This window comes from Staphylococcus sp. HMSC14C01, from assembly GCF_001808085.1.
Taxonomy (GTDB): domain Bacteria; phylum Bacillota; class Bacilli; order Staphylococcales; family Staphylococcaceae; genus Staphylococcus; species Staphylococcus hominis.
The window spans coordinates 1-57,671 of record NZ_KV792029.1 but is presented as its reverse complement, the minus strand read 5'-3'; the positions used below and the strand labels follow the sequence as shown (position 1 = coordinate 57,671).

Genomic DNA, 57,671 nt, shown 5'->3' with positions numbered 1-57,671 from the left:
TTCAAAATATTGAACGATTGAACAATGGTTATTGGAAAGTGACTGTCAAAGATTTGAACTCTAATACAATTCATACGTTTGAATCTGAGTTTGTGTTCATCGGTGCTGGAGGAGCAAGTCTTCCACTTCTACAAAAAACTGGAATTAAGCAGTCTAAACATGTAGGTGGTTTCCCAGTAAGTGGTCTTTTCTTACGTTGTAAAAACGAAGACGTTATTGAACGTCACTATGCAAAAGTATATGGTAAAGCAGATGTTGGAGCACCGCCGATGTCTGTACCACATTTAGATACACGATTTGTAAATGGAGAACGCTCTCTATTATTTGGACCGTTTGCAGGTTTCTCACCTAAATTTTTGAAAACAGGATCAAATTTAGATTTAATTCGCTCTGTTAAACCGAATAATATTGTGACGATGTTAACAGCAGGAGTTAAAGAGTTCAATTTAACTAAATACTTAGTTTCTCAATTAATGCTTAGTCATAAAGATCGAATGAATGATTTAAGAATCTTTTTACCGAATGCTAGAGACGAAGATTGGGAAGTTGTTATTGCTGGACAACGTGTTCAAGTGATTAAAGATACAGAAGATAGTAAAGGGAACTTACAATTTGGTACAGAGGTCATTACTTCTGATGATGGATCACTTGCAGCATTATTAGGTGCTTCTCCAGGAGCTTCAACAGCTGTCGACATCATGTTAGATGTATTAAAACGCTGTTACAAAAATGAATTTGATGCTTGGATTCCAAAAATTAAAGAGATGATTCCATCGTATGGACTTAAACTTAATGAGCATGAAGAAGTTTATAACGCAGTAAATAAAGAAGTAAGAAAATATTTAAATGTGAAATAATCAAAAAAACAGGTAGTGTCCTTTTTAACACTGCCTGTTTTTGTCTAATAAGTTAAAATAGGGTATGTGGAAATAGAATTTTAAATGTCGTGCCACTTTCAGAATTACTAGATACACATATTTTACCGTGATGTAAATCAATGATGGACTTAGTAATTGCTAGTCCTAAACCATTACTATTATCACTAGCATTGAGTTTATAAAAACGATCAAATAGATGTGGTATCGCTTGTTTAGAAATAGTTTGTCCTTCATTTGTTACCGCAAAAATAATATGATTATTTTCTTGATTCAAAGTAATATCGATAATGCCATTTATATCTGAATATTTAATAGCATTTTGAATTAGATTCGAAAATGCTTGATGTAAAAGGCGACGATTTCCCTGGAAATATATGTTATGCATATCAGATAATAACATCAATGATTTATCATCAATCGTGTATTGTTCATGTCGAATGATATCAGTAATAAGTGAAGATAATTCTAATTTATCGTCAACAGATAAGTGATTCGCATTATCTAATTCAGATAGTAATAGTAGTTCTTTTATTAAGTTACTAAGACGTGTAATTTCTAAATGAATATCATTGATTAAACTATGACGTTCATCTTCTGAATGCGCAGATTGTAATTCAGTTAATAGTCTTTCAATATGTGTAAGAGGTGTTTTAATTTCATGTGAAACATTTTGAACAAAATGCTGACGCATGTCATCTAATTGTTTTAATGACTGACGCATGGTATCAAAGCGAAACTGTAAAGTTCCAATTTCATCATGACGTGTACGAGAAATGGGTGTTTCAAAATTCCCATTCATTAATTGTTCTGTCGCCATTTTTAACTTTTTAATAGGTTTAATGATCGAGTATGTTGAAGCAATAACAAGCGAAATAGATATCAGCAATAAGAAAATAAGTAATACAAATAAAAATATTCTAAACTCGCCGAATGTTTTACCTATATCTGGCCGCATAAATACTGCTATAGGTTCATGGTCTTCATAAAATCTTATGCCCACCGTGTTATCTGTTTCGTTATCAAAGAAACCTGTCACAAATAATTCAAAAGGTTTGTTTTTTATACCGTGATAATCATGACCACGCATAACTTGGTTAATAGATGATGAGGACAGTGTATCTTTTCTAAAAGGTTCACCATAAAATGTTTTTTGTCCTTGTTTATCGACGGTAACGATTTGATAATTCATTTGTCCTAAATGTTGAAAATAAGACTTTACGTATTTTGAAGGAAGTTGATGTTCGTATGTACGAGCTTCTTTTAACGTACGCATAATTTTAGTGTCATTATTTTCTTTGAGATTGAAATGATAATATATATTTGCAATGAAAAAACTAACTAATGCACTAAAAATAATCACAGTAATAGTATAAATCGCAATGCGACTATATAATGTTTTAAACATCTTTATTCACCTTGTATCCCTGGCCCCTTACTGTTTGAATTTCAATAGTTGCTTCTAATTTTTTTAAGCGTGCTCTTAAACGCTTAATATGAACATCTACTGTTCTTTCATCGCCTGCATAATCGAAACCCCAAATTTTTTCAATAATAGACTCTCTTGTGAAAATTTGTCTTGGATGAGTACACAATAAAAATAGAAGTTGGAATTCTTTAGTAGGAAGATTCATTTTTTTAGATTCTACACTTACCTCCATAAATTCATCATTTAAACTAACATTTCCTATTTCAATCTTATTTTGTATATTAATTTGATAACGACGCAAAACGGCACGAATTCTAAATAATAATTCTTTAATTTCAAATGGTTTAGTTACATAGTCATCTGTGCCACTGACAAATGCGCGTTCTTTATCACTTAATGCATCTCGTGCTGTAAGCATAATAACTGGTAATTGATAGCGATCTTTTAATAATTGACATAATTCAAATCCATCCATACCTGTCATCATAATATCTACAACTGCGATATCCACAAGATGATGATTAAGATATTTTAAAGCTTGTTCTCCACTCGAATGTGTCACTGTTTTTATATGATCCGCTTCTAAATGTTTAGAAACATAATGCAAGAGTTTTGGATCATCATCTACAATTAAACATTTTATCATTTACTTTTCGCTCCTTTTCTTGTTATTATACGAATCTTTAAAATCTAAGACAATTTTCTTTGTTGTTCATATTCAGTTCATATTTACTCTCTATACTGTTTAATAAAGATAAATAGGGAGGAAAAAAGAAATGAATTTAGCTTGGAAAGAAATAAAATTTTATAAATTTCGATATATATTAATTATGCTAATCATCTTTTTACTAGGGAGTATGGTATTGTTTATTAATGGTTTAGCTCAAGGTTTAGCGAGAGAAAATGTGTCATTTTTAAACAATCAAAATGCACAAACATATATTATTGAAAAAATGAAAGAACCTAAAATTGAAAAATCACAACTTGATTCAAATCAACAAAATAAGATAGAAGATATTATAAATCAACAAGCAACACATCTTGGACCTCAAACATTAAAATTAAAACAACAAGATCAAGATATTCTTACTTTCTCTACCTCTAAAGAAGGTCGTCCCTCTTTAAAAGAAGGTCGATATCCTAATCACTCACATGAAGTTGCAATAAATGATAAATTAACAGGACAAGATGTAAAAAAAGGGGATACGATTAAGTTTAAAGGTCATAAAGAAGATTATAAAGTAAGTGGTATTATTGAAGATACAATGTATTCTCATAGCTCAATGGTTATGATGAATCATTCAGATTTTAAAGCACTTAATAAAAATTATTCTACATTCTATCCAGTTAAAGAATTAAGTAAAAAAGATAAAAATAGAATAAATGATATTTCTAATGTAACAACTGTTAATGAAAAAACATTGACTGATAACATTGCAAGTTACCAAGCAGAACAAATGCCATTGAATTTAATGATAATTAGTTTGTTCGTGATTACAGCAATTGTATTAAGTGCATTCTTTTATGTTATGACCATCCAAAAAATCTCACAAATAGGTATATTAAAAGCAGTAGGAATTAAAACGAGACATTTATTAAGCTCATTAATTATAGAGATTATTTTAACTACTATGGTGGGTGTTATTTTAGCCACAATACTTATTTTAATATTAAGTTTAATTATGCCAGTGACTATGCCATTTTATTTAGGTTACGGTACAATTTTATTAATGATTGTTATTTTTCTTATTGTAGGATGTATCGGTGCCTTACTATCATTTATCAAAGTATTAAAAGTGGATCCAATTGATGCTATTGGAGGTATGGAATAATGACATTAAAACTCGAACATATTAGTAAAACATTTGGAGAAGGTTTAGCGAAGACAAACGTATTAAAGGATATTAATTTAGAAGTTCAACCAGGAGAGTTTATTATTTTAAATGGTGCATCAGGTTCAGGTAAATCGACACTATTAAATATATTAGGTGGGTTGTTGACACCTACTGATGGTAAGATATTATATGAAGGTCATGATTTGTATTCAAATTATAAAAATAGTACAGAATTAAGACTTAATGATATTGGTTTTATTTTTCAAGCATCACACCTTGTTCCTTATCTAACTGTTGAAGAGCAACTCACTGTTATTGCTAAGGAAGCGGGAGTAAATAAAAAAGAAGCTGCTTCAAATGCTAAATATTTATTAACAGAAATTGGTCTCAAAGATCGTTTGAATGCATTTCCACATATGTTATCAGGAGGAGAAAAGCAGCGTGTAGCAATTATGCGTGCCTTTACAAATAATCCTAAAATCATTCTTGCTGATGAACCAACAGCAAGCTTAGATGCAAGTCGTGCTACGAAAGTAGTAGAGATGATTAGGGAACGTATAAAATCTGAACAGATGGTAGGTATTATGATTACACATGACGAGCGATTATTTGACTATGCTGATCGCGTCGTAAAATTAGAAGACGGCAAAATACTTAATTAAAAAGTGAGTAGTATGAATATGATGGAAAAGTCTGGGTCATATAAGAAAATGATCCAGACTTTTTGTATATTAAAGTAATATCCAAATTGATACTATAAATAGTCCAACTAAATACAAAGTCAAAAGTAATTTATATTGATACATAAGTGCAAGGAAATCGCGTAAAAGCGCTTTATCTAGAAAATGATAAGGCGTTGAACTTCCTAATCCTATTATGTTTATATTTAACTTTTGTGCAAGACGTAAGGCTCTTAAAATATGAAACTGACTCGTCACACATAAAATATTAGGGACATTTTCAAACGATGTATTAATGAAAGATTTAGAATATAAAAAGTTCTCATATGTACTGCTTGATTGTGATTCCATCAATATTGAAGAAGATGACACGCCACATTTCATGAGATAATTCTTCATTGCTAAAGCCTCTGAAATTGGTTCGTCAGGACCTTGACCACCACTTACCAATATGTTGCAATTATGCGACTGTACTTTATAGATTTTTAAAGCTCTATCCAGTCTAGAGGCTAGCATAGGAGTGACTGTTTCAGTGAATATACCTGCGCCAAGTATAAGAATCACATCATATTGTTTATGGGTTTTAGCACGTCCAAATGCAGAAGAAAAAATTAAATATATAATGAAAGTGTAACAAGCACTAAATAAAATTAAAGCAATCCATAAAAACATGCCATTTAAAATAGATAATGGTATTGTACTAAGATATATAAATATACCAATAAATAAGACACCATTTATTAATCTACGAAACATTTTGTTTAAGAAACGGGTTCCTTTTTTTATTTTAAATAGATGAGAATGTTTGACAAGCAAACCGATGGTAGAAATGATAATTAATATAAACAATCCAGTTGGTAGAGTCATGGTCATGATATTAATGAGATTAATGGTGAAACATAATATCACGCTTGTAATAAAAAAAGAAAGAGAGATAAAATGTCTTATATTAAACAAAACACTTAGGATAATAATTAAAACAATAAATAATAAAATGATTGCTAGCATATTTAATAACCTCATATCTATTTATATATTTAAATGTAATGAAAGGGTCACAATTTAGCAACTATTATATTTTTCTATTTGTTTTCAACGTGGAAAATTATTGATATTATTTAACAGAGTATAAAAATTAACTACATAATATATGAAATTATTTAAGTAAGGAGATTTGTAATGAATAGAATCTCAAAAAATCATATTGAATTTATGAAACATTTCATAGACGATACAAATACATTAACGTCTAAACTTTTAAAAGATCAACAAGTAAAATATGGTGTTTCTACTGAGCAATCGAATGTACTACGATTACTTAGTCATCATCAAGCTTTATCTATAACAGAAATTACTGAAAAACAAGGGGTTAATAAAGCGGCAGTAAGTCGTCGTATAAAAAAATTAATAGAAAGTGACTTTGTTGCATTACAGAAGCCTAACGATAAAATAGATCAACGTTTAAAGTATATTGTCTTAACAGAGAAAGGGCGCCAATATACGGAAGAAAATAACGAAATTATAAGTCAAATTGTGAATGATATGGTTAAAGACTTATCTAGTAGTGATATAGAAAAAGCTCTGAGTGTGCTTTATATTATAGATGAACGTGTGAAGCAGTTTAATGCTAAGGTAAAATAAACGTTAATCGGAAGTTATCTCCACAAGAAAAAAGGGTTATAATATTTGTGTGAAAAATATAAATGACATTGCATCTTATGAGAGGAAGTTGATGAGAAAATGAAACAATGTCCTTATTGTGGACAAGAATTAAATAAAAGTGATAAGCAATGTTCTAATTGTGGAAATATGATACCAAAAGAAAAAAATAAAGCAACATCGTCCTCTCAATCAGAACAATCTAATTTAAAATTTAAAAAGTTTATTCCGTGGGTCATTATAGCTTTCATTGTTGTTTTAATTGTTATTGTTTTCATACTATTAAGAAATTTCAATTCCCCCGAAGCTCAAACTAAAATTCTTGTAAACGCGATTGATAACAATGACGCTCAAAAAGTAGCGACATTAATTAGTACTAAAGATGTTCCTGTAGATGATGAAGAAGCAAGTGTTTATATTCAATATATTAAAGATGAAGTTGGAATGATGAAATTTATTCACGATGTCAAACACACAACAGATAAATTAAATAAAAGTAATCATGATTCTGCCTATATACAAACAAAAACAGATAAAAATGTATTAAAAATTAGTAAAAATGGAACGCGTTTTTTAATCTTTAATAACATGAGTTATAGACCACCTACAAAAACGGTTATTGTTAAGCCGAAAATAGATACAAAATATAAATTTAAAGCTGGTGGAAAACGTAGAGTCATTCATGCAAAGGCGAATCAAGCAACTTCTATTGGCAAATACATTCCAGGTGTTTATGCTATCGATGCTGAAAAAGACACGGAATATGGTCATTTTACAGGTCAAATGAAATTTGATTTTAGATATGCTAAAGGAAATACTGTGGATGTTAATGAGAACTTTAACGAAGCTGCACTTAAAGTTAAATTAAAGGGTAAAAGTGACTTAGATAAAAACACATTAAAAGTAACTATTAATGATAAAGAAATGAAATATGATGCATCAAAAATATATGGTCCATATCCTCAAAATAAAGACATTAGTGTTTCAGCTACAGGTATGGTTAAAGACAAAACATTTACGTCTACAAGTAAAACAATAAAAGCAAAAGATTTAGGAAACATTAATAGTGCCATACTGGACTTTGATGAAGATAAAATTTCTGATTATGTTTCAAAGAAAACTGAAGAAGAAAGTATACTTAGAGTTACGTTAGAACCATTTTTTAATCAATATGCTTATGCTCTAAATAATGCTATTAATCAACAAAATTTTGATATAATAAGTCCATTTCTAAAAAATAAGTCTGATGCATATATAGATATAAAAAATCATTTAAGTGATTCAAAGCATTTTGAGTTCTCACAGTTGTTAAGTGCAACTCAAAGTGGAGATATTATTAAAGCTAAAGTACAACAAATTAATCAACGCGGAGAAATAGAATATGTCACTTATGAAATAGAAGAAAATAAAGATAATGGAATATTACAAATTATAAACATTAAATAGATACTAAGGAGAATATTTAAATGGAACAAAGACATAACCAAGATAAGCATTCCTTGTTATTTATTATTATTCTAGGTATGTTGACTGCTATAGGACCTTTAGCGATTGATATGTTCTTACCCGGTTTACCTGAATTGAAAAATGATTTCAACACTACGACAGCTCATGCTCAATTAACACTATCGTTTTTTATGATTGGTCTTGGAATTGGTAATTTATTTGTAGGACCGATTTCCGATAGTTTGGGGCGTAAAAAACCTTTAATTATCGTTATGACCATTTTTACTCTTGCAAGTCTCGGAATCATATTTGTTCATAACATATGGCTTATGATTATCTTAAGACTTTTACAAGGTATTACTGGGGGAGGCGCGGCAGTTATTTCAAGAGCCATTGCAAGTGATTTATATAAAGGTAATGAATTAACTAAATTCCTATCTTTATTAATGCTAGTTAATGGTGTTGCTCCGGTTATTGCGCCTGCGCTTGGAGGTATCATTTTAAGTGTAGCAGTTTGGAGAGTCATATTTGTTATATTAACTATCTTCGGTATATTAATGGTAATGGGGAGTCTAACAAAAATACCAGAATCGTTAAGTTTAGAGTATAGAGATAGCAGTGGTATCAAAGTGATATTTCAGAATTTTAAAAGCTTATTAGGTACACCACGATTTGTGCTACCCATGCTCATACAAGGTGTTTCATTTATTTTATTATTTAGTTATATTTCTGCTTCACCGTTTTTAGTTCAAAAAATTTATGGTGTCTCTCCACTGCATTTTAGTTGGATGTTTGCTGGAATAGGAATAACATTAATCGTCTCTAGTCAATTAACAGGAAAATTAGTAGATTATATTCATACGCAAACACTTTTAAGGTTATTGACATGTATCCAAATTATTGGTGTATGTATTGTTTCGTTAACGCTCATCCAACATGGATCATTCATTTTTTTAGTGATTGGTTTTATAACATTAGTAGCTCCAGTTACAGGTGTAGCTACTTTAGGGTTTTCTATTGCGATGGAGGAAAGTACCACTGGTAATGGTAGTGCTTCAAGTTTATTAGGACTTGTGCAATTTTTATTTGGAGGTATTGTTACACCTTTGGTAAATGTAAAAGGAGAATATAACAGTATGCCTTATCTAACAATCATTATTAGTGCAATTGTAATCCTTGTTATTTTACACCTTATTAATTTTAAAGTGTTTAAAACAAAAAGATAAATAAAAAGGAGCAAAACAGAGTTTAATTTGATTCTGTCTTGCTCCCTTCTTTATTATCTCTGTAACTTAATTGTATTGGATAATAAAGAATTTGCTACTTCTTTAGGACTTTCTTGGCAACCGCTTCTTAGCCAATAAAGAATTACTCCAATTTGACCGCTAATGGTATAAGAAATAAAAAGTCCTCTATTTTGAATTAAGGTTTCATTTTCAACTAAAATCTTATCGTAATATTTCTTTGTAATATCTAAGTAGTCCATAACTAAACTTCTATTTGGATTTGAGATAAAAATAGCGTGAAAAAAAGATTTCTTTCTATATATATATTTAAGAATAATATGAAAGAATTTAAATACTTTTTCAGGCTCTTTTTTTATATTGTGAAAATTATTAGAAAGTGCTTTTAATAATTTTTCATACTTATTTAGATGGTAACTTTGGATTGTAGACAATAAGTCATATTTATCCTGAAAATTATCATAAAATGTTGAACGATTAATTTTACTTTGTGCACATATCATTTTAATTGAAATTTGTTCGAAGGGATAATCTTCTAGCAAATCGATCATACTTATTATAATTTTATATTTCGCTTTTAATTTCATGCATGTCACCTAAATTTAAAAAATAACCGACAATTTTTTAAGTTTTGTTGGTGTTTTTTTTATTGATATGTCTTTATAATATATAAAGTGATTTTTAAAAGCAAATAGGAGGAAAGTTCAATGAAGAAAATGGTGTTAATCAATATCATTACTATCGTTGCTTTAGTTATTATCGGAGTAGTTGGATTTTATTTCTATCATAATGCAACTAGCTATGTAACAACTGATAATGCTAAAGTTGACGGTAATCAAATTAAAATTGCGAGTCCAGCATCTGGACAAATTAAATCTTTTGACGCAAAACAAGGCGATAAATTGAAAAAAGGTGACACAGTCGCAGAAGTAACTGCTCAAGGTCAAGATGGTCAAACTCAAGATCAAAAAATTAAAATGCCACAAGATGGTACAATTGCTAAAACTGATGGAATGGAAGGCTCTATCGCTCAAGCAGGTTCACCAATTGCTTATGCATATAATTTAGATGATTTATACATTACAGCTAATATCGATGAAAATGATTTAAGCAGCATTGAAAAAGGCGATAAAGTTGATGTAACAATCGATGGTCAAGATTCTAAAATCGATGGTAAAATTAAAGAAATCGGAAAAGCAACTGCAAATAGTTTCTCATTAATGCCATCATCAAACAGTGACGGTAACTATACTAAAGTTTCACAAGTGATTCCTGTGAAAATTTCTTTAGACTCACAACCATCTAAAAATGTTGTTCCTGGAATGAACGCTGAAGTTAAAATTCATAAAGACTAAGGGGGTCATAAAATGACAGTGACCTTCATTATTGGATATATCGTTGCAGCGGTCATTTTAGTTGGTTTAATTAATTTATTCGTGTTGAAATCACGTCATAAATCTAAATTAAATCAATCAAAGGGACAACAAGTAAATGAAGAATCTAAGAGTCAAAATAATCCATCTAAATTTAAAATGAGTGACTTAGAACAAAATAACGATGCAAAGAATGCATCATCTCCTCAGATCAGTGAAGAGAAAAAGCGTTACTTTAATAATGACCAATCTCATTATAAGGAAGGTAACGATATCAATAATGATAAAAGAAAAAATCATTTTGAAGAAGAACAAGAGCAACAAGATTCATCTTCAGAACAAATTCATCCTGAGCAAAAACAAACGTCACATTCCTTACATTACTCAGACGATGAACAACGCAATACGCATTCTGAAGATACAGTAAATCATAATGATAGAGATGTTAATAATCAACATCTTTCCAAAGATTCTATTTATGAACCTATTAATCCTGATTCACAAGAAGGACGTGTGAACGAACGTATAAAAAATCAAAACCAAGATTTTGTCTTCGGTAAAGGGATTACAAGAGGCAAAATTTTAGCTGCTATGTTGTTTGGTATGTTTATCGCAATTTTAAACCAAACATTACTTAATGTAGCTTTACCTAGAATTAATACAGAATTCAATATTTCTGCTTCAACTGGACAATGGTTGATGACAGGATTCATGTTAGTAAACGGTATTTTAATACCAATAAGTGCGTTCTTATTTAATAAATATTCATATCGTAAGCTATTTTTAATAGCGCTTGTATTATTTACAATTGGCTCATTAGTTTGTGGTATTTCAACTAACTTCCCAATTATGATGGGAGGACGTGTTTTACAAGCGATTGGTGCAGGTATATTAATGCCATTAGGATCTAATGTAATTGTTACCATTTTCCCACCTGAAAAACGTGGTGTGGCAATGGGAACAATGGGTATCGCAATGATTCTTGCTCCAGCGATTGGGCCATCATTATCTGGTTACATCGTCCAAAATTATGATTGGAATATCATGTTCTATATGATGTTTATCTTAGGACTACTTGCTTTCTTATTTGGATTAGCATGGTTCAAAATTTATCAAAAAACAATCAATCCAAAAGCAGACTATCGTGGTATCGTATATAGTACAATTGGATTTGGTGCTTTATTATATGGTTTTAGTGAAGCTGGTAACAAAGGATGGGGTTCAACTGAAATCGTTATAATGTTTATCATTGGTGTTGTGTTCATCATCTTATTTGCTATTCGTGAATTAACAATGAAAGCACCAATGCTTAATTTAGAAGTGCTAAAATCACCAACATACACACTTACTACTATTATAAACATGGTAGTAATGATGAGTTTATTCGGAGGTATGATTTTATTACCATTATATCTTCAAAATTTACGTGGTTTCTCAGCATTAGATTCTGGTTTACTATTATTACCAGGTTCATTATTAATGGGGGTATTAGGACCTGTTGCTGGTAAATTACTTGATACAATTGGTCTTAAACCACTTGCTTTATTCGGTATTGCAGTGATGACTTACGGAACGTATGAATTAACAAAACTGAATATGGATACTTCTTATCTTCATATTATGAGTATTTATGTAATACGTTCAATAGGTATGGCATTTGTTATGATGCCGTTAATGACTGCAGCTATCAATGCTTTACCACCTCGTTTAATTTCTCATGGTAATGCGTTCTTAAATACGATGAGACAATTAGCTGGTTCAATTGGTACTGCGATTCTCGTTACTGTAATGACAACTCAATCTACAAATCATCTGAATGCATTTGCAACTGAATTAGATAAAACTAATCCAGTCATTCAAGATCATGTACGTGAAATGGCCGCACAATATGGGGGTCAACAAGGCGCATTACAAGTTATCTTGACTTATGTAAATAAATTAGCCTCAATCGAAGGGATCAATGATGCGTTTTGGATTGCTACAGCATTAAGTGTCTTAGCATTCGTTTTAAGTTTATTCTTAAAAGGTAAAAAAGGTGCTGAAGCTGAACATGACAGATTGATGAGTAAAGAAAGTAATAAATTTTAATAAATAAAAAAGGTATTGGACATATAAAACGTTCAATACCTTTTTTTATTTTATTAAATATAAAATGAGATGACATGTCTATTTGATTCTAGGATGACGATTTCTAAAGAAAAAGCTTATAAATAATAACGCTAAACTACTTGAAAGTAAGATCAGTGCATTGTGAATAGCATCTGCTTCAGTAATAATTTGATTTGGTGGTAAATCTAAGAAAAAGGAATGCAAGTTCTGAGAGATTTGCTTTCCTAACATTTGAATTGTATAACTAAAGGAAAAAGCAATCATTAACGCAACAGCGATAATGATGAAATTAATCACTTTTAAAATCGTTCTATTAAATACAATGGTTAAAATTGAAATAATCATGCTGCCAATACATAAAACGAAAAATATATTAAAAGCTAGAATAAATTTATCGATTACACCTTGTAAGTTAGCGACTTCACTAATATTAATATTGAGTGGTCCAATCTGAGTAGTTGTATTTTGAAAATTTTTAATCTCAGAGAAATCAATCGCTTGATTTGCAAGAACAAAATTTAGAATAGGCTGTTTATACATGCTATAACAAGTAATCCCTACAAGTATAAGAATAATGATATGTATAATTAAACTTATCCACGAATTTTTCTTTTTACCATAATAAGCTTGTTGGTTAACACGATCATATGGGGGGCGGTTTGTTTGATATTTATTAGGATTTTGCATTATTATTACTCCTTTGCCGTCATTCATTTGTTTTCTATAGTTGACTCATTTATACTGAATTTAATATGCAATAGGCACTTATATGAACTAGATTGCTCATTTTTAATCATATAAATAGTATTATATCGTTTTTTAAGCTTTCTGTAATAAAGTTTGATTAATTTTATAAATTTATAAGGTAGGTAAAAATTTTATGAAAACACGTATGGTAAATAGAATTGTTAATAAATATTTACTACATAATCGCTCAATTCAGTTTAAGAGTAAAGACGAATTTGAATCGTTTATGGAGCGTAGAAAAGATATTAATAGAGCGAAACATAAGCAACCTCCAACTTTAAATGTGAAAGCAAATCTTGATAAATTATCTTTAGGAGATATGCAAGTGTTTAGATTTAATTTTCGTCACGAAACTAAAAAGAAAATTTTGTATATTCATGGTGGGTATAACACGTTACAACCTTCTCCATTCCATTGGAGATTAATGGATAAACTTGCACTCAACACTTTATATGAGGTCGTTTTACCGATATATCCTAAAGCACCAGAGTTTCATCTTAAAGATACATTTAAAGCAATTAATAATGTATATGAATCGTTATTAAGTGAAGTTAATAATGAAAACATTGTTATTATGGGTGATGGAACTGGTGGAGCACTTGCACTTAGTTATGTACAACAATTAGTAGAAAATGACAAACCTTTACCATACAAAATATGTTTAATTTCTCCGATGCTTGATGCAACAATGACAAATCCTCAAATTACTGAATATTTGGTTGAAAAAGATCGCTTTGTTAATATTCAAGGGCTTCAAAACATAATGAATGTGTGGAGTGATAAAGAACCATTATCAAATTCTTTAATTTCGCCGATATATGGAATAAAACAAGGATTGCCACCAATTATAATGTTTGGTGGTGGTAAGGAAATTTATTATCCAGATATGCAACGTTTGGCATATGAATTGGAAACGCATCATCAATCTATACAATTTTTTGAGTATCCAAAAATGTTTCATGACTTTGCGTTATTCCCAATTCATGAATCTCATAAGGTGATTAAACAAATTAATAAGGCAATTCATGAATAATGATAAGGACTAAAGTAGAATCGAGTTAGATTTTACTTTAGTCCTATATTTTTATATTGAATATTTATTGACTTGCGATAATAATTCACTAATTATATCATGTTGGCCTTTACAATGATAATAAGTATCGAGAGATTGTGCCAATCTTAAGTTTTCTTTGGGTTCATAAGTTGTAGTATGTAACTCTATTACATTTAAAAGTTGTTTTTCAACGTCTTGCGAATATCTTTTTAGATTAGCTATTAAATCATTTTCATCCGTAGTCGTTTTAATTTCTCTATCTAATGCTTCTATCGCTTGTTTTTGTCCTTGGTAAAAACTAATATTAAATGTTCGTTGAATGAGCTCTCGACTAGGTCCATTCATAAATAGTGAACGGTTTTCATTTAATTCAATTAAATGTATTTTAAGTGTATCACTAAGGTCAAATAGTGTGTTTTCTAAGATTTCAGAAATAGTGTCTGTCATTATGCCTCTCCTTTCTTTGGAATGCCAATTTGATGTCCTAATGATTTAGGCCAGCGCTTATCATATTGAGAATCATAGTATATTTGGATATTAGATTTATAGTGTGCGGGGAAAGAAGCAGGTCGGCGTGTTGAACGATTAATACCCATCATCATTATTTCGCTTGTTGCAGCTAAAGTTTCATCATTTTTAAATAATTCTAAAAAGAAGTGAACACGTTTTTCATCATAATTATAAATACGAACACGAACTGAAAATGATTCTTCGAAGTGTAATTCCTTTAAATAGGTTGTATGTTCTTCGACTGTAAATGTTGTATAATTAAGCGCTTCTCTTTCTTTCAATGATAAACCATTATAATGATTAAATTCACTAATAACTTCACTGAAAACTGAATTATATTCTGCATCGTGCATATGTTGGTTAAAATCAACTTGAGAAGATACTACACTTTTATGAATAATAAATGGATAGTTCATAATATTTTATCCCTTCTTTAAAATTTTATAAAAATACTTTACTAACATAAAATAACACATACACAATATTTAATTCATGGTAGAATGATAACCGTATGGTTAAATAGGAGGAAACAGAAAGATGACCATGATAATTCGATATCAAACTAAGGACGAACCACTAACTCAAGTTGAACAAATCAGTGATGTACCTAATAATGCTACTATTGTGTGGTTGGATTTTGAAGATGCAACATCCAAAGAAAATGATTTTTTGATTGAAAACTATAATTTTAACTATTTAGAATTAGAAGATGCCATTAAAGGGGTACCACGAGTTAAATATAAATCTTATGATGATTACCAATACATGGTATTTCATAGTATGCATAAAGATAATTTTACTCCTATAGCATTGAACGTATTTCTAGACGGAAAAACATTAATTACTTATCATCAACATCATTTTGAATCATTAATGGAAGTTGTCAAGATGAATGCGCGTAAACATGATCCAGATTTAGATTGTGCTGATATCGTTATACATATCCTTGATATGATGGTAGATAAATATTTTGATTTTGTTTATACCATTGAAGATGAGGTATACAACTTTGAAGATGCACATGTAGATGATACACATAGTAAAAAAGTAATGGATAATGTCTTTCAATTACGTTCTAACCTTATAAAAATAAAACGTGTATTATTCCCAATGCAGGAACTTGTGAATACAATTAAGACTGAAGGTAACTTAATTGTAGATTATAAACATTCAATGTATATTCAACATATTGATGATCATATTATTAAACAAAATAATATTATTAGAACCTCTCAAGAAATGACAAATGAAATTCGAGAAAATTTTGAATCTTATTCTTCTTTTAGAATGAATAGTATTATGCAAGTATTGACACTCGTGTCAGTTATATTTTCTCCTTTAACATTTATAGTAGGCGTATATGGAATGAACTTTGAATATATGCCAGAGTTAAAATGGCATTATGGTTATTTTATTTGTTTAACTATAATGTTACTCATTTCAATTGCATTAATTCTCTTCTTTAAAAAGAAAAAGTGGTTTTAATATAGAACATAGTTTAAGGAAAGTAGGTTGTTACATGAGTGATATCCAAAGAGAGCAAAGAAAAAATGAACATGTAGAAATTGCAATGGCACAACAAGATGTCCCTCAATCAGATTTTGACCGTATGAGGTTTGTACATCATTCAATTCCAAATATCAATGTGAATCAAGTGGATTTAATGAGTCATACTTCAAATTTTGATATGACATTTCCCTTGTACATTAATGCAATGACAGGTGGAAGTGATTGGACTAAGACAATTAATGAAAAGTTAGCAGTCGTTGCTAGAGAAACAGGCTTAGCTATGGCTGTAGGATCTACACATGCAGCTTTAAGAAATCCTAAGATGGCTGAATCATTTAGTATTGTACGTAAAACAAACCCTGAGGGCATTATATTTAGTAATGTAGGCGCAGATGTACCAGTAGATAAAGCTGTTAAAGCAGTTGAATTATTAGACGCACAAGCTTTACAAGTACATGTGAACGCACCACAAGAATTAGTGATGCCAGAAGGGAATAGAGAGTTTTCGACATGGTTAGAAAATGTGGAAGCAATTGTTCAACGCGTGAGTGTACCTGTTATCATTAAAGAAGTAGGATTTGGCATGAGTAAAGAATTACTACAATCTTTAGTAAATATAGGCGTGACGTATGTAGATGTGAGTGGAAAGGGTGGCACTAATTTTGTCACGATAGAAAATGAGCGTCGTTCAAATAAAGACATGGATTACCTTTCAAATTGGGGCCAATCGACTGTAGAATCACTACTTGAAAGTATAAGTTATCAAGATAAACTAAATGTATTTGCAAGTGGTGGATTACGCACACCTTTAGATGCAATTAAAAGTTTAGCTTTAGGTGCAAAAGCTGTTGGCATGTCACGTCCATTTTTAAATCAAGTTGAACATGCTGGTATCACTAGTACCATTGAATATGTAGAATCATTTATAGACCATATGAAATCTATTATGACAATGTTAGATGCTAAAGATATTAATGATTTAAAACAAAGTAAAATTGTTTTTGATAGTAAGTTAATGTCTTGGATAGAACAAAGACATTTAAAAGTTGAACGTGGATAATATTAATCGCTTTTGAAGAAGGATGACCTTTTCAAAAGCGATTTTTTTATTGAATGAGGTGTTACTTCCATGTTTCTTCTGGTAATAGACAATCAGATTTTCTCATTCTAGAGACATATGGATTTCCTTTAACAGTATATCTTAAGTGTTTTTCTGTCCATTCACCTTTATTTGGGATACCTATACGTGCACTTTCTTCAATCTCTCTAGGAAATTTTCTATTCTTTACATCAATAGATAAACGACATTGATTAATTGTTGAACCATCTATTGCTCTAGGAATATTAAATGCTTTAGTCCACTTTCCTGGCCCATTTGTAAGTTCGAAACCAGATTTATTTCGGTTGATTTTCATAGTTTCGATACCATCTTCAGGTTCAACTGCACGTATTAAGACACCTTCTGGGATACCTTCTTCACGTGTTACTAAATTAATAAGTAAATGCGTATGCATAACATGGCCATATATGGTTCCACCACGTTGATATAAAGAAGTGACTTTAGGCGTTTGTTTCCCACCAAATCCATGTGCTGCTTTATCTTTAAAACCTAAATAAGCTTCTGTTTCGACAATATAGCCACTATAAGTTTGTGTATGATCTTGATAACTAATTTTAACGCCTAATAAAGATTTAGCCGTTTCAATTGTTGGTTTATTTACAAAGTCCAATATAAATACCTCTTTCTTTAAATGAATCATTTGGATGCTTGTCTAAATTTTTTAATAATTTTATTATAGTGGAAAATGTTAGAGTTAGAAAATATTAAATACATTGATAGAGAATGAAAAAACATTTAATAGATAGCGTTTACATTTTTAATTTATATAAAACCTATGGAATATTAATTAAAAAAGTGTAACAATATGTATTGATGATAAAGTCAAAGTTTAAAAGTAATAGATGAAATTTAAAGCAGTTTGCTACAATGAAACTAACTTTTCAAAAGTTGGTGAATAAAGAAATGATATATTCAATATTTATTTTTGTATTATCAGGTCTCTGTGAAATTGGTGGAGGCTATCTAATTTGGTTGTGGTTAAGGGAAGGACAATCAAGTTGGTTAGGGTGGATTGGTGGACTAGTGCTTGTCTTATATGGTGTGATTGCTACATTTCAAGTGTTTCCAACCTTTGGACGTGTCTATGCGGCATATGGCGGAGTGTTTATTATAATGAGTATCATATGGTCATTTGTATTTGATAAACAAATTCCAGATAAGTATGATGTCTTAGGTGCTGTTGTATGCATTATTGGCGTATTAATAATGATTTTACCAAATAGAGCCTGATCAAGCGTGTTGAGAGGGAGACGTAAGTAATGATAGTTGAAGTAGAGAAACAAAATCATGGTATAGATTTAATTAAAATAGATAATGACGATACGTATATTGTATTTACAAACTATGGAGCACGAATTGTGTGTTGGAAATATCATGATAATAATATTGTGTTAGGTAATAAAGTAGAAGCGGATGAATTTTACCCTGAAAATCCATATAAATTTGGAGCTACTATTGGACGATATGCAGGACGTATTGAAAATGCTTCTTTTAATTTGAACAATAAATATTATCAATTGGAAGCAAATGAAATGACTAATCAACTTCACGGCGGTAGTAATGGTTTAGACAGACGGTTGTTTGATTATGAAATACAAAATAATATAACAAATATTAAAGTTATATTTAAACTTCAGATACAATCAAAAGAGGATGGTTATCCTGGAGATATGATGATTAAGGTTATACATACATATGATGTTGAACATCGCTGGACGATTGAATATGAAGCAACATCAAATGAAGATACATTATTCAATCCTACAAATCATGTGTACTTTAATCTAAATAGAGATAATAATGTCATTGATAATCACTCTATAATAAGTGAACAATTAAAAATGTATCCTATTGATCAGAACCATCTTATTTCCAGTCAACAGCCTATTGATTTATTAGAACGATTTAATCATCGACCTATTCAATTTCAAGATATTTTTAATTCTGAAGATAAACAAATTAAAGAACAAATATATTTTAATAAAGGTCTCGATCACCCATTTGATATTGGTCATCATCGTCTTATCGTTGAAAATAACGAGTTTGCGTTAGATGTAGAAACAACAATGACTAATATAGTAATTTTTACTTTTAATGATACATCAGAATGGAAGAGTGATTTTAATATTTATAAACCTCATTCAGGTGTAGCGCTAGAAACACAATACTTACCTAATGATATTAATAATGAAGGCAATAAAGCTAAGTCAATTCTAAAAGCTAATGTTCCATTTTATGCGAAGACAATATATCATATTTCAGAAAAATAACTTTATTTTTATTCAGAAACATACCACTATGACATTAAGTGATAGTGGTATGTTTCTATTTATTCATTGCTTTTTCTTTTAATAATTTCAATTTTTCAATACGTTTAGGAGATAAGTAAGGATTATTAATAGCTTTATTTAAACGATCTATATTTTCACGGTCATTATAATAAATATCATTCAAATTTTGAACAGATAAGCGTGTAGGAGATTCAGCAGTTTTAAGGAGTAATAAATGATCTTGTTGCTGCACATAACCTTCTTTTAAAACACGCATATAAAATCCTGTTTTACCTGAGGAAGACATCCGCTTAACTAAATGTTTAATACCATACTTTCTTTGAATCTTCCAGCAAGGTTCACGTATTTCAGAAACTTCTACAATTGCCTCTCCTAATTGATATTGATTTCCAAAATACACATCATTTTCATCAAGGTCAACGAGAGTTAAATTTTCACCAAACATTGCATAATCAGGTAGTATATTAATATCATCTTTATACATTGCATAATTTTTCTTACTAAAACAACAAACAGCTTTGTGTGGACCACCATGGTCCTTATAAGCTTGTTCATCCTCACTGAACCCTGTATAAGATAACCACATTTTTCCAGAAAACATTGTTTTATTTAAAGCAGAATGCATTGGACGTTTTTGATCATAGTTTAAAGTTTCAATTTTACCAGTTGAAATAGCATATACGGGAATCATGTTATGGTCTCCTTTTTTATCATATCTGTTATTTTACTATATTTTTAAAAAGTATAAAAATATCTTTTGATAAATTAAATGAATGTAAAATAGACCTAGGTATTTTAAAAAGGCTAGTGTAAAATAATAAATGAGTATATGAAAAGGAGTTATAGTACCGATGAAGGATGCGAAAGAACTCAAATTAATGACGACAGATGATGCAGTAGCTCAAATCCAAGATAATATGATTCTTGGAATTGGAACAGGAAGTACAATTGAACTATTGATTCCTAAGATTGCAGAGCGTATTCAACAAGATAATTTAAATGTTACAGGTGTATGTACATCTAATAAAAGTGAATTTCTTGCTAAACAATATAATATTAATGTGGTTGATATTAATGATATTACTTATATAGATTTAGCTATTGATGGTGCAGATGAAATTGATTCAGATTTAAACCTTATTAAGGGAGGCGGTGGTGCCTTATTCAGAGAGAAAGTCATTGATGAAATGGCAAGACAATTTATAGTTTTAGCAGACGAAAGTAAAATAGTAAATTACTTAGGTGAAACTTTCAAATTACCTATTGAAGTTGATAAATTTAACTGGTTACTGATATCTAAAAAAATTGAAGCATATAATGATATCTCAGTCGAACGAAGAATGAATGAGGATATACCATTTATTACAGATAATGGGAATTATATTTTAGACTGTGAATTAAAAAGTAAGATAGATCCTTATCAATTACATGAATTTTTAATTCATCTCACAGGTGTGCTAGAAACAGGTTATTTTTTAGATATGACAACACAAGCGATTATTGGCACTCAAGAAGGAATTAAAGTAATTAATAAGAAGTAAAAAAGAGAGGAACATGTTTAAGTTCCTCTCTTTTCTTTTTATTTATTAGATTTATGGATATCATTGATTTCTTCTTTTACATTATCCACTACAGATGAGCGTCTATCTTCTGTATATTTAGAAGATGATTTTAAATGATGATCACCGTCTTGGACTTCAGATTCATTAGTCTGTGTATGAGTCACATTATTTTCTTGTAACGATTGATGTGACGTTTCTTTTTTATCCAATTCACTATTAGATATCTTATTTGAATCATCTGTGTCATCATTTACATGGTCTAAATAATTATTAGGTTCTACTTCATCTAATGATTGGTTTGTTGTTTTATATAAGATAAAGCGAATGACTAAACTTAAAAGAATGAAAATAATACCAACAATTGTAGTACTTAAAGCAATGACTTTCATAGAGAATAAGTCGCCAGTTTCTTCGCTAAATAAGAATACTTGAGCAAATGTCATTGCAGCATGGAATAACATTGCAATATAAATCGTACGACCTTTAGTTGCTCTAATTAATTCACCGACAATCATTGAAAACATAAATGTATATAAGAAGTGATAACCTGCATATTGCATTCCATATGTCGTGTTAATAGTCCAAATAGAATACATTAAACCTACAATGATTGAAGCAAAAAATGTATTGACTTTACTTTCAACAATATTTTGTAAATATGAACGGAATCCAAATTCAGCAAAGAAAGCCATGAAAATATGACCAATCATAATTGTAAATACAGATACTGATAAATCATTGGCTTGTAATAAAATAAAACTATCAGCAAATCTATTGAAACTCATCATTCCAATAATAAAAATAATGAGCGGCAAAATTAACGCAAGTATTATACGTTCAATAACTCTAATATCAATAGAGAAATTCAAACCAGCTAGTTGAGTACGCTTATTTTTAAATGCAATAATACAAATTATTGCAGCAATAAATGGCGCTAAATTATTAATACTAAACACAAAACGTTTAATACCAATAGATGCTTGAAAGTCTCGCAGGATTAAAGACAATGCCATTGTAACAACGAAAAATACAAAAATTGTTAAAGCCCATTGAAATCCTGAAATACGTTTCGTCTTCATGTATGTAACCTCCATTAGGGTAACCATATATATTCTTTTCTTAATATTATACATATTACAAGGGGATAAATAAATTGTCCATTTTAAATATCATTAAAATGTAATAGTATTGAATTATTTTTAAATTTTTGAAACTAATATTTAATGTCTGAATCATAAATTAAAGGGTAAATAATTTAATAAAAATGGGTATTGATTGTATAAAATATGTTATATGATTAAGATAACCTTAAATAATTAGGAGGCATCTAATATTATGTACAGTGAAAGCAATCCAAAACTATGGAAAGGAAGAGTAGATAGTCAAAATGATCCTAAGCAGTTTAAGCATTTTCAGACCGTCACATTTGCTAATTTAGAAAAAATAGAAAATCGTTTTGATAAAGTTGGTGTAGGTTTGTTAGGCTATGCCGTTGATAAAGGGATTGAACTGAATGAAGGAAGAATTGGTGCTAAAAAAGGACCAGACGAAATAAAAAAAGCGTTTGCCCAATTACCTGATTTAAGTGAATGTGAATCTCTTGTTGATTATGGAAATGTAGAATATACAAAAGGTTCTCTAAGTGAAGTTCAAGAAGAAATGGGACATTTGGCTGCTCGAGTTATTCAACAGCATCACCAATCTTTTTTTATTGGTGGAGGACATGATATCGCATACGCACAATACCTAGCAACGAGACACACTTATCCTGATGCTTCTATTGGCATTATTAATATCGATTCACATTTTGAGACGCGTGCTGATGTACAATCTAATTCTGGTACAATGTTCAGACAAATTTTAGAAAAAGATGATAATGTTGATTACTTAGTTTTAGGCTTATCTCAAGGTAGAAATACACGTTCTCTATATGAATATGCTGAAGAAAAAGGAATTATCTATGTATATGCAGATGAAATTTTAAATGATTTGTCTCCAACCATTAAAGATAAGATTGAACGTTTTATTCATCAGCATGAAACGATTATGTTTACAATTAGTATGGACGCCATCGATAGTGCATTTGCACCTGGAGTAAGTGAACCTACTGTCCTCGGATTGAATCCTCATTCTGTATTTAATATAGGTAAACGCGTTATATTAAGTGGAAAGACATCTTCTATTAGTATTGCTGAAGTCAATCCAAATTATGATATTGATCATCGTACTGCTCAACTTGCAGCGAATTTTATTCACCATTTTATAGAGTAGTTATTTTAAAAATTGAAATGAACTTTTAGATAAGAGTAGTCCACCATTCTAAGTAATGGATATCTACTCTTATTTAGTTATAAGAAAAGTTTGATAATTATGATACTATAGACTATACAACATTTTATTGGACTTAGAGAAAGGGAAGTGACATTGATGACAAGTTTTAACGACGTTGTAAAATGGAGACGCATGTTTCATCAATATCCTGAGTTATCAAAATACGAATATAAAACGACGCAACGTATAAAAGATATATTAACTTCATACAATATTAAAATGATTGACATTCCAATGGAAACGGGCCTAGTAGCAGAAATAGGACAAGGAGAAAAATGTATTGCTGTTCGTACTGATATTGATGCGTTACCTATTCAGGAGCAAGTTAGTCAAGACTTTACTTCTACTAATGATGGAGTGATGCATGCTTGTGGACATGATATTCACATGGCTAGTATCTTAGCTATTGCTACCAAGTTAAAAGAAGAAGAAGAACAATTAAATGGAAGAGTAAGGTTTTTATTTCAACCAGCTGAAGAGCTTGGGTATGGTGCTAAAGCCATGGCTAAAACCAATGCATTAGATGATGTACAAGCGATTGTTGGATTTCACAATTATCCAACATTAGATATTGGAGAATTTGCAATTAAATCTGGTCCTATTACGTCTGCTGTAGATCGTTTTGAATTTAAAATTCATGGCAAGGGAGCTCATGCTGCCAAGCCAGAGCAAGGCAATGACCCTGTAATGGCGTTAGGGCAATTAATTACAAGTTTGCAAACAATTATTAGTCGTAATTTATCTGCCTTTGATAGTGCTGTCATTACAATAGGAGAAGTGTCTTCAGGTAATACTTGGAATGTTATTGCAGATAATGCTTATGTTCAAGGCACGGTACGTTCATTCAAACCTGAAGTACAAGATTATATTGAACAACGTATGCATGATATTGCTAAAGGATTAGAACAATTATTTAATATAGAGATTGAATTAATTTATACACGTTTACCAGGCGCAGTTATTAATGACGTAGAGCTTACAAAACATGCTAAAGAAGCGGCAAAAAAAGTAGGATACACAGTAATTGATTTAGAACATCCATATACAATTGGAGAAGATTTTTCTGGTTTATTAGAGCATCATCCAGGTGTGTTTGCATTTATTGGATCGAATAGCGAATATGATTTACATCATCCAAAATACAATCCAGATGAACGTATTTTAGAAAAAACACCTGATTATTTTATAGAACTGATTTATCAATTATTAGCATAATATTTATTAGAAAATTTTAGAATTATGATTTAATTACTACTTAACGTGGTAAACCAATGTTGAGTAATTAAATAGGAGATGATTTTAATGGGTGCACAAGATCCAAGAACTAAATTTAAAGATTCTGATTATAAAAAACAAGAACAAGAAACACCAGGTTATCAATATAAAATGTCACCTAAACCAGATTGTGGTGAAGAATCATATGAAGGTCATGGTCGTTTACAAGATTATAAAATGTTGGTAACTGGTGGCGATTCAGGTATTGGACGTGCAGTAGCAATTGCTTATGCTAAAGAAGGCGCTGATGTAGTTCTTAACTACTTACCAAGTGAAGAACAAGATGCACAAGAAGTTAAAGAAGTCATCGAAAAAACTGGAAGAAAAGCAGTACTTATCCCTGGAGATGTGAGAAATGAGCAGTTTAACTATGATTTAGTAGAACAAGCTTATAATGAATTAGGTGGCTTAGACAACATTACTCTTGTTGCGGGTCATCAACAGTATCATGATGATATTCATGGATTTACAACTGAACAATTTGCTGAAACATTTGAAACAAATGTGTATCCAATTTTTTGGACTGCTCAAGCAGCAACTAAATATTTAAAACCAGGTGCTTCAATTACAACGACATCTTCAGTACAAGGGTATAAACCAGCTGCAATTTTACATGATTATGCCGCTTCTAAAGCAGCAATTATTTCATTAACAAAAAGTCTTTCTGAAGAATTTGGAGATAAAGGTATTAGAGTGAATAGTGTAGCGCCAGGACCATTTTGGTCACCTTTACAAATCAGTGGTGGACAACCTCAATCAGCAATACCAGAATTTGGCCAAGCTACTCCACTAGGCCGTGCAGGTCAACCTGTTGAATGTGTGGGACCATATGTATTATTTGCTTCAGAAGATGGTAGTTATTTAACTGGTCAAGTTCATAGCGTTACTGGTGGTATTCAAATCGACTAATTTAGTTAAACGTTAAGTATACTGGCGAGAGATTTTTAGAAATCTCTCGCTTTTTATTTTATAAAGGAGAATTAAAAATGAAAGGGATTAATCCAAATCAATTATCAGATATTCAAAATTATAAATTATTAAGTGGTTCAGTTATACCTAGACCTATTGCGTTTGTAACATCGGAAGATGAAAAAGGTAATTTAAACGGTGCACCATTTAGCTTTTTCAATGTAGTGAATAATAAGCCACCTATGATAGCAATTGCAGCACAAAGAAGTAATGGTAAGCGTAAAGATACTGCTATAAATATTGAAAAAACAAAAGAATTTGTTGTGCATATTACAGATGAATTCAATATTGAAGATATCAATGAGACGGCTGCACCTTTAAAATACGAAGACAATGAATTAGAACGCACATCATTGACTCTTATCAGTTCATCTATTATACAGACGCCTGCTGTGAAAGAAGCTAATATTCGTTTTGAATGTAAATTAGATCAAATGATTCAATTAGGTACTAAAAATGATGGTGCGGATTTAATTATAGGAGAAGTTGTTATGTATCATATAAATGAAGATGTCTATTTTGAGGATAGTAAAATTGATTTTAATCAGCTTAAACCCGTAGCACGTTTAGCGGGAAATAATTATTCTAAACTCGGAGACACATTTACAATTAAACGTCCAGAATCATAATAATATGAATTTTACATGTAATTGTATTGACGATGATATATGAATCTTGTACCTTTAAATATAAATTCAATTAGTATTAAGGAAAGTAGGTTAAATATGGAAGAAGGGAATAAAGGGCATGCATGGGCACTACTACCTCTTGTGCTATTTATTGCATTATTTTTAGGAATAGGAATCGCTACTGGAGATTTTAGTAATATGCCTTTAAATGTTGCGATAACGATTACTGTGATTGTAGCATTAATGATGAATAGAAAAGAAAAATTTTCAAAAAAGATTGAAATATTTACTCAAGGGGCAGGGCATTCAAATATTGTCCTAATGGTTTTCATCTTTATCTTAGCAGGTGCATTTTCAACTACTGCTGAAAAAATGGGTGGTGTCACGTCTACAGTTAATTTAGGACTATCACTCATACCACAAAATTTTATTATTGTAGGATTGTTTATAATTTGTATGTTTGTCTCTATCTCTATGGGAACCTCAGTTGGAACTATTGCAGCACTTGCACCTGTAGGATTTGGATTTTCTCAGGCAACTGATATTTCAGCTATGTTAGCGATGGGAACAGTAGTAGGCGGTGCGATGTTTGGTGATAATTTATCAATGATATCAGATACCACAATAGCAGCAGTACGTACTCAAAAAACAAAAATGAGCGATAAGTTTAAAGTTAATTTTTGGATTGTTTTACCAGGTGCAATTCTAACAATTATCATTTTATTTTTCTTAACAAATGGTGTACATATTGATCATTCTAAGCAATATGATTATAACTTAGTGAAAGTCATTCCTTATATTTTAGTGCTTGTTTTAGCCGTCATTGGTGTGAATGTTATCGTAGTTTTAATTAGTGGTACTATACTTTCTGGAATCATTGGTCTTATTGATGGTTCTTTCAATTGGAAAGGTTTATTAACTGCTATATCAAAAGGAATTATTGGAATGGAAGATATTGCAATTATAGCTTTACTTATTGGTGGGCTTGTTGGTCTTATTCAACATAATGGCGGTGTAGAATGGTTGCTTAATTTTGTGAAATCGAAAGTGAAATCGAAACGTGGTGCTGAATTTGGTATCGCTAGTCTTGTGAGTGTAGCGGATATCGCTACAGCAAATAACACAATTTCAATTATTATGTCAGGACCATTGGCTAAAAATATTGCCGACGAGTATGAAGTAGATCCTCGTAAATCAGCAAGTCTTCTTGATATTTTTGCTGGATGTTTTCAAGGTCTGTTACCCTATAGCCCTCAACTTATTGCAGCAGCGGGTGTTGCTGGAATATCTCCTTTTAGTATGTTGCCATATTGTATTTATTCAATTTTATTAGGCATTTGTGGAATTCTAGCAATTGTATTTAGATTTCCACGTCTTAAGACGAAATAAATGATATATAACAAGTTAAAATCATCTAAATTTATATTTTTTTTAATTTCTGATAGTTGAAATTTTGGTAGTATTTATAAATGCGTTAAAATATAACTAAGAGTGAAAGTAGGTGAGATGAGTGGCAAAATATAATGTAGAAAATGAACAAGTTGAGATTCATATTGAGCGTTTATTTAAATATTCTCCAGAATTGGTTTATAGTGCTTGGACAGATATAAACTTATTAAAGCAATGGTTTATGACCTCCCAACGAACAAATAAATTATTTGATGCAGATATTCATGAAGGTGGACAATATCGAATAGTAGATGCTCGTAATGGTAAACAAAATGTAATTCAAGGTAAATATGAAGAATTAGTATCCGATGAATACATCAAAATGACTATTGGAATGCCAGAATTAAGCGATAGTCAAGATGTTATTGAAGTAGAATTTGAAGAGCGTGAATCAGGCGGTACGCAAATGTTCTTTTACTATCAATCTATAGTAGAAAAAGAACGTCGTTTAACGGCTTTAGAATATAAACATAAAAAGAAAGAATATCATGATTCTACTGCACATGGTTTAGAATTAATGTTTGATCGAATGAATGAAGTTTTAGATCAATATGTAGAGGACAATGATATGTTACTTTAATTAAAATGAAAAGACCTATTGAGTAAAAGTCAGTTATTACTTAACAGGTCTTTTTATTTATTGTAATTCACCGTTTTCTTTTCGCTCATTATATTTTCTTAGTAGCGTTTCAAAAAAGATATGATAATTAATAAAGCTAGAATAATCTATATCATTGTATAAATAAAATGTATGGCTAGAAACGTAAACATTATAATTTGCCTTTTGTGCTAATGTATTGTCTTTCATGGTTGTAACAGAAATAAAATAACGTTGGCGCAATTGAAGTAAATTAGTAATCTCAGTTAATTGGTGAGTTTCTCCAGATAAAGAAATCACAAAAAATAAGTCATCTTCATTAGAGTAGTTAAGTACCATTTTAATCTCATGTTCATCATGCAATACAATTACATTTTTATGCATAGTTAATAAGATACGTTGTGCTTCTTCAGCTACATTTTTCTGAGCTCGTCCAGTACCATATAAGTATACATTGGTAGCTTTATCAATTTTTTCAGTAATAAGGTTAAAATTTACCCTTTCTAGGTAAGTAAATGTTGTTTCAATTTCTTGTTTAAATTGTTTGATTGAATCGGTAGGAACTTCATGTAAAGATTGACTTTCAAATTTTAAATAAGATTTAAAATCACTATAGCCATCAAAGCCTAATTTACGTGTGAAACGATGAATAGTTGCGTTTGATGCATGTGTATATTGTGATAGTTCTTGTATTTTTAAAGTTTTACATTGTTCTATATGTGTATTAACAAAATGAGCTATATGAAGATCATTGTCATTTAATTTATCAAAGTTAGTATTAACTCTCTCATCTAATAACATATAAACACCTCAAGTTATAATATTGAAAATTTTTTCATCTATAGAAAATATAAACTGATTATACAAAAATATTTCAAAATGAGTCAATATCATTGTATATATGAAAGCGTTTACTATAATAGAATTAAGATATTAAGAAAGCGCTTAAAAAAGTGCAATATCATATGATTAACTATGATATTTAGATTTGGGGGTCAGCATATGAACGCAATAAAACGTTTTGGGAGCGCAATGATAGTTCCAGTATTAATGTTTGCATTCTTCGGGATTATATTGGGGTTTGCAACACTATTTAAAAACCCAACAATAATGGGTGGTTTGGCAGACAGTCACACATTTTGGTTTAAATTTTGGTCAGTCATTGAATCTGGTGGTTGGGTTATCTTTAATCACATGGAAATTGTATTTGTAGTAGGTTTACCAATTTCACTTGCTAAAAAAGCACCAGGTCACGCAGCATTAGCAGCTTTAATGGGTTACTTAATGTTTAATACATTTATCAATACCATTTTAACGCAATGGCCACATACGTTTGGTGCAAACTTACAAAAAGGTGTTGAAAATGTTACAGGTTTAAAAGCAATTGCAGGTATTCCAACATTAGATACTAATATTTTAGGTGGTATCATTATTTCAGCTATTGTAACTTGGATACATAATAGATATTACAGTAAGAAATTACCTGAAATGCTTGGTGTTTTCCAAGGTTTAACATTTGTAGTCACTATTTCATTCTTTGTTATGTTACCTGTAGCAGCCATTACATGTGTAGTGTGGCCAACGATTCAAAGCGGAATTGAATCATTACAACACTTCATTATTGCTTCTGGTTATATAGGCGTATGGTTATACCATTTCTTAGAACGTGTATTAATACCTACTGGACTTCACCATTTTGTTTATGCACCAATTGAAGTAGGTCCAGTTGTAGCAAAAGATGGTTTAAAAGCAGAATGGTTTAGACATTTAAATCAATTTGCCGAAAGTAGCAAACCATTAAAAGATCAATTCCATTATGGTTTCATGCTTCAAGGTAATGGTAAAGTATTTGGCGCAATTGGTATTGCTTTAGCAATGTATTCTACAACACCTAAAGAAAATCGTAAAAAAGTAGCTGCATTATTGATACCTGCTACATTAACTGCTGTTGTAGTTGGTATTACAGAACCATTAGAATTTACATTTTTATTTATTGCACCATTCTTATTTGTTATTCATGCATTATTAGCTGCAACAATGGATACAATCATGTATGGTTTTGGAGTAGTTGGTAATATGGGTGGAGGACTACTTGACTTTATTGCAACAAACTGGATTCCACTTGGACAAAATCACTGGATGACTTATGTAGCTCAAGTTATTATTGGTTTAATTTTCTCAGCAATTTACTTCTTTGTATTTAGATATCTTATTTTAAAATTTGATATTCCATTACCAGGACGTCGTGCTGAAGAAGAAGTGAAACTATTTTCTAAAAAAGATTATAAAGAGAAAAAAGGTGAAGATAGTACAGACACTTCAGGTTTTGAGCCTAGTAATGAATATGAAGAAAAAGCATATTATTATTTAGAAGGTTTAGGTGGAAAAGAAAATATTAAAGATGTGACAAATTGTACAACACGTTTACGCTTAACTGTTAATGACGAATCAAAAGTAGAAGATACTGCATATTTTACACATCAACAAATGTCACATGGACTTGTAAAAAGTGGTAAGAATGTACAAGTAGTTGTAGGGATGACCGTACCACAAGTACGAGAAGCATTTGAACACTTAGTATTTGATGAAAATGACAAAAAATAAGATACTAAAAGGGTCGAAACATTTTGTTTCGACCCTTTAACTATTCTAAGAAATACGTGCATTATGTAATGCGCGAGCTTTATATGTGGCTGATAAAATATCAATATTTCGACAAGCAATAAACTGAATGAGTTTCGAGAATATTTCTGGTTTACAACATACGCTAGCATAATTATTGTTTAATGTATAAGTTAAATCATATTGATTAGAGAAATATGTCATTATATCAATAACTTTATCTTTAATAAAAGCATCTTGTAATCCATCTATACATAAATTAAAGCGTTTAGAAGAAGAATAATATTGTCCAGAATCCAATAAGATGTGTGTATTTCTAGAAGAAAGAATTTGGTAAATAGAAATTTGGTAAAAACTTAAAAAACTAATGAAATAGGGTAATTGTTGTTTAGGCAAGCTGATTTCAAGGGCTGGAGTATTGTTATATTTAATAATGTTGTATTGAAATGATTCGCAAAATTGAACATTTCTGCAAATTTTCATTAATTGTCTTTTAGTCGATCTTGATTGCAAACCTACAATATTTAGAATGTAAGTTTCAAATTTATCTATCCACATGCAAGAACCTCCCAATTCTTAATAATATGTAGTCTTCATGTCATTATCATTCTTAAAATGAAACACGTCGTTCCCATATACAGTCTGATTGTATCACTCTTTATTATGATTATCACTACGACTTTTGAATGAATTTTAATTTAATATTTTTGTAATATATTCGTAACTCTATTTAAAAAAGAAAAAATAAAGACATACATATTTTAAATATTCTGAAAATTCATTGTTTTACTTTTTCTCCTGTGATACTCTTATTTCATTATTTAAAATAAGAGGGTGACATCATGTTAAGTAAAGTAAGTGAATTTGCAACTAAGACATTTTTATTATGGATGTTTATTGCTGCTATTATAGGTTTTATATTTCCAACTCAACTAGCGACGATGGGTCAATTCGTCCCATGGCTATTAGGAATTGTGATGTTAGGCATGGGAATGACAATTAAACCTAGTGACTTTAAATTAGTTTTTAAAGAGCCGAGGTCTGTTATTATCGGAGTGATCTTACAATTCACTATTATGCCTACCTTGGCCTATACTATTGCTAAAATATTTAATTTACCAGCTGAGTTAGCAATTGGAGTGATTTTAGTTGGATGTTGTCCTGGCGGAACATCAAGTAATGTCATGAGTTATCTAGCTAATGCTAATGTCGCGTTATCTGTAGCGATTACAAGTGTATCTACTTTATTAGCACCATTTGTAACACCGGCTTTAATTTATTTATTTGCTCATGAGTGGTTACATGTATCATTTTTAAGTATGTTATGGTCGGTCATTCAAGTTGTTTTATTACCAATAATCATAGGATTCCTTTTACAACTTGCTTCCAAAAAAGTAACTCGGGAAGCTACTAAAATTTTACCAATTATTTCTGTAGTAGCGATTTCATTGATTTTAGCGGCTGTTGTTGGAGGGAGTAAATCACAAATTCTTAAAACTGGATTCCTTATTTTTATTGTAGTCATTTTACATAATGTAGTGGGCTATTTATTAGGTTATGTTTTAGCGCATGTATTCAAACTTGATAGAAGAGACAAAAAGGCCGTTTCTATTGAAGTTGGAATGCAAAATTCAGGTTTAGCTGTGTCTTTGGCAACTGTACATTTTAGTCCACTAGCAGCAGTGCCAGGAGCTGTATTCAGTTTTGTTCATAATATTTCTGGACCTATTCTTGCCAAATATTGGTCTAAACGTTAATGTAATATGTTAAACTTACCTATAATATTAAGTTTAAAGGAGAAATATCATGTATAAAGCAATAGTATTCGATTTTGATGGTACAATTGTCGATACTGAACAACATTTATTTAATATTATTAATAAGCATTTAATTAGTCATAAAGCAACACCAATTACACTCGATTTTTACCGTGAAAATATTGGTGGAGAAGCAAAGGATTTACACGAATATTTGGAACAGACGATTGGAAAAGATAATAAAGAAATTATTTATAAAGAACATCATCAAACAAGTAATCAATTAGAAATTAATCCTACGATTAAACAATTAATGAAATACTTGAAGCAACGTCATATTCCTATGGCAATTGCGACAAGTAGTTATAAAAAGGATATTTTTCCAGTATTTAAGAGTTTAGGTTTAGATGAATATATAAATATTATTGTTGGGAGAGAAAGTGTAGAATATGTAAAACCAGAGCCAGAACTTTATTTGACTGCTGTTCAGCAACTTAATTATTCTCCAACTCATTGTTTAGCTATTGAAGACTCTGTAAATGGTGCTACAGCTGCTTTTCGCGCTGGATTAGATGTTATAGTAAATACAAATGATATGACTCAAAAACAAGATTTCTCAACTATTCCATATATTGGTAAAGATTTAAATGGCGAAGAAATTATAAATCGTTTTTTTGAAAAGGGTCATGTGTGAATGACATGTCGTCGCAATTAATCATCTTCTTTTTAGCTGGACCCATTATTATCGGAATAGGAAATCTTGTTTTAGGTCCAATATTTAATAAACGTATTCCTTTTAGAGTTCGTATACGTTCATTCATGTTAGGATCAATGATATATCTTATACTTGCTTTTATAGCGTATTTCTTTTTGTTACAAGGCAAATTATAAAGTGACTGACCAATATAACAGTAAAAAAGGAACCTTTTTCTAAGGTTCCTTTTTTATTAAATAATTATTTTTAGAATAATTGTAAAGACTAATAAAACAATTAAAATCGCATCAATACCTACCATTACGGTAAATCTAGTGCTTTTAGATCCTTGAGATTTAGCTTGTTTCATTGCATTATAATTTGGTATGAGACTTAAAAATAATAAAACAATAATTAATATTATACCAATAGTGACTGACATATATTTATTCTCCTTTTCTTTTTTCAATCCATTCCCATATAAATCCTGCAATAATACCTACACAGATTCCTGTTAAAACACCGAACTTTGGAGAAGATAATAATGTTCCTATAATTAAAAAGATTATAACAGCGATAGATAAAGTAATACTAAATTTTATTTTACGTTGATCAGAATTAAAGATTGAAAATACAATTAAGTATAGTAAGAAAAATACTAAAGTTGCTAAAAGCGTTCGTAGTATAAGCAAACTTACCATGTGTTGTTGTTCACTAAAAAAGTTCAGTAAAAAGAACACAATAGCAAAAATAATAGATACCTTCATATCCTTTTTTAATAAATGCTGCATAAGGTTAAACTCCTTTAAGTCTATATAAGCAGTATAGCATACTGCTAAAGTATCAATTAAATATATTAATTTAGTAATATGATTCTCAACTAAAAATAACCCAATAACACAAATATTAGATTATTCATTTTTGCAAAAAGTAAAAAAATTTAAGTAAATTGACGAAACCGCTTTCGACAGAATTTAAAAAATATATTTTATTTTCTGAAAATTATAGTATAATAACTTCAATAAGGTAAAGGATATGTCGACTAAGAAAACGTAATAAATATTTTCTAAAGGTTAAAAGTATCGCACCTTAGTCCAAATAGAGATGGGGTATTTTTATGGATAATAATGAATTACATAGGGGACTGAGTGCACGTCAAATTAGAATGATTGCGCTGGGTGGGACAATCGGTGTAGGTTTATTTATGGGGGCAACAAGTACAATTAAATGGACTGGACCATCAGTTATTTTTGCGTATTTAATCGCAGGGATATTCTTATTTTTAATAATGAGAGCAATGGGAGAAATGATTTATTTAAATCCAACAACAGGTTCATTTGCAACATTTGCTAGTGAATACATACATCCAGCTGCTGGCTATATGACAGCGTGGAGTAATATATTCCAATGGATTGTCGTTGGGATGAGTGAAGTCATTGCCGTAGGTGAGTATATGAATTATTGGTTCCCTCATTTACCACAATGGATACCAGGCGTGATTGCAGTAGTATTATTATTAATAGCAAACTTAGCTTCAGTTAAAGCGTTTGGAGAATTTGAGTTTTGGTTTGCAATGATAAAAGTGGTAACAATTGTATTAATGATTATTGCTGGATTAGGATTGATTTTCTTTGGAATTGGTAATGGAGGACACCCTATCGGTATTTCTAACTTATGGAAACATGGTGGATTTATGCCAAATGGATTAGTTGGTTTCTTCTTTGCACTTTCAATCGTTATTGGTTCTTATCAAGGGGTTGAGCTAATTGGTATTACTGCAGGTGAAACAAAGAATCCTCAAAAGAATATTAAAAGTGCTGTAAATGGTGTTATATGGCGTATATTAATTTTTTATATAGGTGCTATTTTTGTTATTGTTTCAATATACCCTTGGAATCAATTAGAAAGTATTGGTAGTCCTTTTGTAGCTACATTCTCTAAAATTGGTATTACATTTGCCGCAGGTTTAATCAACTTTGTTGTATTAACTGCTGCATTATCAGGATGTAACTCTGGTATTTTTAGTGCAAGTCGTATGATATATACACTTGCTCAAAAAGGGCAAATGCCTAAAATCTTTACACGTGTAATGAAAAATGGTGTGCCATTTTATCCTGTATTAACTATTGCAATTGGTATTTTAATTGGAGCATTATTAAATGTTATTTTACCTTTATTTATAAAAGGCGCTGATAGTATTTTCGTGTATGTTTATAGTGCATCTATTTTACCAGGTATGATTCCATGGTTTATGATTTTAATCAGTCATATTCGTTTCAGAAAATTACATCCAGAACAGGTTGAAAATCATCCATTTAAAATGCCAGGAGGCACAATTTCTAGTGTTATGACAATTATCTTTTTACTCATTGTTTTAATTGGTATGTTATTTAATAAAGACACAGTTATTTCAGTGGTTATAGGTATTATTGTCTTAGCAGGGGTTACAGTGTATTACTTTATTCGCGGTCATCACAAAAATGATGCTATAAAAAGAGTAAAATAACGATAAAAATATATAATAAAAAATCTGAGACGTGCATAAACGTCTCAGATTTTTTAACGTTTGGATAGTAAATCCCTAAATTAAACATAGACTAATATCAAGTTTTTTTAATTGTAGACCGAGACCCCAACATAAAGTCATTCAAAAAGAACGTCGACGCCCAACATAAGTTGGGAATGAAGTGGAACAATGAGTTTTATCCCACTCCTTTTTTATTAATGTTTAAATTCAATTTTTGATAAATACTTGTGGTAATTATCTAATGAAATCTTTGACTGTGTCATATAGTCTAAAGAAGCGTGATAATTACGTGCTATAAAGCGGTAAAATATAATATCAATCGTATATAATTGTGCAAATAATGCAGTTGTCGCACTCATACACAGTTCGTTTTTATAATCTTCATTATACGTTAAAACTAAATCAGAATCTTTTGCAATTGAATTATTGTTAGAACTTGTAATTGTAATCATTGAAAGGTTAAAATCTTTAACGACTTTTACCATTGCTTGTAGTTCGCTCTGTTCACCACTATGGGTAATAAAAACGACACAATCATTTTTATTATGTGTAGACAACATTGTAGTTAGTAAATGTGTATCTTGAACTAATTGAATATTGAGACCAATACGGGATAATTTCTGATAAAATTCAAGCGCACACACGTATGAACTCCCATAACCATATAGAAAAATGGTATGTGCCTGTTTAAATGTTTCGCAAATAGCGTCAATAGTTTGGTGATCTATAAAATGATTACTTTGTTTTAACGACGCTTTAGTTTGAAAATATAATTTTTGTTTTAAGCTTTCTACTGATTCATTTTCTACTAACTTGATATTATACGGTGTGACTTGTTTAGGAAACCATTGCTTAATTTCATCGCGTATAGCTTTAAAATTTTGATTAATTAATTTTTGACTATAACGATTCATAGTAGACACACTAATATTAAGCTCATCTGCAATCGCTTCATTAGACATTGAAACTAATTTATGTGGAGAATTTAATATGAAACGTGAAAGTTTCTGTTCACTTTTAGAAGACGAAGCGTAGACTTCATCTATCCTACTTAAAATATTTGTCATCCAATCACCTAATTTATTAAAAGTTTTTCTTTCATCATAAATAGATAGATGAAAATGAAAACATCTCTATCTAGGCATGTGAATACATCATATATTACATCTAAATTCCCACAAATATCGATAAATAACTGTAAAGTGATTAAGTTAAGTAAAGGTTTACGTAACAGGATTACCGAAATAATGTGATATTCTCCCACCAATATGACATTATTTCGTGAATTAAAAAACAGTATGCAGTTTTTACTTAATATTAATCAAGCATTATTATACATACTATAAATTACAATGACAATTTACCTACTAAACTTATCGAAAAAATAAGGTTATTGATAATTATTAATTTGATTATAAACTTTATAAATATGATTTTGACGTTCTTGCAAATCGACGATTAAATTTCCATTTTTAAAATTTTGAAGAGGGATTTGTTTTAAATGAGTCATCAATTCATTGTATTGTTCGAAGCAATACGTTTGTGAATCAGAACAATGAGATGAAATACTATTTATTTGATTATGTTTAAAATGCGCACGACAATGATTAATAAAATTATTGTAATCTTTAATTCCCAAAGATAAATGTGCTATGTCCATAAAATAATAATATTTAGCTTTTTCTAGTAAAATTAATAATTGAATTAAAATGTGTTGATCGTATATTAAGGTTTTATAATGCATGGTATACTCATCCTTTAAAAGAGGGTGTTAAGGATATTTGGTATGTAAGCATTTAGTATTTGAGAATGAAAGTGAGAATACACGAAAATTTCTTCAATACTCACTTTATTCATTGTTTTTAGGTTGTAGAAATTCCTTATAGTTATGAATAGTAATATCGTATGTTTGAATTTTTTTTTCAAATGAATAAGAAATATCAACAATATTCAATATTGATAATTCACGAGTTCTACCGAATCCAATTTCATAAACAATAGCAAACCATTGACCGTTACGGCACAGTAAGCCGATGAATATCACATTTTCTGCAGTAATTTCATTATTTTCTGAAAAGTCAACAAGCATAACATGTCTTTCGTTACTATAAATTAAAATATCTGAAAACAAATGTGGTAATGTTAGAGAATGTGTATCTTCTAATTTAATATTATTGGAGATATGTTTCAGTATTTTTAGCATTTGTGTATTAGGTGTTTTTAAACATTGGTTTATAATTGAATGAATGTCTTGAGTGTAAGGTAATGTAGAGTGAGATTGACTTTCTTGCAAAGTTAAAAATAGTGCAATAAGTTCGGATTCATTTAATTTAAGATGAAAATAATGATCAGTATTTTGAATTTCATATCCACCGCGTCTTCCTTTATGAGCGTATATATGAACTCCTTTAGATTCTAAATCATCAATATCTCTAGTAATTGTACGGGTAGAGACATTAAATTGTTTTGCTAAATCAGACGCATTGATTTTATGTCCTTGTTGAATTAATGAAATAATTTGATTTTGTCTTTCCATTTTATTCAATATACTCACCACCTATGAACATTACATATTACATTAATTATAACATAAGACTGAGATTCAAGACATTTTTAGTAATAAGTTGATTGGAAGTGTAATAATAAACTATTTTTATTTAGAAAACGCTTACAATCATTAGATAATTATGCTAATATAGTATTTGTAACAGGGTAGAACGATTTCAAACAAAGGGGTAGGGGCTGTATAACAGATAGCTCAAGGTGAATCGTTCGGGTTACATCGAAACATCTTCAATATTTATTACTTACTTTCCTTTCTATTTTGTCGGCTAGCAAATGACTAGCCGATTTTTTATTTAAAAAAAATAATATGTTATATGATAAGATGAATAAAAACGTTGAGGTGACATCATGCAAAAACAACAACTTCAATTTATAGATAAGCATATTACGGATTGGTTCCAACATTTAGATGGTATTATTCCTAATTTAATTAAAAACATGGTTACAGAAACAAAAGAAAATCGATTCGATTTAGTTACAAATGTAGATAAACAAATACAAAATGATTTCGAGGCCTATCTGGAAAAGTATTTTCCTACACATCAGTTATTAGCTGAAGAAAAAAATAATGAGGGTATTGAACCTTATCAGGGACACCTTTGGATTATGGACCCTATTGATGGAACAGCCAATTTAGTGAAACAACAAGAAGATTATTGTATTATTTTAGCTTACTTTGAAAATGGACAACCTAAATTATCTTATATTTATGACTACGCTCATAAAATAATATATAAAGCAATTGAAGGTAAGGGGGCCTTCATGAATAATGTCAAACTTGAGTCTCCAGAAGTATTATCGCTTAAAGATACTATTGTTTCATTTGGTTCAGAATACGTGAATGAAAAATTAAGTAAAGCTTTGTATCAATCGTCTTTTAGTGTGAGATATATAGGAGCTTGCGGATTAGATTCAGTGCGAGTGATAAAAGGACAATTTGGAGCACATTTTAATACTAATCCTAAACCTTGGGATATCGCAGCACAGTTTTTATTCGCCAGAGAATTAGGATTAGTGATGACACAGATGGATGGACAACATCTTGATTTCGCTAAAGGTGGCCCCTTTATTATTAGTAATAAAGGGTGCTACGAGGAGATATTAGCTATTATTAATGATAAACACTAATCCTTCTCTTCTTAGTTATTTAATATATTTCCTACTAAAGTTGTATAGTAAATTAAATCATTTAATATATAATAATGGAGATATATTTTAATATAAGTAGAATAGGAGGAGGAAGATGCAACGTCCTGATAGAAAAAAACGTTCCTCTAGTAAAATAATGAAATGGATTATTAGTATACTTGTTGTGTTAGCTGTCGTTACTGTAGCCGTTATCGCGACAACGATATTGATAACAGGTAATAAAATTCATAACCCGCTTCATCGTCAACAATCTGAATTGCGTTCTCATAATGTTAATTTAAAAAATGGAGATCCATTTACAATTGCCTTATTTGGTGTTGACTCTAATGCACAACGTAAAAGCACAAATGATGGTGAACGTAGTGATACAATAATGATTTTATCAGTGAATCCAAAGAAAAAAACGACTGAGCTTGTAAGTATTCCACGTGATACTCAAGCAGAAATCGTAGGAAGAGGTACAACTGAAAAAATTAATCATGCTTACGCTTATGGGGGGCCTACCATGGCTGTTAAATCATTAGAAAAACTAATGAATGTGCCAATAGACCACTACGCTACTATTGATATGGATGGATTACACGACATGATTGATTCGGTAGGCGGTGTTAACATAGTAAGTAATGATACATTTACAGTTCAAGGTACAACATTTACTAAAGGGCAATCTACTCATGTTGATGGAGATACAGCCATGGCATTTATTAGAAGTCGTAAAGAAACAGGTGCAGGTGGTGATTTTGGACGTCAAGAACGTCAACAACTAGTTTTACAAGCTATGGCAAATAAAATGGTTAGTTCTTCAGTGATTACACATTTGCCATCATTAATTACTCAAATTCAAAAGAACGTCACAACTGATTTAACATTAGGAGACTTAAATGAAATTAGAAGTCATTATAAAGAGGCTAATGATACAGTTAATCGTCATCAGCTAGAAGGGACAGGTAGTATTCAAAATGATGGATTATGGTATTTTATTCCTAATGAAAGTTCAAAAGTGCAAATGACAGAGGTATTAAATAATAATTTGAAAAAATAAAAAAAATATATAGCAATTAAAAAATCTGAGACTAATTTATAGGTCTCAGATTTTTTATTTAAAGATATAAAAATTTAAAAGTATATTCTTTATTTAAAAGAATAAAGAAAGGTCAATAGATATGATTGAAAGCCTTAACATTATATGATTTTAGTTATACAATAATATTAATTCTGTATTGAATATGGGGAAATAATACAGAATCTTAATGAAATTGGTTGTTTATGGAATATAAATATAAGGTGGGGAAAGCAATGCAAGAACATTTAGTTTTAACCCTAGATGATGTGGATTACCTTGTAGAACCTGGAACAAATTTACTTGAATTTATTAAATCTCGTGATACTTTCGTTCCTTCAATTTGCTATAACGAATCCATGGGTCCAATTCAAACCTGTGATACTTGCATGGTTGAAATTGATGGTAAAGTTGAACGAGCGTGTAGTACAGTAGTTGACCGTCCGATGTCAGTCAATACTCAAAATAAACGATTGAAAGCTAGCCAAAAAGAAGCATTAGATAGAATTTTAGAAAAACATATGCTGTATTGTACAGTATGTGATTATAATAACGGTGATTGTGAGATTCACAATGCAATGGATGCATGGGGATTACAAGAACAATCATATGAATATAAAACAAAGCCTTATGAGAAAGATTATGGTCCTTTCTATCGTTATGACCCAGACCAATGTATCCTATGTGGTAGATGTGTAGAAGCATGTCAAGATGTGGAAGTTAACGAAACACTTTCTATAGATTGGGATCGTGAGCACCCACGTGTGATTTGGGATAATGATGTTCCAATAAATGAATCGTCTTGTGTATCATGTGGTCAATGTGCGACAGTGTGTCCATGTAATGCAATGATGGAAGTCAATATGGAGGGCAATGCGGGATATTTAACTGATACAGAACCGGGTTCATTAGCATCTATGATTGATTTAACTAAAAAAGCTGAACCAGGTGATGGATTGTTATTTGCTGTGTCGGATTCTGAAGCAGAGATGCGTAAAGAAAGAATTAACAAAACTAAAACAGTATGTACATATTGTGGTGTAGGATGTTCATTTGATGTATGGACAAAAGATAGAGAAATCTTAAAAGTTCAACCATCACACGACTCTCCAGCAAATAAAATCTCTACTTGTGTAAAAGGCAAATTCTCGTGGGGACACATTAATTCGGATCAACGTTTAACTAAACCTTTAGTACGTAAAAATGGTGAATTTCATGAGGTTGAATGGGAAGAAGCCCTCGATGTTATAGAAAAGAACTTTAAGCGCATTAAAAATGAATATGGTGGCGATCACCTAGCATTTATCGCCTCTTCAAAAGGTACAAACGAAGAGTCATACTTAATGCAAAAACTTTCTCGCCAAGTATTTGGTTCAAATAATATTGATAATTGTTCGAGATATTGTCAAGCACCTGCTACAAAAGGATTATTTAGAACGGTAGGACATGGCGGGGACTCAGGTTCTATTGATGACTTGGAAAAAGCAACTATGACGGTACTTATTGGTACAAATACAGCAGAAGCACATCCAGTTATTGCTTCAAGAATTAAACGTGCACAGAAATTGTTTGGACAAAGAATGCATGTCTTTGATATTCGTAAACATGAAATGGCTGAACGTGCAGATGAATTTTATCAACCTAAACCTGGTACAGACTTAGTATGGTTGAGCGCTGTGACAAAATATATTATCGATCATCATTTACATGATATTGAATTTATTAAAGAGTGGGTTGACAATTTTGATGAGTATTATGAATCATTAACTCCATTTTCATTAGAATATACTGAAGAGGTTACAGGAATTTCAAAAACGCGATTAATTAGTTTTGCGGAAGAATGCGCAAAAGCAGAATCTGTAGCTATTTGTTGGGCAATGGGTGTCACACAACAAGATATTGGTAGTGATACAAGTACAGCAATTTCAAATCTTCTTCTTGTAACAGGTAACTATAGAAGACCTGGCACAGGGGCTTATCCATTACGTGGCCACAATAATGTTCAAGGTGCAAGTGATATGGGAAGTATGCCGGACCAATTTCCAGGTTATCAAATGATACACAATGATGAAATTAGATCGAAATTTGAGAAAGAGTATGGTGTTACATTGAATCCAACGCCTGGTCGAGATAATCATCAAATGATGGATGGTATTCATGAAGGACAAATTCATTCACTATATTTGTATGGTGAAGATACTGGAATTGTAGATTCAAATATTAACTATGTACAATCTGCATTAGAAAAAGTTGAATTTTTGGTAGTTCAAGATGAATTTTTAACATTTACAGCAACGTATGCAGATGTTGTGTTACCAGCTAGTCCTTCATTAGAAAAAGATGGCACATATACAAATACAGAGCGTAGAATCCAACGTATTAATCAAGCACTATCACCTTTAGGTGACTCAAAACCTGACTGGGTAATTTTCCAATTGATTGCTAAAAGAATGGGCTTTGATTGGAATTATAGTCATCCTTCAGAAATCATGGACGAAATTGCACGCTTAACACCGTCTTATTCAGGTGTTAGCTATGAAAGATTAGAAGGTTTTAACAGTTTACAATGGCCTGTAGCACCAGATGGTACAGATCAACCTACATTATATCTTGATGGCTTTAATTTCGATAATAAACGTGCAAAATTATTTGAATTAACATTTGATAATTTCTTTAAAGAAGATGAAGTATATGATTTACATGTAAATAATGGTCGCGTACTAGAACATTTCCATGAAGGAAATATGACATATCAAACAGAAATGATTAAATATAAAATGCCTCACGCATTTGTAGAAATTTCACCTGAATTAGCCAAAGATCGCGATATCCATGAGGGTGCAGAAGTAAAACTTATTTCTGATACAGGAGAAGCTACTTTAGTTGCTACAATTACTGATAGAGTTAAAGGAAAAGAAATATATATTCCTTTAAATAATGATGCTATGAGTAATGGCGATATAGGTGCTATAAATAAATTAACTAATAGTGACGTGGATTATGCTACACACACACCATCTTATAAACGTACACATTGTCGTTTAGAGGTTATAACTAGAAAAGGTAAATCTCCCTTAAATCCAACGAATTTCCGTGTAGATAAACATCGTCATCCGCAATATAGTGTCCAAGTTCAGAAAAAATGGAAACGTAAGGATTATATTTTCCCAGGAAATGTGGTGGATTAATATGGCTGAAAGAATAACTAAAATTAATCGTCTTGAAAAATCAAAAGAACAACTTAAGTTGGAAAGTTTGAATGAAGTTACAGATGCAATTGTTGAAAATAAGGATAGTATTTTAAAAGCTATTCGTATTATTAAAAATTTAGATGATGCAAAACTCTTAGATGCTATTAACGGTGGTATTAAAGGTCGTCAAGTTATTATAAATAAATTCGCTACGGAATTAAATAAAGATATGTATACTGGACTCATTACAAATTTAGCTCCAATGGTATTTATGCTTGGGAATATAGAAGTTAAAGAACTAAGTCAATTTTTAAATAAACTTAATAGTGGCTTACACGTAGCTAATCAAGCAAGTCCAAATGCCAAAACGACAATACGAAGCTTAATGAGTGTATTAAAAGATGATGATATGAATCGTAGCTTAACGTACATGATAAATTTACTTAAAGGTATGTCTAAAGAATAAATTGAATATATACGACTCCTTAATATAAGAACGAAATGACTTATGTTGAGGAGTTTTTTTAGAAATGAATTTGTAAAATATAGTATACATCTATTATGATAAAGTAGAGTGTATAAATTAAAGTGTAAGGAGAGAGGACTTATTCATCCAAATATTATTAAAATAATGACTATTATTTCTAATATTTTTGTTGTATTAGGAATTATATTTTTAATTATGATGAAATTAATGTTAGCGATAGCAATGTTTGCCGTTTCATTGGCAATTAGTCTTGTTATTTTTAATGTTTTATTTCGAGATCGTACGGGCATGAAAATTATTATTAATATTTCGTTTGCCATCGTCATTATTGCTATTATAGTTGCATACAGTATGTTATCTAAATAAGACAATTAGAGGAATTTCAATTTATGAAATATAGAAATAGTAATCAGTTACGTTTATCTATTATACTTTTTATTATTGTTCTCATCATATTGATTGTATTACTTTGTATCAATCATAAGGATATACTACGTAATGATCGAAGATACAGTTTTCAAGAGGCCCTTCAAAAGCAAACCCAATCGAACCAATTAAATACCATTGATAAAAATAATCAGTTTGTTCTAGCGAATAATAATGAAGTGAAAAGAGCAATGAGTATTTCTAAAAAAGACAATGATTTAAAATATATGGATCTATCTAAAACGGTTCCAATGAATGAAGATGAGGTAAAACATATACTTAAAAATAAAGGTATTTTAACAGATCAGGCTCAAACATTTTTAAAAGCCCAAGATAAGTATCAAGTGAATATTATATATTTAATGAATCATGCAATCATAGAAACAGCAAATGGTCAATCCGAACTGGCTAATGGTATTAAAGAGAATAATCATAAATACTATAATTTTTTTGGAATTGGTGCATTTGATCAAGATGCCATTGCTACTGGTCATAGTTATGCTAAAGAACATAATTGGACAACACCAAGTAAAGCAATTATGGGCGGTGCAGCTTTTATTCGTCATCAATATTTTGAAAACGAACAAATTACGCTTTATCAAATGAGATGGAATCCTAAAAATCCAGGGTCTCATCAATATGCGAGTGATATTGAGTGGGCAGATAAAATTGCAGATAATATGAAAAAAGATTATGAACGTTTGGGTATAAAAAAAGATAAGATACGTAGGAATTACTATATATCTAATAAATAGAGATATTGAGGTGTAATAGAATGAAAGTTGCAGTGATAGGTGCTGGTATCGGAGGTTTAACGGTTGCAGCACTTTTACAAGAACAAGGGCATGATGTCAAAGTCTTTGAGAGAAAGACTGATATTAAAGAAGTAGGTGCAGGTATTGGTATCGGTGATAACGTTTTAAAAAAACTCGGTAATCATGATTTAGCTAAAGGTATCAAAAATGCCGGACAAAATTTAAAATCATTAAATATCTATAGCGATAAAGGTGATTTGCTTACATCTGCTAAGTTGAAAGAGGGAACATTAAATGTGACATTATCTCGTCAGTCATTAATAGAGTTAATATCTTCATATGTAAAACCTAATACTGTATTTACTGATTATGAAGTGACTAAAGTGGATGTTCAATCTGAACTGCCAATGCTTCATTTCTCAAAACATGCAAGTCAGACGTTTGATTTATGTATTGGAGCGGATGGTATTCATTCAATCGTTAGAAAAGCATTATTCCCAGACTCTAAAGTGATTTATCAAGGTTATACATGCTTTAGAGGAATGATAGATGAAGCGGACATAATGAATCAATATACAGCAGATGAATATTGGGGAAGACGTGGACGCGTGGGCATTGTGCCTCTAATTAATAATCAAGCCTATTGGTTTATTACAATTAATGCAAATGAAAAAGATCCTAAATATGTATCATTTGAAAAACCACATTTGCAGGCTTATTTTAATCATTATCCTAATCAAGTGAGGGCATTGTTAGATAAACAAAGTGAAACAGGTATTATTAAAAACGATTTATATGATTTAAAACCTTTAACTTCATTTGTACATCGTCGTACAGTCTTATTAGGAGATGCTGCCCATGCAATGACGCCAAACATGGGTCAGGGCGCAGGACAAGCAATGGAAGATGCTATCGTTTTAGCTAATTGTATCGCTTCTTATGACTTAGAAAAAGCATTACAGCGATATAATAAATTACGTGTAAAACATACTAAAAAAGTAATAAAACGTTCTCGAAAAGTCGGAAATATCGCTCAAAAAGATAATAAACTAGTTGTTGCATTGCGCAATGCTATCATGAAACGTATGCCAAAACGATTTTTTAGTGGTCAAACTAAATTTTTATATAAAACAAAAGACAAATAAGGAGTTATCATAGAATTCACTATGGATTCTATGATAACTCCTTATTTTATTTAACCTTATTTTTTATTAACAACAAATTGCGGTTCTTCACCATTCAATTTTTTAATTGTATCATTAGCTACAATTTTAGACATCATTTCACGAGCTTCGAACGTAGCATTACCAATGTGTGGCGTAATGACTACGTTATCTAAAGATTTCAAGCCTTCAGTAATATCTGGCTCAAATTCATACACATCGAGAGCTGCACCTTCAATATCTTTATGCTTCAATGCATCAACAAGTGCTTGTTCATTAACGATTGGTCCACGCCCTGCATTGACTAAATAAGCAGTAGATTTCATTTTTTTAAATTGTTCTGAATCAATCATGTGGTGTATATCTGGATTGTAAGCAGCATTGATTGTAATAAAATCAGAGTGTTCTAATAATGTATCTAAATCAACGTATTTAGCACCAATTTCACGTTCTTTTTCCTTTTTTTGGTGAGGACCTGTATAAAGGATATCCATATCAAATCCTTTTGCACGTTTAGCTACTGCACTACCAATTTCTCCAAATCCGATAATACCAAGTGTTTTGCCTGAGACTTCACGGCCTCTAAAGAATAATGGCGCCCAACCATCAAATCCTTTTGTACGAGAAAGTTTGTCACCTTCAACAATACGACGAGCAATTGCTAATACTAAGCCGAATGTTAATTCAGCAGTTGCAGCTGTAGATGCTTTTGGTGTATTTGTAACATCAATGTTTTTTTCACGTGCATAATCTACATCTACATTATTAAATCCAGCGCCATAATTGGCAATAATTTTAAGATTTTCACCACTGTCAATTACTTCTTTATCTACATTAGTGGATAAAATACTAATTAAAGCAGAAGCATCTTTGACACCTTTTTTTAATGTTTCTTTATCGATGATACCTTCACCTTCATACATGTCTACTTCAAAATGTTCTTTGAGTAGATTTAAACCAGCTTCTGGAATTTTACCAGCTATATATACTTTTTCCATCCATCTCACTCCTTTGTATTCTTTCAAATTAAGTATAATGGAAGAAAGATAGGGACACAAAGAATTTATATGAATAAAGTTACTGTATTATTTTTAAAGCAATTACGGATATTAAGATTAAACCAATACAAAATATACGAATAAATTTTTTTGATTCATTATAGAAAATCATACCTACAATGGTACCTCCAGCAGTCCCGATCCCTGTCCATATTGCATAGGCAGTTCCCATCGAAATCGTCTGCATAGATAGTTTTAAAGTACTAAAACTAAATATAAAAGTAAGCGCACCTAGTAGAATATATATTTTTTTATGTGTACGATTCAGTTCATTTAAGAAAACAACACCTAAAATCTCAAAGCATCCTGCAACTAAAAGGTATAACCACGCCATTTTATAGACCTCCTTCAGATTGGTCATCAGTAGAAAGCTTTAATCCGATAATACCTATAATTAATAAAATAATAAATAATAATTTCATAAGTGAAATGACGTGATTAATAAATAACATATCAACGATAACTGTTCCTGCAGCGCCTATACCAACAAAGACAGCATAAACAGTACCTACTGGAAGTTGTTTTGTCGCAGAAAGCATTAAATAAAAACTTAAAGCAATAAATAATAAAGTGATGAGCCAAGTAAACGTATTATGAGCGTAATTTAAACACGTAACCCAAACAACTTCTATCAATCCAGATAAAATGACCTTTAACCATTGCATTATATCCATTACTCCTTATAATATTTTTGATAAGTAAAAATATTTTCTCAAACAATTATGAGTTATGCAATTTTAGAAAATAAAAAAGTGAGAAAGAATTCATTATGAATTCATTTTCTCACTTTTAAATTAATGAAAATATAATCTTAAAGGTTATCTTAAACGGTAATATATTTATATTCAAGTTATATCAATCTTAGATATTTACGATAAATGAATATAATTATAAGCACTTACTTCGCTTGCTGAAATTGTACGTGTATCAGTCACGTATGCGCCACCTGTGTAATTCATTTCTGAAATTGTAATTGATCCATCACTATTTACACTTTCTACATAAGCCACATGTCCTAAACTTCCTGCTGTCAGTGTTGATAATGTAATTCATTTTTTCATAAATAAAGTCCTCCCAAATACTATTCAACAATAGGATAATTTTAGCGATATGTTGAATATGTTTTAACATTAACTTGTCGCTATTAACGATAAGTCATACTTTATCAGATAAAAACATGTAGTAGGGCATTGTTACTTTACCGTAAATAAAATTCAAAATTCTTGCACAACTATGTAATAAAAATCTGTTTAATATTTCTTGCAAACTGCACGTTTGCTATACATTTTCTAATTTTTTGAAAATATTAATAGAATTTATATTACAGCACCTTGTAATAAACTTATTTTATATAAAGATATATACATAAAGGATAAGCGGTTACATTTATGGAGATTTATGTGATATCATACTACTAATAGTGTTTGTAAAAATTTAAATTAGGCTATAGAATAAAATAATACTATTTTGAAGATGCAGTATTTATATCTGCATCTTTATTTATTGATAATAATTTTTTTAGATGACTATTAAAAATTCTAAATAGAGAAATGAGGAATGATAACTATGAAAATTGCAATAGTAGGATCAGGAAATGGTGCGGTTACAGCTGCAGTAGATATGGTCAATCAAGGACATGAAGTCAAATTATATTGTCGAAATTCATCAATTCACAAATTTGATAGAGCGTTAGAAAAAGGTGGATTTGATTTTAATAATGAAGGTCATGAAACGTTTGTACCTTTTACAAATATTAGTGATGATATTGAATATGTATTAAAAGATGCAGAAGTGATACAAGTAGTGATTCCTTCATCTTACATTGAATATTATGCAAAAGTGATGTCTCATTATATAACGGCGGAACAAATTATTTTCTTTAATATCGCAGCAGCTATGGGATCAATTCGATTTATGAATGTATTAGAAGAACGTCATATTAATATTCAACCTAAATATGCAGAAGCTAATACCCTTACTTACGGAACACGTGTAGATTTTGAAGAGGCTCGAGTGGATTTATCTCTTAATGTAAGAAAAGTCTTTTTCTCAACGTACAATAAGAGAGAGTTAAATGAATGTTTTGATAAAGTGAGCCAATTGTATCCACAATTAGTAAAAGAAGAAAGTTTGTGGAAAACGAATCTAGAAAATGGAAATCCTGAAGTTCATCCAGCTCCTACACTATTAAATGTAGGTCGTATAGATTATGCAGATACATTTGCATTATATAAAGAAGGTATCACAAAACACACAGTGCGACTTTTACATGCTGTAGAATTAGAACGTCTAACTTTAGGGCGTAAATTAGGTTTTGAATTATTAACTGCTAAAGAAGCGCGTATTCAACGAGGTTATCTAGAACGTAAAGACGAGGATGAACCGCTAAATCGTTTATTTAATACAAGTCCTGTATTTTCACAAATTCCAGGACCGAACTCTGTAGAAAATCGTTATCTTACTGAAGATATCGCATATGGACTTGTATTATGGTCAAGTTTAGGACGTGAAATTGGTGTAGATACACCGAATATTGATGCGATAATTACGATTGCCTCGACTATTCTCGAACGTGATTTCTTTAATGAAGGGCTAACAGTAGAAGAACTTGGTTTAGATAAATTAGGATTAAAATAAGTATAATGTTTGGTATAGAAAAGAGGTCTTAAGAAAAAAGAAAAAGGAGCAGATATATGAAAAGAAAACCCACATTTCTAGAAGCAATATCTACAATTATTGTCATGGTAATAGTTGTTACAATTGGATTTATTAAATTCAATATCCCTATTCAAGTATTGTTACTTATCGCCTCAACCTACGCTGCTTTTATTGCTATGCGTGTTGGTTTAAAATGGAAGGATTTGGAAGAAGGAATTACACATCGATTGACAACAGCTATGCCTGCTATTTTCATTATTTTGGCTGTAGGTATTATTGTAGGTAGCTGGATGTACGCAGGTACTGTACCTGCATTAATCTACTATGGACTTAAGTTTTTGAATCCTAGTTATTTTCTAATTTCAGCATTTATCATTTCGGCTATATGTAGTTTAGCAACCGGAACAGCTTGGGGGTCTGCGTCTACAGCTGGGATTGCCTTAATATCTATTGGAAGTCAACTTGGTATAAATCAAGGAATGGCAGCAGGTGCAATTATTGCAGGTGCAGTATTTGGAGATAAAATGTCACCTTTATCAGATACAACTAATCTTGCTGCACTCGTAACAAAAGTAAACATTTTTTCTCATATTAGAGCAATGATGTGGACAACCATTCCAGCATCAATCATTGGACTTATCGTATGGTTTTTTGCAGGATTAAATTCCCAAGGTAATGTAAATACTAAGCAAATAAAAGTACTTTTAAATGAACTATCTAGTATTTATAATATTAATTTTTTTGTATGGATTCCTTTAATTGTGATTATCATTTGTTTAATATTTAAAATTTCAACTGTTCCATCTATGCTTGTTTCAGCGTTGAGTGCTATTTTGATAGGTAAGTTTAATAATGGATTTAAATTTGTAGATGGTTTTAAAGCAACGTTTGATGGTTTTACATCATCTATGACTGGGCATTCTCATGTTACCGAAAATGCAAAAACATTGATTGAACAAGGTGGAATGATGAGTATGACACAAATCATTGTGACCATTTTTTGTGGTTATGCATTTGCAGGTATTGTAGAGAAATCTGGTTGTTTAGATGTAATGTTACAAACTGTTGCAAAAGGTGTTAAATCTGTTGGTACCCTCGTTCTTATTACTGTGCTATCGTCCCTAATGTTGGTGTTTGCTGCTGGTGTGGCGTCAATTGTTATTATTATGGTTGGGGTACTTATGAAAGACATGTTTGAAGATATGAATTTAGATAGAAGTAATTTATCTCGTACATTAGAAGATTCCAGTACTATGGTTCTACCATTAATTCCTTGGGGAACATCTGGTATTTACTATGCGCAACAATTAGGAGTTTCAGTTGATCAATTCTTTATTTGGGCAGTACCATGTTATTTATGTTCTATATTAGCAATTATTTATGGATTTACTGGCATTGGAATACGTAAAAAAATAAATTAAATGATTAATTCGATGTTTAATTCCCTTACAATATGGAAATAACAAATTAGGATTAAAGTATTAATGAGAAACATAGTAGCGATGTTATTTAAAAAAATACATTCATTTTAGATATCCTAAAAAATGAATTAAAAGTGGATTTAATTTTTGTGGCGAGAATTCAATCCATAATAACGAATTTGATTAATATGATAACTTAAAGCGTTCTAAACACTAAAGTTTCGAACGCTTTTTGTATGTATGCATAAAAAAAGATTTAGAATTCATATTGAATTCTAAATCTTTTTTCTTTATCAATTTAATTAATGAATGAAATTATATGAAGCAGCTTCACTTGAAGAAAGTGTACGAGATGTTACTACACCTACACCATGTCCATAATTCATTTCAGATACTGTGATTGAACCATTACTATTTACACTTTCAACATATGCTACGTGACCGTAAGCACCAGCAGTAGATTGCATAATTGCACCTGCAGATGGACGGTTATTTACTGTGTAACCAGCAGATGCTGCAGCATTTGCCCAGTTATTTGCGTTACCCCAAGTTGAACCGATTTTACCACCTACACGGTCATATACATAATATGTACATTGGCCAGAAGTATAGTAGTTTCTACCTGAGCTAACAGAGTTAGAAATTGAAACACCTGTTGATGACGGTGCAGTTACAGTAGTTACTTTTACATTACTATTAGAAGTAGAAGCAGAAGCTGAACCTAAACCACCAGTTTGTTGATTATTTGTTGTGTAAGATTGTGTTGGATTACTAGCAACTTGATTTGAGTTATTAGTATGATAGTTGTTATAACTATATGTTGAATTTGTATTAGAATAATTATTATATGTATTGTAGTTATAATTATAATTATAGTTAGAATGATTTAAACGATCTGGGCTCCAGTTACCTTTCCAAGTGTAATGGTAGTTACCTTGTTGATCGATAGTGTAAGAGTAGCTATATGAAGTAGGATCATTTGGATTATATCCTTGTTCAGCTGCATGAGCTTCATGTCCTTGTCCGGCGATAGCAATTGCGGCAACTCCTGCAGTAGCGATTGTAGCTGTAGCGATTTTTTTCATTATAAATTTCCTCCTGAGAATTAAATTAATATTATTTTATATTTAATAGTCATTTGTTAACTTAGTCTTTAAATCATTTTACTTAACGACAAGAATTACTTTATCAAAAAAATTACAATTTGTGGGGAATGTTAATGATTTGTAATTTTTCGATAATATAAAAGCTTGTTAATTTAATTATTAGTAATATTTTTTAATATAAAAAAAGCTATTATGACAGTGTTTACAGAAGAATATGAAAAAAATACTCATTTTCTTGTAATCTTTTTGTAAAATAATAGAAAAATAATTTATAACAAAATAATTTAGCCTATTGAATGATTCCTTGATTAAACAAATACTAAAAAATCATTTTATATGTCCTCTTTATATATAAATAAAGTAAGTTTATATTGAAAAATAATAAAATCATACTATAAGATAATAAAGTGATAAAATAAGTCAAAATATTGCTACTGCTAATACCGAAATAAAACATAAAATTGTATATGAAGATAGATCTCCGATACGCATACACAAGTATCGAAGCGATAATTCAATAGAATTAAGTGGTGAATAAAGGGGAGAAATGTCATCGCTTATATCTAGTCTTTATATTACAAACGAGAGGAAAGACGTATGATAGATAATTTTTCGGTAAAGCTTTTAAAAAATACGAGAATAATAAAACAAAAAGAATCCAATATCAAACTTATATATTGGTTAAAGGGTTCTGGAAAAATAAATTTAGACTTAGATACATATAATATGAAAAAAAGAGATCTCGTATTTATTATGTTAAATGATTTATATTCGATAGAAGGCGAAACGAACTCTGTTATTGCAATAATTGAAATTTCATTCACAGATTATTTAAGATTTGCAGACGATTATATCAGACAAAAAGGATATAAATTTTCTTCTATTGAACGAAAACAATTAGAATCATTTATTATTAATCTTCTTGAATTTGAAAGTCGAAAACCTCGACTTCCACACATAAGGGATAAATTAGTTAAACATTTATGTGTAGAATTAGGTTACATTCAAAGAAAACATCGTCAAAACTATAAACTAGACAATCCACTTGTAGATGAAGTTCATGAATATATTATTGAACATCATCATGAAAAGATTAATAAACAAGCATTAGCGAATTCACTTGATATGTCTAACAAAGAGTTAAGTCAAGTGATTAAATTTCATACACCTTATCATAATATTGCTCAATATATTAATGATATTCGTTTGAAATTATGTTTACTTGATATTTTAGATAGCAGTGAATTTATTCAAGATATTGCTTATAAACATGGATTTAATCATTTTCCGAGATTTATTGCATTATTTAGTAAGAAATATGGGATGACTCCAGGTCAAGCACGAAAAAAACAATTTGCTCCAATATATAAGACTACCGAAACGGTTGAAATATCTTTAGATTATGAAGCACAGTTACTTATAGCTGAGGCCAAAAGTAACTATCATACCTAAAATAGGATTAAGTCCAATAATAAGTAAAAAGATAAAGTATTTAGACCTTTACTCATACTTAATATGAAGTAAGTATATGTATGATATAGAGATAAACTTAAAACACTTTAAAATTGTATCGCAATACTAAAGTCTGTCTTCTAGAATTGTTGTATAAATTGCGAGGTGGCAACCATCATGACAAAAAATGATATGGATGTACTATTATTTTATCTTTTATTTTATAAAGCAGTCGATGAACTTTTAAAATATTCTAAAAACCTAAATATTGAACACTTAAATGTACTATATGCTATTATTGATTATCATAAAACGAGCCATCAAGGTATGGATATTGAAACACTAATGAAAAAAACGTATTTATCTAAACGAACTTTACTTTATCTTGTGAGCCATTTGTATCACGAAAATTGGATTTTTAAATCTTATGATGCAAATGATCAACGAAGATTAAGAATCTTGCCTGTAGAAATGTATGAAAGAAAAATGAATCATTTATTATTAGAAATTGGAGAATTACTTGAAAATAACTATCTTAAAACATCAATCAAGAATATGAATTATTGCAAGTTAACATATCTAATTACTATTTATAAAGTTTTAAGTAAGATTGAAAAAAATATTAAGCACTATCAGTTAAGTTTAAATGATTTGCTTGTTTTAGGCATTATTTGGTTGAATCAAAATGATATCTCGTTGAAATCGATAAACTATTTTTCGCGTTGTCAGTCTATAAATATAAATTTAGTAATTAAACGATTACAACAAAGTGGTTATATTTTGAAAAAAAGAGATGATCTAGATGAACGTAGAGTATGTATAAAGTTAAATATGTCAAAAAAGAAAGAAATTCATGATATCTTGAGTCATTGTAGTAAAATGATAAAAAAGGAATTAACATTATAATTTGTTTCAAAAAATAAAAATAACTAGTGATGTAAGAAAGGCTTATTCTCATACATTACTAGTTATTTTAGGTGTATAACGCATGAAATAATTATGTATAATTTAATTTGGCAAATGAGATTTTAATATATAATATCATTTTAATTTCATAAAAATATTGAAATATTATACTTAAATGTTATAAAATAATTTTTATAGCATAAGAAATGTTTAGTGTTGTAGTAGTTAGTATACATGAACCTTGTAGCAACTAGATGTACATCAGAGGAGTGGTTTAGAATATGGGACAAATTAAAGACATCAATGATTTAGTTAACGCAACATTTCAAGTGAAAAAGTTTTTTAAAGACACTAAGAAAAAATATAATCTGAATTATGAAGAAATTTATATTTTAAATTATATTGTTAAAAGTAAAAAAGATGAAATTACTTCAAAAGAAATTGCAACGTATTCAGAATTCAAACCTTATTACTTAACTAAAGCATTACAAAAATTAAAAGATTTACAATTATTATCAAAAAAACGTAGTATACAAGATGAAAGAACAGTTATTGTTTATGTAACAAAAGAGCAACGCGGGAGAATTAATGCTTTAATTGCTGAATTAGAGAAATATATACAATAGAATGATGATGGGGTAAATGAGTGAGACAGAATGTCTGTCCACTCTTTTTTAATTCTATTATACTATGTGAATGAGATGCTTTATATTATTAAAACCGAGTGTTAAACTATGATTAAATATATCAAATATCGAATAGGTGATAGTCATGTTAGATTCATTTTTAATAAGTAGTGATATTCAAAGAAAATGGATTGAAAAATTTAAAACAATTGAAGATACATTTAAACAAAGAGCAGCAAAAGAAGATATTGACTCTAAATTCCCATTTGACAATATAAAATGGCTTGTAGAGGAAGGTTATAGTGTGTTAACTTTACCTAAATCATATGGTGGAGAAGGTGCAACCATAGAAGATATGGTCGTTTTACAATCGTATCTTGGAGCTATAGATGGCGCTACAGCACTATCTATAGGTTGGCATCTAAGCGTTGTAGGGCAATTATATCAACAGCATATGTGGAGTCAAACTATGCTTGATCAATTTGCAAAAGAAGTAAAAAATGGCGCACTTGTAAATAGAGCAGTAAGTGAAGCGGATACTGGTAGTCCTACTCGTGGTGGAAGACCTGCTACGCATGCAATAAAAACTAAAGACGGATATAAATTAAATGGTGTGAAAACATTTACATCTATGAGTAAAGCATTGACACATTATATTGTTGCTGCATTTGTAGAAGATATTCAAGAAGTAGGCTTCTTTTTAATTCCTAGAGAGAGTAAAGGTTTAGAAATTGCAGATAATTGGAATATGTTAGGGATGCGTGCAACGGAAAGTCATGATTTAGTATTAAATGATGTTATAGTTCCATTTGAAAACTTTGTAGAAACGAAACATAAACCGCAACCCAATGGATGGATTTTACATATACCAAGTGTATATTTAGGTATTGCCCAAGCAGCGAGAGATTATGCTATTGAGTTTGCCAAAACGCATTCCCCTAATAGTATTGATGGAACAATTGCTACGCTACCTACTGTACAACAAAATGTTGGAAAAATGGAATCACTCTTATTATCTGCTCGTCATTTTTTATGGAGCACAGCTAGAGGTTACAATCAATATAATGAAACACTTAATATTTGGAATGAAACATCTGCAAGTAAAATTTTAGTCATGAATCAAGGATTAGAAGTAGTGGATCTTGCTATGCGAATAGTAGGGGCGAAAAGTTTAGAAATGGATCGTCCATTACAACGCTATTATCGTAATATGCGTGCGGGCCTACATAATCCTCCTATGGAAGATGCAGCATATATGAATATTGCAAAATCTATACTTGATTTAATGTAGAATGAATTTTTTATGTATAATATGTTTAAAGAAAGAGTTCGGGACATAAAGTATCTGGATAAG

At 30.4% G+C, this 57,671-nt stretch carries 58 protein-coding genes and 2 pseudogenes (1 of these 60 running past the window's edge); 38 read left to right on the top strand and 22 right to left on the bottom strand.

What is annotated here, in order from left to right:
• On the top strand, nt 1-857 hold the 3' portion of the coding sequence (gene mqo / locus HMPREF3131_RS05180; protein ID WP_049415265.1) for a malate dehydrogenase (quinone). Its footprint begins 622 nt before the window's first position; only the last 857 of its 1,479 coding nucleotides appear in the window; its start codon lies off the left edge, out of view; the stop codon is at nt 855-857.
• Nucleotides 858-909: 52 nt separating this feature from the next.
• Here the strand turns inward: mqo and HMPREF3131_RS05175 are convergent, their stop codons facing one another.
• Both HMPREF3131_RS05175 and HMPREF3131_RS05170 read right to left on the bottom strand, forming a co-directional pair.
• Nucleotides 910-2,283 (bottom strand): sensor histidine kinase, encoded by a 1,374-nt coding sequence (locus HMPREF3131_RS05175; protein ID WP_049415270.1) that lies wholly within the window; start codon nt 2,281-2,283, stop codon nt 910-912.
• A complete protein-coding gene (locus HMPREF3131_RS05170; RefSeq protein WP_049415276.1) occupies nt 2,276-2,950 on the bottom strand; it encodes a response regulator transcription factor in 675 nt (224 codons plus the stop codon). Before HMPREF3131_RS05170 ends, HMPREF3131_RS05175 begins: the two co-directional genes overlap by 8 nt.
• A 130-nt stretch (nt 2,951-3,080) precedes the next feature.
• On the opposite strand from HMPREF3131_RS05170, the gene HMPREF3131_RS05165 reads away from it, so the two are divergent.
• Entirely contained in the window at nt 3,081-4,136 is a 1,056-nt protein-coding gene (locus tag HMPREF3131_RS05165) for an ABC transporter permease (RefSeq protein ID WP_019834776.1), read from the top strand.
• Entirely contained in the window at nt 4,136-4,801 is a 666-nt protein-coding gene (locus HMPREF3131_RS05160) for an ABC transporter ATP-binding protein (protein ID WP_017174927.1), read from the top strand. Before HMPREF3131_RS05165 ends, HMPREF3131_RS05160 begins: the two co-directional genes overlap by 1 nt.
• A gap of 69 nt (nt 4,802-4,870) precedes the next feature.
• Here the strand turns inward: HMPREF3131_RS05160 and HMPREF3131_RS05155 are convergent, their stop codons facing one another.
• Nucleotides 4,871-5,827 carry a YdcF family protein gene (locus HMPREF3131_RS05155; RefSeq protein WP_019834777.1) on the bottom strand — a complete coding sequence of 319 codons (957 nt, stop codon included), beginning with the start codon at nt 5,825-5,827 and terminating at the stop codon, nt 4,871-4,873.
• A 171-nt stretch (nt 5,828-5,998) separates the two neighbouring features.
• Between HMPREF3131_RS05155 and HMPREF3131_RS05150 the strand changes: the two genes are divergently transcribed.
• From HMPREF3131_RS05150 to HMPREF3131_RS05140, 3 genes are all read left to right on the top strand, one after another.
• Entirely contained in the window at nt 5,999-6,460 is a 462-nt protein-coding gene (locus tag HMPREF3131_RS05150) for a MarR family transcriptional regulator TcaR (RefSeq protein ID WP_017174925.1), read from the top strand.
• Between the two features lie 99 nt (nt 6,461-6,559).
• The gene (locus HMPREF3131_RS05145; protein ID WP_070436509.1) at nt 6,560-7,924 is read left to right on the top strand and encodes a membrane-associated protein TcaA; all 1,365 of its coding nucleotides are present in this window, start codon (nt 6,560-6,562) and stop codon (nt 7,922-7,924) included.
• Nucleotides 7,925-7,944: 20 nt separating this feature from the next.
• Nucleotides 7,945-9,150: a putative multidrug effflux MFS transporter TcaB gene (locus tag HMPREF3131_RS05140; protein WP_017174923.1), complete on the top strand. Its 1,206-nt coding sequence runs from the start codon at nt 7,945-7,947 to the stop codon at nt 9,148-9,150.
• A 53-nt stretch (nt 9,151-9,203) separates the two neighbouring features.
• On the opposite strand, the gene HMPREF3131_RS05135 is transcribed toward HMPREF3131_RS05140, so the two are convergent.
• Nucleotides 9,204-9,755 (bottom strand): TetR/AcrR family transcriptional regulator C-terminal domain-containing protein, encoded by a 552-nt coding sequence (locus HMPREF3131_RS05135; RefSeq protein WP_019834779.1) that lies wholly within the window; start codon nt 9,753-9,755, stop codon nt 9,204-9,206.
• 120 nt (nt 9,756-9,875) lie between these two features.
• Here HMPREF3131_RS05135 and HMPREF3131_RS05130 point away from each other — a divergent pair, with 120 nt between their 5' ends.
• Nucleotides 9,876-10,523 carry an HlyD family secretion protein gene (locus HMPREF3131_RS05130; RefSeq protein ID WP_002448529.1) on the top strand — a complete coding sequence of 216 codons (648 nt, stop codon included), beginning with the start codon at nt 9,876-9,878 and terminating at the stop codon, nt 10,521-10,523.
• A 12-nt stretch (nt 10,524-10,535) separates the two neighbouring features.
• A complete protein-coding gene (locus tag HMPREF3131_RS05125) occupies nt 10,536-12,629 on the top strand; it encodes a DHA2 family efflux MFS transporter permease subunit (protein WP_049382596.1) in 2,094 nt (697 codons plus the stop codon).
• A 78-nt stretch (nt 12,630-12,707) separates the two neighbouring features.
• Here HMPREF3131_RS05125 and HMPREF3131_RS05120 read toward each other — a convergent pair whose 3' ends face one another.
• Nucleotides 12,708-13,337, bottom strand: a complete 630-nt coding sequence (locus HMPREF3131_RS05120; RefSeq protein ID WP_049382597.1) for a hypothetical protein — start codon at nt 13,335-13,337, stop codon at nt 12,708-12,710.
• A 193-nt stretch (nt 13,338-13,530) separates the two neighbouring features.
• Between HMPREF3131_RS05120 and HMPREF3131_RS05115 the strand changes: the two genes are divergently transcribed.
• A complete protein-coding gene (locus tag HMPREF3131_RS05115; protein ID WP_019834783.1) occupies nt 13,531-14,430 on the top strand; it encodes an alpha/beta hydrolase fold domain-containing protein in 900 nt (299 codons plus the stop codon).
• A gap of 51 nt (nt 14,431-14,481) precedes the next feature.
• On the opposite strand, the gene HMPREF3131_RS05110 is transcribed toward HMPREF3131_RS05115, so the two are convergent.
• Together HMPREF3131_RS05110 and HMPREF3131_RS05105 are read right to left on the bottom strand one after the other, a co-directional pair.
• On the bottom strand, nt 14,482-14,898 hold the full coding sequence (locus tag HMPREF3131_RS05110) for a hypothetical protein (RefSeq protein WP_017174917.1): 417 nt from the start codon (nt 14,896-14,898) through the stop codon (nt 14,482-14,484).
• Nucleotides 14,898-15,377, bottom strand: coding sequence for a thioesterase family protein (locus tag HMPREF3131_RS05105; protein ID WP_017174916.1), 480 nt, complete (start codon nt 15,375-15,377; stop codon nt 14,898-14,900). Before HMPREF3131_RS05105 ends, HMPREF3131_RS05110 begins: the two co-directional genes overlap by 1 nt.
• 121 nt (nt 15,378-15,498) lie before the next feature.
• On the opposite strand from HMPREF3131_RS05105, the gene corA reads away from it, so the two are divergent.
• Nucleotides 15,499-16,446, top strand: a complete 948-nt coding sequence (gene corA / locus HMPREF3131_RS05100) for a magnesium/cobalt transporter CorA (protein WP_017174915.1) — start codon at nt 15,499-15,501, stop codon at nt 16,444-16,446.
• A gap of 34 nt (nt 16,447-16,480) precedes the next feature.
• On the top strand, nt 16,481-17,530 hold the full coding sequence (gene fni, locus HMPREF3131_RS05095) for a type 2 isopentenyl-diphosphate Delta-isomerase (RefSeq protein WP_070436508.1): 1,050 nt from the start codon (nt 16,481-16,483) through the stop codon (nt 17,528-17,530).
• Nucleotides 17,531-17,591: 61 nt separating this feature from the next.
• Here the strand turns inward: fni and HMPREF3131_RS05090 are convergent, their stop codons facing one another.
• Nucleotides 17,592-18,200, bottom strand: a complete 609-nt coding sequence (locus tag HMPREF3131_RS05090) for a DNA-3-methyladenine glycosylase (RefSeq protein WP_049382598.1) — start codon at nt 18,198-18,200, stop codon at nt 17,592-17,594.
• A 293-nt stretch (nt 18,201-18,493) separates the two neighbouring features.
• Here HMPREF3131_RS05090 and HMPREF3131_RS05085 point away from each other — a divergent pair, with 293 nt between their 5' ends.
• Both HMPREF3131_RS05085 and HMPREF3131_RS05080 read left to right on the top strand, forming a co-directional pair.
• Nucleotides 18,494-18,820, top strand: coding sequence for a YnfA family protein (locus tag HMPREF3131_RS05085; protein WP_017174912.1), 327 nt, complete (start codon nt 18,494-18,496; stop codon nt 18,818-18,820).
• A 29-nt stretch (nt 18,821-18,849) separates the two neighbouring features.
• Nucleotides 18,850-19,860, top strand: coding sequence for an aldose epimerase family protein (locus HMPREF3131_RS05080; protein ID WP_019835635.1), 1,011 nt, complete (start codon nt 18,850-18,852; stop codon nt 19,858-19,860).
• A gap of 55 nt (nt 19,861-19,915) precedes the next feature.
• Here HMPREF3131_RS05080 and HMPREF3131_RS05075 read toward each other — a convergent pair whose 3' ends face one another.
• On the bottom strand, nt 19,916-20,572 hold the full coding sequence (locus tag HMPREF3131_RS05075; protein ID WP_017174910.1) for an MOSC domain-containing protein: 657 nt from the start codon (nt 20,570-20,572) through the stop codon (nt 19,916-19,918).
• A gap of 160 nt (nt 20,573-20,732) precedes the next feature.
• Here HMPREF3131_RS05075 and HMPREF3131_RS05070 point away from each other — a divergent pair, with 160 nt between their 5' ends.
• The gene (locus HMPREF3131_RS05070) at nt 20,733-21,422 is read left to right on the top strand and encodes a ribose 5-phosphate isomerase A (protein WP_048762126.1); all 690 of its coding nucleotides are present in this window, start codon (nt 20,733-20,735) and stop codon (nt 21,420-21,422) included.
• Nucleotides 21,423-21,693: 271 nt separating this feature from the next.
• On the opposite strand, the pseudogene HMPREF3131_RS05065 reads toward HMPREF3131_RS05070, so the two are convergent.
• Nucleotides 21,694-22,522 (bottom strand): annotated as a pseudogene (locus HMPREF3131_RS05065) (lysostaphin resistance A-like protein); the annotation flags it as partial.
• Between the two features lie 256 nt (nt 22,523-22,778).
• On the opposite strand from HMPREF3131_RS05065, the gene hutG reads away from it, so the two are divergent.
• The 6 genes from hutG (at nt 22,779) to HMPREF3131_RS05035 (ending at nt 28,676) form a co-directional block, all read left to right on the top strand.
• On the top strand, nt 22,779-23,714 hold the full coding sequence (gene hutG / locus HMPREF3131_RS05060; protein ID WP_019835632.1) for a formimidoylglutamase: 936 nt from the start codon (nt 22,779-22,781) through the stop codon (nt 23,712-23,714).
• 156 nt (nt 23,715-23,870) lie between these two features.
• Complete coding sequence (locus tag HMPREF3131_RS05055; RefSeq protein WP_019835631.1) at nt 23,871-24,989, top strand: amidohydrolase; 1,119 nt, start codon at nt 23,871-23,873, stop codon at nt 24,987-24,989.
• An 87-nt stretch (nt 24,990-25,076) separates the two neighbouring features.
• A complete protein-coding gene (locus HMPREF3131_RS05050; protein ID WP_070436507.1) occupies nt 25,077-25,958 on the top strand; it encodes an SDR family oxidoreductase in 882 nt (293 codons plus the stop codon).
• A 77-nt stretch (nt 25,959-26,035) separates the two neighbouring features.
• Nucleotides 26,036-26,647: a flavin reductase family protein gene (locus HMPREF3131_RS05045; RefSeq protein ID WP_017174904.1), complete on the top strand. Its 612-nt coding sequence runs from the start codon at nt 26,036-26,038 to the stop codon at nt 26,645-26,647.
• Nucleotides 26,648-26,743: 96 nt separating this feature from the next.
• Nucleotides 26,744-28,036, top strand: a complete 1,293-nt coding sequence (locus tag HMPREF3131_RS05040) for a Na+/H+ antiporter NhaC family protein (protein WP_017174903.1) — start codon at nt 26,744-26,746, stop codon at nt 28,034-28,036.
• A gap of 121 nt (nt 28,037-28,157) precedes the next feature.
• The gene (locus HMPREF3131_RS05035) at nt 28,158-28,676 is read left to right on the top strand and encodes an SRPBCC family protein (RefSeq protein WP_002448616.1); all 519 of its coding nucleotides are present in this window, start codon (nt 28,158-28,160) and stop codon (nt 28,674-28,676) included.
• A 57-nt stretch (nt 28,677-28,733) separates the two neighbouring features.
• Here HMPREF3131_RS05035 and HMPREF3131_RS05030 read toward each other — a convergent pair whose 3' ends face one another.
• Nucleotides 28,734-29,495, bottom strand: coding sequence for a MurR/RpiR family transcriptional regulator (locus HMPREF3131_RS05030; RefSeq protein ID WP_048679170.1), 762 nt, complete (start codon nt 29,493-29,495; stop codon nt 28,734-28,736).
• A gap of 201 nt (nt 29,496-29,696) precedes the next feature.
• On the opposite strand from HMPREF3131_RS05030, the gene HMPREF3131_RS05025 reads away from it, so the two are divergent.
• Complete coding sequence (locus HMPREF3131_RS05025) at nt 29,697-31,298, top strand: alpha-glucoside-specific PTS transporter subunit IIBC (RefSeq protein ID WP_017174901.1); 1,602 nt, start codon at nt 29,697-29,699, stop codon at nt 31,296-31,298.
• Nucleotides 31,299-31,343: 45 nt separating this feature from the next.
• Here HMPREF3131_RS05025 and HMPREF3131_RS05020 read toward each other — a convergent pair whose 3' ends face one another.
• Nucleotides 31,344-31,874, bottom strand: coding sequence for a hypothetical protein (locus tag HMPREF3131_RS05020; protein ID WP_017174900.1), 531 nt, complete (start codon nt 31,872-31,874; stop codon nt 31,344-31,346).
• 284 nt (nt 31,875-32,158) lie between these two features.
• Between HMPREF3131_RS05020 and HMPREF3131_RS05015 the strand changes: the two genes are divergently transcribed.
• Genes HMPREF3131_RS05015 through HMPREF3131_RS10995 form a run of 3 tightly spaced genes read left to right on the top strand, consistent with a single transcriptional unit; the run spans nt 32,159 to nt 33,964 of the window.
• Entirely contained in the window at nt 32,159-33,073 is a 915-nt protein-coding gene (locus HMPREF3131_RS05015) for a bile acid:sodium symporter family protein (protein WP_017174899.1), read from the top strand.
• Between the two features lie 49 nt (nt 33,074-33,122).
• Nucleotides 33,123-33,767 carry an HAD-IA family hydrolase gene (locus tag HMPREF3131_RS05010; protein WP_017174898.1) on the top strand — a complete coding sequence of 215 codons (645 nt, stop codon included), beginning with the start codon at nt 33,123-33,125 and terminating at the stop codon, nt 33,765-33,767.
• Nucleotides 33,768-33,772: 5 nt separating this feature from the next.
• Entirely contained in the window at nt 33,773-33,964 is a 192-nt protein-coding gene (locus HMPREF3131_RS10995; protein WP_080979238.1) for a hypothetical protein, read from the top strand.
• A 56-nt stretch (nt 33,965-34,020) separates the two neighbouring features.
• Here HMPREF3131_RS10995 and HMPREF3131_RS05005 read toward each other — a convergent pair whose 3' ends face one another.
• Both HMPREF3131_RS05005 and HMPREF3131_RS05000 read right to left on the bottom strand, forming a co-directional pair.
• Nucleotides 34,021-34,209, bottom strand: a complete 189-nt coding sequence (locus tag HMPREF3131_RS05005; RefSeq protein ID WP_002448560.1) for a hypothetical protein — start codon at nt 34,207-34,209, stop codon at nt 34,021-34,023.
• Between the two features lie 4 nt (nt 34,210-34,213).
• Nucleotides 34,214-34,558, bottom strand: coding sequence for a hypothetical protein (locus tag HMPREF3131_RS05000; RefSeq protein ID WP_017174897.1), 345 nt, complete (start codon nt 34,556-34,558; stop codon nt 34,214-34,216).
• A 326-nt stretch (nt 34,559-34,884) separates the two neighbouring features.
• Between HMPREF3131_RS05000 and HMPREF3131_RS04995 the strand changes: the two genes are divergently transcribed.
• Nucleotides 34,885-36,273 carry an amino acid permease gene (locus HMPREF3131_RS04995; RefSeq protein WP_019835274.1) on the top strand — a complete coding sequence of 463 codons (1,389 nt, stop codon included), beginning with the start codon at nt 34,885-34,887 and terminating at the stop codon, nt 36,271-36,273.
• A gap of 215 nt (nt 36,274-36,488) precedes the next feature.
• Here HMPREF3131_RS04995 and HMPREF3131_RS04990 read toward each other — a convergent pair whose 3' ends face one another.
• The 3 genes from HMPREF3131_RS04990 to HMPREF3131_RS04980 all read right to left on the bottom strand — a co-directional run bounded on the left by HMPREF3131_RS04990 (nt 36,489) and on the right by HMPREF3131_RS04980 (nt 38,839).
• Nucleotides 36,489-37,361: a MurR/RpiR family transcriptional regulator gene (locus HMPREF3131_RS04990; protein ID WP_017174895.1), complete on the bottom strand. Its 873-nt coding sequence runs from the start codon at nt 37,359-37,361 to the stop codon at nt 36,489-36,491.
• A gap of 323 nt (nt 37,362-37,684) precedes the next feature.
• Nucleotides 37,685-38,038, bottom strand: coding sequence for a hypothetical protein (locus HMPREF3131_RS04985; RefSeq protein WP_017174894.1), 354 nt, complete (start codon nt 38,036-38,038; stop codon nt 37,685-37,687).
• A 105-nt stretch (nt 38,039-38,143) separates the two neighbouring features.
• Nucleotides 38,144-38,839: a helix-turn-helix transcriptional regulator gene (locus tag HMPREF3131_RS04980; protein WP_070436506.1), complete on the bottom strand. Its 696-nt coding sequence runs from the start codon at nt 38,837-38,839 to the stop codon at nt 38,144-38,146.
• A 368-nt stretch (nt 38,840-39,207) separates the two neighbouring features.
• Between HMPREF3131_RS04980 and HMPREF3131_RS04975 the strand changes: the two genes are divergently transcribed.
• The 7 genes from HMPREF3131_RS04975 to HMPREF3131_RS04945 all read left to right on the top strand — a co-directional run bounded on the left by HMPREF3131_RS04975 (nt 39,208) and on the right by HMPREF3131_RS04945 (nt 47,072).
• On the top strand, nt 39,208-39,987 hold the full coding sequence (locus HMPREF3131_RS04975) for an inositol monophosphatase family protein (RefSeq protein ID WP_048762118.1): 780 nt from the start codon (nt 39,208-39,210) through the stop codon (nt 39,985-39,987).
• A 115-nt stretch (nt 39,988-40,102) separates the two neighbouring features.
• Nucleotides 40,103-41,050, top strand: a complete 948-nt coding sequence (locus HMPREF3131_RS04970) for an LCP family protein (RefSeq protein ID WP_048762117.1) — start codon at nt 40,103-40,105, stop codon at nt 41,048-41,050.
• 254 nt (nt 41,051-41,304) lie between these two features.
• Nucleotides 41,305-44,256 (top strand): formate dehydrogenase subunit alpha, encoded by a 2,952-nt coding sequence (fdhF, locus tag HMPREF3131_RS04965; RefSeq protein ID WP_070436505.1) that lies wholly within the window; start codon nt 41,305-41,307, stop codon nt 44,254-44,256.
• A 1-nt stretch (nt 44,257) separates the two neighbouring features.
• On the top strand, nt 44,258-44,725 hold the full coding sequence (locus HMPREF3131_RS04960; RefSeq protein ID WP_070436504.1) for a helical membrane plugin domain-containing protein: 468 nt from the start codon (nt 44,258-44,260) through the stop codon (nt 44,723-44,725).
• A 165-nt stretch (nt 44,726-44,890) separates the two neighbouring features.
• The gene (locus HMPREF3131_RS04955; RefSeq protein WP_017174888.1) at nt 44,891-45,112 is read left to right on the top strand and encodes a hypothetical protein; all 222 of its coding nucleotides are present in this window, start codon (nt 44,891-44,893) and stop codon (nt 45,110-45,112) included.
• Nucleotides 45,113-45,135: 23 nt separating this feature from the next.
• Entirely contained in the window at nt 45,136-45,927 is a 792-nt protein-coding gene (locus tag HMPREF3131_RS04950; protein WP_048762113.1) for an N-acetylglucosaminidase, read from the top strand.
• A 20-nt stretch (nt 45,928-45,947) separates the two neighbouring features.
• Nucleotides 45,948-47,072, top strand: coding sequence for an FAD-dependent monooxygenase (locus tag HMPREF3131_RS04945; protein ID WP_017174886.1), 1,125 nt, complete (start codon nt 45,948-45,950; stop codon nt 47,070-47,072).
• Between the two features lie 56 nt (nt 47,073-47,128).
• On the opposite strand, the gene HMPREF3131_RS04940 is transcribed toward HMPREF3131_RS04945, so the two are convergent.
• From HMPREF3131_RS04940 to HMPREF3131_RS10990, 4 genes and pseudogenes are all read right to left on the bottom strand, one after another.
• Nucleotides 47,129-48,088, bottom strand: a complete 960-nt coding sequence (locus tag HMPREF3131_RS04940; protein ID WP_017174885.1) for a 2-hydroxyacid dehydrogenase family protein — start codon at nt 48,086-48,088, stop codon at nt 47,129-47,131.
• Between the two features lie 79 nt (nt 48,089-48,167).
• Nucleotides 48,168-48,482: a DMT family transporter gene (locus HMPREF3131_RS04935; protein ID WP_017174884.1), complete on the bottom strand. Its 315-nt coding sequence runs from the start codon at nt 48,480-48,482 to the stop codon at nt 48,168-48,170.
• Nucleotide 48,483: 1 nt separating this feature from the next.
• Nucleotides 48,484-48,813, bottom strand: a complete 330-nt coding sequence (locus tag HMPREF3131_RS04930) for a DMT family transporter (protein ID WP_048681895.1) — start codon at nt 48,811-48,813, stop codon at nt 48,484-48,486.
• Between the two features lie 204 nt (nt 48,814-49,017).
• Nucleotides 49,018-49,173 (bottom strand): annotated as a pseudogene (locus tag HMPREF3131_RS10990) (CHAP domain-containing protein); the annotation flags it as partial.
• A 541-nt stretch (nt 49,174-49,714) separates the two neighbouring features.
• Here HMPREF3131_RS10990 and HMPREF3131_RS04925 point away from each other — a divergent pair.
• Together HMPREF3131_RS04925 and nhaC are read left to right on the top strand one after the other, a co-directional pair.
• Nucleotides 49,715-50,785 carry an NAD/NADP-dependent octopine/nopaline dehydrogenase family protein gene (locus HMPREF3131_RS04925; RefSeq protein ID WP_002448510.1) on the top strand — a complete coding sequence of 357 codons (1,071 nt, stop codon included), beginning with the start codon at nt 49,715-49,717 and terminating at the stop codon, nt 50,783-50,785.
• Nucleotides 50,786-50,841: 56 nt separating this feature from the next.
• Nucleotides 50,842-52,227: a Na+/H+ antiporter NhaC gene (nhaC, locus tag HMPREF3131_RS04920; protein WP_048680488.1), complete on the top strand. Its 1,386-nt coding sequence runs from the start codon at nt 50,842-50,844 to the stop codon at nt 52,225-52,227.
• A 302-nt stretch (nt 52,228-52,529) separates the two neighbouring features.
• Here nhaC and HMPREF3131_RS04915 read toward each other — a convergent pair whose 3' ends face one another.
• Complete coding sequence (locus HMPREF3131_RS04915; protein WP_049420000.1) at nt 52,530-53,312, bottom strand: CHAP domain-containing protein; 783 nt, start codon at nt 53,310-53,312, stop codon at nt 52,530-52,532.
• A 747-nt stretch (nt 53,313-54,059) separates the two neighbouring features.
• On the opposite strand from HMPREF3131_RS04915, the gene HMPREF3131_RS04910 reads away from it, so the two are divergent.
• The 4 genes from HMPREF3131_RS04910 to HMPREF3131_RS04895 all read left to right on the top strand — a co-directional run bounded on the left by HMPREF3131_RS04910 (nt 54,060) and on the right by HMPREF3131_RS04895 (nt 57,608).
• The gene (locus HMPREF3131_RS04910) at nt 54,060-54,785 is read left to right on the top strand and encodes a helix-turn-helix domain-containing protein (RefSeq protein ID WP_228451891.1); all 726 of its coding nucleotides are present in this window, start codon (nt 54,060-54,062) and stop codon (nt 54,783-54,785) included.
• A 177-nt stretch (nt 54,786-54,962) separates the two neighbouring features.
• The gene (locus HMPREF3131_RS04905) at nt 54,963-55,691 is read left to right on the top strand and encodes a transcriptional regulator, SarA/Rot family (protein ID WP_017174878.1); all 729 of its coding nucleotides are present in this window, start codon (nt 54,963-54,965) and stop codon (nt 55,689-55,691) included.
• Nucleotides 55,692-55,972: 281 nt separating this feature from the next.
• Nucleotides 55,973-56,317, top strand: a complete 345-nt coding sequence (locus HMPREF3131_RS04900; protein ID WP_017174877.1) for a transcriptional regulator, SarA/Rot family — start codon at nt 55,973-55,975, stop codon at nt 56,315-56,317.
• 145 nt (nt 56,318-56,462) lie between these two features.
• Nucleotides 56,463-57,608, top strand: coding sequence for an acyl-CoA dehydrogenase family protein (locus HMPREF3131_RS04895; RefSeq protein WP_017174876.1), 1,146 nt, complete (start codon nt 56,463-56,465; stop codon nt 57,606-57,608).
• Nucleotides 57,609-57,671: the final 63 nt, after the last annotated feature.

Coding starts and splice junctions, on each gene's coding strand:
- HMPREF3131_RS05055 (WP_019835631.1), top strand. CDS start 23,871: ATGACAAGTTTTAACGACGTTGTAAAATGGAGACGCATGTTTCATCAA.
- HMPREF3131_RS04915 (WP_049420000.1), bottom strand. CDS start 53,312: ATGAAAAAAATCGCTACAGCTACAATCGCTACTGCAGGAGTTGCCGCA.
- HMPREF3131_RS05150 (WP_017174925.1), top strand. CDS start 5,999: ATGAATAGAATCTCAAAAAATCATATTGAATTTATGAAACATTTCATA.
- HMPREF3131_RS05070 (WP_048762126.1), top strand. CDS start 20,733: ATGAAGGATGCGAAAGAACTCAAATTAATGACGACAGATGATGCAGTA.
- HMPREF3131_RS05080 (WP_019835635.1), top strand. CDS start 18,850: ATGATAGTTGAAGTAGAGAAACAAAATCATGGTATAGATTTAATTAAA.
- HMPREF3131_RS05015 (WP_017174899.1), top strand. CDS start 32,159: ATGTTAAGTAAAGTAAGTGAATTTGCAACTAAGACATTTTTATTATGG.
- HMPREF3131_RS04985 (WP_017174894.1), bottom strand. CDS start 38,038: ATGCATTATAAAACCTTAATATACGATCAACACATTTTAATTCAATTA.
- HMPREF3131_RS04895 (WP_017174876.1), top strand. CDS start 56,463: ATGTTAGATTCATTTTTAATAAGTAGTGATATTCAAAGAAAATGGATT.
- HMPREF3131_RS04945 (WP_017174886.1), top strand. CDS start 45,948: ATGAAAGTTGCAGTGATAGGTGCTGGTATCGGAGGTTTAACGGTTGCA.
- HMPREF3131_RS04925 (WP_002448510.1), top strand. CDS start 49,715: ATGAAAATTGCAATAGTAGGATCAGGAAATGGTGCGGTTACAGCTGCA.
- HMPREF3131_RS05165 (WP_019834776.1), top strand. CDS start 3,081: ATGAATTTAGCTTGGAAAGAAATAAAATTTTATAAATTTCGATATATA.
- HMPREF3131_RS05030 (WP_048679170.1), bottom strand. CDS start 29,495: ATGTTATTAGATGAGAGAGTTAATACTAACTTTGATAAATTAAATGAC.
- HMPREF3131_RS04910 (WP_228451891.1), top strand. CDS start 54,060: ATGAAAAAAAGAGATCTCGTATTTATTATGTTAAATGATTTATATTCG.
- HMPREF3131_RS05170 (WP_049415276.1), bottom strand. CDS start 2,950: ATGATAAAATGTTTAATTGTAGATGATGATCCAAAACTCTTGCATTAT.
- HMPREF3131_RS04990 (WP_017174895.1), bottom strand. CDS start 37,361: ATGACAAATATTTTAAGTAGGATAGATGAAGTCTACGCTTCGTCTTCT.
- nhaC (WP_048680488.1), top strand. CDS start 50,842: ATGAAAAGAAAACCCACATTTCTAGAAGCAATATCTACAATTATTGTC.
- HMPREF3131_RS05175 (WP_049415270.1), bottom strand. CDS start 2,283: ATGTTTAAAACATTATATAGTCGCATTGCGATTTATACTATTACTGTG.
- HMPREF3131_RS05020 (WP_017174900.1), bottom strand. CDS start 31,874: ATGTGGATAGATAAATTTGAAACTTACATTCTAAATATTGTAGGTTTG.
- HMPREF3131_RS05075 (WP_017174910.1), bottom strand. CDS start 20,572: ATGATTCCCGTATATGCTATTTCAACTGGTAAAATTGAAACTTTAAAC.
- HMPREF3131_RS04975 (WP_048762118.1), top strand. CDS start 39,208: ATGCAAAAACAACAACTTCAATTTATAGATAAGCATATTACGGATTGG.
- HMPREF3131_RS05085 (WP_017174912.1), top strand. CDS start 18,494: ATGATATATTCAATATTTATTTTTGTATTATCAGGTCTCTGTGAAATT.
- HMPREF3131_RS05110 (WP_017174917.1), bottom strand. CDS start 14,898: ATGACAGACACTATTTCTGAAATCTTAGAAAACACACTATTTGACCTT.
- HMPREF3131_RS04960 (WP_070436504.1), top strand. CDS start 44,258: ATGGCTGAAAGAATAACTAAAATTAATCGTCTTGAAAAATCAAAAGAA.
- HMPREF3131_RS10995 (WP_080979238.1), top strand. CDS start 33,773: ATGTCGTCGCAATTAATCATCTTCTTTTTAGCTGGACCCATTATTATC.
- HMPREF3131_RS04955 (WP_017174888.1), top strand. CDS start 44,891: ATGACTATTATTTCTAATATTTTTGTTGTATTAGGAATTATATTTTTA.
- HMPREF3131_RS05005 (WP_002448560.1), bottom strand. CDS start 34,209: ATGTCAGTCACTATTGGTATAATATTAATTATTGTTTTATTATTTTTA.
- HMPREF3131_RS05145 (WP_070436509.1), top strand. CDS start 6,560: ATGAAACAATGTCCTTATTGTGGACAAGAATTAAATAAAAGTGATAAG.
- HMPREF3131_RS04930 (WP_048681895.1), bottom strand. CDS start 48,813: ATGCAATGGTTAAAGGTCATTTTATCTGGATTGATAGAAGTTGTTTGG.
- HMPREF3131_RS05000 (WP_017174897.1), bottom strand. CDS start 34,558: ATGCAGCATTTATTAAAAAAGGATATGAAGGTATCTATTATTTTTGCT.
- HMPREF3131_RS05125 (WP_049382596.1), top strand. CDS start 10,536: ATGACAGTGACCTTCATTATTGGATATATCGTTGCAGCGGTCATTTTA.
- HMPREF3131_RS05130 (WP_002448529.1), top strand. CDS start 9,876: ATGAAGAAAATGGTGTTAATCAATATCATTACTATCGTTGCTTTAGTT.
- HMPREF3131_RS04900 (WP_017174877.1), top strand. CDS start 55,973: ATGGGACAAATTAAAGACATCAATGATTTAGTTAACGCAACATTTCAA.
- HMPREF3131_RS05160 (WP_017174927.1), top strand. CDS start 4,136: ATGACATTAAAACTCGAACATATTAGTAAAACATTTGGAGAAGGTTTA.
- HMPREF3131_RS05105 (WP_017174916.1), bottom strand. CDS start 15,377: ATGAACTATCCATTTATTATTCATAAAAGTGTAGTATCTTCTCAAGTT.
- HMPREF3131_RS05050 (WP_070436507.1), top strand. CDS start 25,077: ATGGGTGCACAAGATCCAAGAACTAAATTTAAAGATTCTGATTATAAA.
- HMPREF3131_RS04935 (WP_017174884.1), bottom strand. CDS start 48,482: ATGGCGTGGTTATACCTTTTAGTTGCAGGATGCTTTGAGATTTTAGGT.
- HMPREF3131_RS05010 (WP_017174898.1), top strand. CDS start 33,123: ATGTATAAAGCAATAGTATTCGATTTTGATGGTACAATTGTCGATACT.
- HMPREF3131_RS05120 (WP_049382597.1), bottom strand. CDS start 13,337: ATGCAAAATCCTAATAAATATCAAACAAACCGCCCCCCATATGATCGT.
- HMPREF3131_RS05040 (WP_017174903.1), top strand. CDS start 26,744: ATGGAAGAAGGGAATAAAGGGCATGCATGGGCACTACTACCTCTTGTG.
- HMPREF3131_RS04950 (WP_048762113.1), top strand. CDS start 45,136: ATGAAATATAGAAATAGTAATCAGTTACGTTTATCTATTATACTTTTT.
- HMPREF3131_RS05140 (WP_017174923.1), top strand. CDS start 7,945: ATGGAACAAAGACATAACCAAGATAAGCATTCCTTGTTATTTATTATT.
- corA (WP_017174915.1), top strand. CDS start 15,499: ATGACCATGATAATTCGATATCAAACTAAGGACGAACCACTAACTCAA.
- HMPREF3131_RS05115 (WP_019834783.1), top strand. CDS start 13,531: ATGAAAACACGTATGGTAAATAGAATTGTTAATAAATATTTACTACAT.
- HMPREF3131_RS04940 (WP_017174885.1), bottom strand. CDS start 48,088: ATGGAAAAAGTATATATAGCTGGTAAAATTCCAGAAGCTGGTTTAAAT.
- HMPREF3131_RS04905 (WP_017174878.1), top strand. CDS start 54,963: ATGACAAAAAATGATATGGATGTACTATTATTTTATCTTTTATTTTAT.
- fdhF (WP_070436505.1), top strand. CDS start 41,305: ATGCAAGAACATTTAGTTTTAACCCTAGATGATGTGGATTACCTTGTA.
- HMPREF3131_RS05135 (WP_019834779.1), bottom strand. CDS start 9,755: ATGAAATTAAAAGCGAAATATAAAATTATAATAAGTATGATCGATTTG.
- fni (WP_070436508.1), top strand. CDS start 16,481: ATGAGTGATATCCAAAGAGAGCAAAGAAAAAATGAACATGTAGAAATT.
- HMPREF3131_RS05045 (WP_017174904.1), top strand. CDS start 26,036: ATGAAAGGGATTAATCCAAATCAATTATCAGATATTCAAAATTATAAA.
- HMPREF3131_RS04970 (WP_048762117.1), top strand. CDS start 40,103: ATGCAACGTCCTGATAGAAAAAAACGTTCCTCTAGTAAAATAATGAAA.
- hutG (WP_019835632.1), top strand. CDS start 22,779: ATGTACAGTGAAAGCAATCCAAAACTATGGAAAGGAAGAGTAGATAGT.
- HMPREF3131_RS04995 (WP_019835274.1), top strand. CDS start 34,885: ATGGATAATAATGAATTACATAGGGGACTGAGTGCACGTCAAATTAGA.
- HMPREF3131_RS05155 (WP_019834777.1), bottom strand. CDS start 5,827: ATGCTAGCAATCATTTTATTATTTATTGTTTTAATTATTATCCTAAGT.
- HMPREF3131_RS05025 (WP_017174901.1), top strand. CDS start 29,697: ATGAACGCAATAAAACGTTTTGGGAGCGCAATGATAGTTCCAGTATTA.